The 57671-nt window shown below is 36.4% G+C and carries 60 protein-coding genes, 1 tRNA gene, 1 other RNA gene, 1 riboswitch and 1 other annotated feature (1 of these 64 cut by a window edge); of the genes, 41 read left to right on the forward strand and 21 right to left on the reverse strand.

Annotation, left to right across the window (positions count from 1 at the left end; all coding sequences use genetic code 11):
* Together whiA and ACLBXA_RS10660 are read left to right on the forward strand one after the other, a co-directional pair.
* On the forward strand, nt 1-678 hold the 3' portion of the coding sequence (whiA, locus tag ACLBXA_RS10655) for a DNA-binding protein WhiA (protein ID WP_000006563.1). Its footprint begins 273 nt before the window's first position; 678 of the gene's 951 nt are visible here — the last part of the coding sequence; its start codon lies off the left edge, out of view; the stop codon is at nt 676-678.
* A gap of 23 nt (nt 679-701) precedes the next feature.
* The gene (locus ACLBXA_RS10660; protein WP_000250307.1) at nt 702-950 is read left to right on the forward strand and encodes an HPr family phosphocarrier protein; all 249 of its coding nucleotides are present in this window, start codon (nt 702-704) and stop codon (nt 948-950) included.
* 520 nt (nt 951-1470) lie between these two features.
* Here the strand turns inward: ACLBXA_RS10660 and clpP are convergent.
* The 8 genes from clpP to ACLBXA_RS10700 all read right to left on the reverse strand — a co-directional run bounded on the left by clpP (nt 1471) and on the right by ACLBXA_RS10700 (nt 6056).
* The gene (gene clpP / locus ACLBXA_RS10665; protein ID WP_001049162.1) at nt 1471-2052 is read right to left on the reverse strand and encodes an ATP-dependent Clp endopeptidase proteolytic subunit ClpP; all 582 of its coding nucleotides are present in this window, start codon (nt 2050-2052) and stop codon (nt 1471-1473) included.
* A 240-nt stretch (nt 2053-2292) separates the two neighbouring features.
* Entirely contained in the window at nt 2293-3162 is an 870-nt protein-coding gene (locus ACLBXA_RS10670; RefSeq protein WP_016099273.1) for a DUF421 domain-containing protein, read from the reverse strand.
* 20 nt (nt 3163-3182) lie between these two features.
* Nucleotides 3183-3389: a DUF1657 domain-containing protein gene (locus ACLBXA_RS10675; protein WP_000215916.1), complete on the reverse strand. Its 207-nt coding sequence runs from the start codon at nt 3387-3389 to the stop codon at nt 3183-3185.
* 11 nt (nt 3390-3400) lie between these two features.
* Nucleotides 3401-3751, reverse strand: coding sequence for a stage V sporulation protein AE (gene spoVAE, locus ACLBXA_RS10680; RefSeq protein ID WP_000575919.1), 351 nt, complete (start codon nt 3749-3751; stop codon nt 3401-3403).
* Complete coding sequence (spoVAD, locus tag ACLBXA_RS10685) at nt 3748-4764, reverse strand: stage V sporulation protein AD (RefSeq protein WP_000938953.1); 1017 nt, start codon at nt 4762-4764, stop codon at nt 3748-3750. Before spoVAD ends, spoVAE begins: the two co-directional genes overlap by 4 nt.
* Nucleotides 4765-5241: a stage V sporulation protein AC gene (gene spoVAC / locus ACLBXA_RS10690; RefSeq protein ID WP_000095399.1), complete on the reverse strand. Its 477-nt coding sequence runs from the start codon at nt 5239-5241 to the stop codon at nt 4765-4767.
* 29 nt (nt 5242-5270) lie between these two features.
* The gene (locus ACLBXA_RS10695) at nt 5271-5756 is read right to left on the reverse strand and encodes a YhcN/YlaJ family sporulation lipoprotein (protein ID WP_001228537.1); all 486 of its coding nucleotides are present in this window, start codon (nt 5754-5756) and stop codon (nt 5271-5273) included.
* 93 nt (nt 5757-5849) lie between these two features.
* Complete coding sequence (locus tag ACLBXA_RS10700; protein WP_000216166.1) at nt 5850-6056, reverse strand: DUF1657 domain-containing protein; 207 nt, start codon at nt 6054-6056, stop codon at nt 5850-5852.
* A 204-nt stretch (nt 6057-6260) separates the two neighbouring features.
* Between ACLBXA_RS10700 and ACLBXA_RS10705 the strand changes: the two genes are divergently transcribed.
* From ACLBXA_RS10705 to eno, 9 genes are all read left to right on the forward strand, one after another.
* Nucleotides 6261-6336 (forward strand) — tRNA-Arg (locus ACLBXA_RS10705).
* Between the two features lie 259 nt (nt 6337-6595).
* On the forward strand, nt 6596-7903 hold the full coding sequence (rpoN, locus tag ACLBXA_RS10710) for an RNA polymerase factor sigma-54 (RefSeq protein ID WP_000647951.1): 1308 nt from the start codon (nt 6596-6598) through the stop codon (nt 7901-7903).
* A 9-nt stretch (nt 7904-7912) separates the two neighbouring features.
* The gene (locus tag ACLBXA_RS10715) at nt 7913-8158 is read left to right on the forward strand and encodes a glutaredoxin family protein (protein ID WP_000869737.1); all 246 of its coding nucleotides are present in this window, start codon (nt 7913-7915) and stop codon (nt 8156-8158) included.
* A 136-nt stretch (nt 8159-8294) separates the two neighbouring features.
* Nucleotides 8295-9323 (forward strand): gapA transcriptional regulator CggR, encoded by a 1029-nt coding sequence (cggR, locus tag ACLBXA_RS10720; RefSeq protein WP_001258185.1) that lies wholly within the window; start codon nt 8295-8297, stop codon nt 9321-9323.
* Nucleotides 9324-9349: 26 nt separating this feature from the next.
* The gene (gene gap, locus ACLBXA_RS10725) at nt 9350-10354 is read left to right on the forward strand and encodes a type I glyceraldehyde-3-phosphate dehydrogenase (RefSeq protein ID WP_000161234.1); all 1005 of its coding nucleotides are present in this window, start codon (nt 9350-9352) and stop codon (nt 10352-10354) included.
* Between the two features lie 139 nt (nt 10355-10493).
* Nucleotides 10494-11678, forward strand: coding sequence for a phosphoglycerate kinase (locus ACLBXA_RS10730; protein WP_001036332.1), 1185 nt, complete (start codon nt 10494-10496; stop codon nt 11676-11678).
* A 32-nt stretch (nt 11679-11710) separates the two neighbouring features.
* Nucleotides 11711-12466: a triose-phosphate isomerase gene (gene tpiA / locus ACLBXA_RS10735; RefSeq protein WP_001231042.1), complete on the forward strand. Its 756-nt coding sequence runs from the start codon at nt 11711-11713 to the stop codon at nt 12464-12466.
* Nucleotides 12463-13992 (forward strand): 2,3-bisphosphoglycerate-independent phosphoglycerate mutase, encoded by a 1530-nt coding sequence (gene gpmI, locus ACLBXA_RS10740; protein WP_001231141.1) that lies wholly within the window; start codon nt 12463-12465, stop codon nt 13990-13992. The genes tpiA and gpmI overlap by 4 nt, the downstream gene beginning before the upstream one ends.
* 30 nt (nt 13993-14022) lie before the next feature.
* Nucleotides 14023-15318: a phosphopyruvate hydratase gene (gene eno, locus ACLBXA_RS10745; RefSeq protein WP_000103951.1), complete on the forward strand. Its 1296-nt coding sequence runs from the start codon at nt 14023-14025 to the stop codon at nt 15316-15318.
* A gap of 50 nt (nt 15319-15368) precedes the next feature.
* Here the strand turns inward: eno and ACLBXA_RS10750 are convergent, their stop codons facing one another.
* Nucleotides 15369-16271, reverse strand: a complete 903-nt coding sequence (locus ACLBXA_RS10750; protein ID WP_447617207.1) for a nucleoside hydrolase — start codon at nt 16269-16271, stop codon at nt 15369-15371.
* Between the two features lie 399 nt (nt 16272-16670).
* Here ACLBXA_RS10750 and ACLBXA_RS10755 point away from each other — a divergent pair, with 399 nt between their 5' ends.
* The 7 genes from ACLBXA_RS10755 (at nt 16671) to ssrA (ending at nt 22701) form a co-directional block, all read left to right on the forward strand.
* Nucleotides 16671-17039: a CidA/LrgA family holin-like protein gene (locus tag ACLBXA_RS10755; protein ID WP_000673223.1), complete on the forward strand. Its 369-nt coding sequence runs from the start codon at nt 16671-16673 to the stop codon at nt 17037-17039.
* A complete protein-coding gene (locus ACLBXA_RS10760; RefSeq protein ID WP_150159038.1) occupies nt 17036-17728 on the forward strand; it encodes an LrgB family protein in 693 nt (230 codons plus the stop codon). Before ACLBXA_RS10755 ends, ACLBXA_RS10760 begins: the two co-directional genes overlap by 4 nt.
* Nucleotides 17729-17822: 94 nt before the next feature.
* The gene (gene secG, locus ACLBXA_RS10765; RefSeq protein ID WP_000557266.1) at nt 17823-18056 is read left to right on the forward strand and encodes a preprotein translocase subunit SecG; all 234 of its coding nucleotides are present in this window, start codon (nt 17823-17825) and stop codon (nt 18054-18056) included.
* Between the two features lie 160 nt (nt 18057-18216).
* Nucleotides 18217-18957, forward strand: coding sequence for a carboxylesterase (gene estA / locus ACLBXA_RS10770; RefSeq protein ID WP_000761976.1), 741 nt, complete (start codon nt 18217-18219; stop codon nt 18955-18957).
* 142 nt (nt 18958-19099) lie between these two features.
* Nucleotides 19100-21538 carry a ribonuclease R gene (gene rnr, locus ACLBXA_RS10775; protein ID WP_000391343.1) on the forward strand — a complete coding sequence of 813 codons (2439 nt, stop codon included), beginning with the start codon at nt 19100-19102 and terminating at the stop codon, nt 21536-21538.
* 214 nt (nt 21539-21752) lie between these two features.
* Nucleotides 21753-22220: an SsrA-binding protein gene (gene smpB / locus ACLBXA_RS10780; protein WP_001123917.1), complete on the forward strand. Its 468-nt coding sequence runs from the start codon at nt 21753-21755 to the stop codon at nt 22218-22220.
* Between the two features lie 126 nt (nt 22221-22346).
* Nucleotides 22347-22701, forward strand: a transfer-messenger RNA (tmRNA) gene (gene ssrA / locus ACLBXA_RS10785).
* A gap of 272 nt (nt 22702-22973) precedes the next feature.
* Here ssrA and ACLBXA_RS10790 read toward each other — a convergent pair.
* Entirely contained in the window at nt 22974-23519 is a 546-nt protein-coding gene (locus tag ACLBXA_RS10790) for a DUF402 domain-containing protein (protein WP_000482658.1), read from the reverse strand.
* A gap of 591 nt (nt 23520-24110) precedes the next feature.
* Here ACLBXA_RS10790 and ACLBXA_RS10795 point away from each other — a divergent pair.
* From ACLBXA_RS10795 to alo, 6 genes are all read left to right on the forward strand, one after another.
* Nucleotides 24111-24788, forward strand: a complete 678-nt coding sequence (locus ACLBXA_RS10795) for a response regulator transcription factor (protein ID WP_001250260.1) — start codon at nt 24111-24113, stop codon at nt 24786-24788.
* A 384-nt stretch (nt 24789-25172) separates the two neighbouring features.
* On the forward strand, nt 25173-26192 hold the full coding sequence (locus tag ACLBXA_RS10800) for a siderophore ABC transporter substrate-binding protein (RefSeq protein ID WP_000749440.1): 1020 nt from the start codon (nt 25173-25175) through the stop codon (nt 26190-26192).
* A 19-nt stretch (nt 26193-26211) separates the two neighbouring features.
* Nucleotides 26212-27228 carry an ABC transporter permease gene (locus tag ACLBXA_RS10805; protein ID WP_000041823.1) on the forward strand — a complete coding sequence of 339 codons (1017 nt, stop codon included), beginning with the start codon at nt 26212-26214 and terminating at the stop codon, nt 27226-27228.
* Nucleotides 27225-28289: an iron chelate uptake ABC transporter family permease subunit gene (locus ACLBXA_RS10810; RefSeq protein ID WP_000631243.1), complete on the forward strand. Its 1065-nt coding sequence runs from the start codon at nt 27225-27227 to the stop codon at nt 28287-28289. The genes ACLBXA_RS10805 and ACLBXA_RS10810 overlap by 4 nt, the downstream gene beginning before the upstream one ends.
* Nucleotides 28286-29038, forward strand: coding sequence for an iron ABC transporter ATP-binding protein (locus ACLBXA_RS10815; RefSeq protein ID WP_000590056.1), 753 nt, complete (start codon nt 28286-28288; stop codon nt 29036-29038). The genes ACLBXA_RS10810 and ACLBXA_RS10815 overlap by 4 nt, the downstream gene beginning before the upstream one ends.
* A 434-nt stretch (nt 29039-29472) precedes the next feature.
* Nucleotides 29473-31011 (forward strand): anthrolysin O/cereolysin O family cholesterol-dependent cytolysin Alo, encoded by a 1539-nt coding sequence (gene alo, locus ACLBXA_RS10820; protein ID WP_447617208.1) that lies wholly within the window; start codon nt 29473-29475, stop codon nt 31009-31011.
* 34 nt (nt 31012-31045) lie between these two features.
* On the opposite strand, the gene ACLBXA_RS10825 is transcribed toward alo, so the two are convergent.
* The 3 genes from ACLBXA_RS10825 to ACLBXA_RS10835 form a co-directional block, all read right to left on the reverse strand.
* A complete protein-coding gene (locus ACLBXA_RS10825) occupies nt 31046-32326 on the reverse strand; it encodes a purine/pyrimidine permease (protein WP_001034722.1) in 1281 nt (426 codons plus the stop codon).
* A 127-nt stretch (nt 32327-32453) separates the two neighbouring features.
* The gene (cynS, locus tag ACLBXA_RS10830; protein ID WP_041488180.1) at nt 32454-32903 is read right to left on the reverse strand and encodes a cyanase; all 450 of its coding nucleotides are present in this window, start codon (nt 32901-32903) and stop codon (nt 32454-32456) included.
* 55 nt (nt 32904-32958) lie between these two features.
* Nucleotides 32959-33540 (reverse strand): beta-class carbonic anhydrase, encoded by a 582-nt coding sequence (locus tag ACLBXA_RS10835; protein ID WP_000926482.1) that lies wholly within the window; start codon nt 33538-33540, stop codon nt 32959-32961.
* Between the two features lie 167 nt (nt 33541-33707).
* Between ACLBXA_RS10835 and ACLBXA_RS10840 the strand changes: the two genes are divergently transcribed.
* The gene (locus ACLBXA_RS10840) at nt 33708-34139 is read left to right on the forward strand and encodes an Lrp/AsnC family transcriptional regulator (protein WP_002008929.1); all 432 of its coding nucleotides are present in this window, start codon (nt 33708-33710) and stop codon (nt 34137-34139) included.
* A 263-nt stretch (nt 34140-34402) separates the two neighbouring features.
* Here ACLBXA_RS10840 and ACLBXA_RS10845 read toward each other — a convergent pair whose 3' ends face one another.
* Nucleotides 34403-35368: a DUF4822 domain-containing protein gene (locus tag ACLBXA_RS10845; RefSeq protein ID WP_086396203.1), complete on the reverse strand. Its 966-nt coding sequence runs from the start codon at nt 35366-35368 to the stop codon at nt 34403-34405.
* A gap of 350 nt (nt 35369-35718) precedes the next feature.
* Between ACLBXA_RS10845 and ACLBXA_RS10850 the strand changes: the two genes are divergently transcribed.
* Nucleotides 35719-36147 carry an Lrp/AsnC family transcriptional regulator gene (locus ACLBXA_RS10850; protein ID WP_000460473.1) on the forward strand — a complete coding sequence of 143 codons (429 nt, stop codon included), beginning with the start codon at nt 35719-35721 and terminating at the stop codon, nt 36145-36147.
* Nucleotides 36148-36184: 37 nt separating this feature from the next.
* Here ACLBXA_RS10850 and ACLBXA_RS10855 read toward each other — a convergent pair whose 3' ends face one another.
* Nucleotides 36185-36742 (reverse strand): cysteine hydrolase family protein, encoded by a 558-nt coding sequence (locus ACLBXA_RS10855; protein ID WP_001001093.1) that lies wholly within the window; start codon nt 36740-36742, stop codon nt 36185-36187.
* Nucleotides 36743-37220: 478 nt separating this feature from the next.
* Here ACLBXA_RS10855 and ACLBXA_RS10860 point away from each other — a divergent pair, with 478 nt between their 5' ends.
* Nucleotides 37221-38177 (forward strand): nuclease-related domain-containing protein, encoded by a 957-nt coding sequence (locus tag ACLBXA_RS10860; RefSeq protein ID WP_016078158.1) that lies wholly within the window; start codon nt 37221-37223, stop codon nt 38175-38177.
* A gap of 49 nt (nt 38178-38226) precedes the next feature.
* Nucleotides 38227-38631: a phosphate-starvation-inducible protein PsiE gene (psiE, locus tag ACLBXA_RS10865; RefSeq protein ID WP_000834707.1), complete on the forward strand. Its 405-nt coding sequence runs from the start codon at nt 38227-38229 to the stop codon at nt 38629-38631.
* 48 nt (nt 38632-38679) lie between these two features.
* Here the strand turns inward: psiE and ACLBXA_RS10870 are convergent, their stop codons facing one another.
* On the reverse strand, nt 38680-39156 hold the full coding sequence (locus tag ACLBXA_RS10870) for a DUF4362 domain-containing protein (RefSeq protein WP_001222628.1): 477 nt from the start codon (nt 39154-39156) through the stop codon (nt 38680-38682).
* Between the two features lie 285 nt (nt 39157-39441).
* On the opposite strand from ACLBXA_RS10870, the gene speG reads away from it, so the two are divergent.
* The 5 genes from speG to ACLBXA_RS10895 all read left to right on the forward strand — a co-directional run bounded on the left by speG (nt 39442) and on the right by ACLBXA_RS10895 (nt 43852).
* Nucleotides 39442-39957: a spermidine N1-acetyltransferase gene (gene speG, locus ACLBXA_RS10875; RefSeq protein ID WP_001071083.1), complete on the forward strand. Its 516-nt coding sequence runs from the start codon at nt 39442-39444 to the stop codon at nt 39955-39957.
* Between the two features lie 436 nt (nt 39958-40393).
* Nucleotides 40394-41941, forward strand: a complete 1548-nt coding sequence (locus tag ACLBXA_RS10880) for an ABC-F family ATP-binding cassette domain-containing protein (RefSeq protein WP_000054881.1) — start codon at nt 40394-40396, stop codon at nt 41939-41941.
* Between the two features lie 5 nt (nt 41942-41946).
* Entirely contained in the window at nt 41947-43140 is a 1194-nt protein-coding gene (locus ACLBXA_RS10885) for an MFS transporter (RefSeq protein ID WP_001293765.1), read from the forward strand.
* Nucleotides 43141-43299: 159 nt separating this feature from the next.
* Entirely contained in the window at nt 43300-43533 is a 234-nt protein-coding gene (locus ACLBXA_RS10890) for a DUF3955 domain-containing protein (protein ID WP_000086300.1), read from the forward strand.
* A gap of 79 nt (nt 43534-43612) precedes the next feature.
* A complete protein-coding gene (locus tag ACLBXA_RS10895) occupies nt 43613-43852 on the forward strand; it encodes a DUF3947 family protein (RefSeq protein ID WP_000980956.1) in 240 nt (79 codons plus the stop codon).
* Nucleotides 43853-43882: 30 nt separating this feature from the next.
* Here ACLBXA_RS10895 and crcB (ACLBXA_RS10900) read toward each other — a convergent pair whose 3' ends face one another.
* Both crcB (ACLBXA_RS10900) and crcB (ACLBXA_RS10905) read right to left on the reverse strand, forming a co-directional pair.
* Nucleotides 43883-44239 carry a fluoride efflux transporter CrcB gene (gene crcB, locus ACLBXA_RS10900; protein ID WP_000568584.1) on the reverse strand — a complete coding sequence of 119 codons (357 nt, stop codon included), beginning with the start codon at nt 44237-44239 and terminating at the stop codon, nt 43883-43885.
* Nucleotides 44236-44640 carry a fluoride efflux transporter CrcB gene (gene crcB / locus ACLBXA_RS10905; protein WP_447617225.1) on the reverse strand — a complete coding sequence of 135 codons (405 nt, stop codon included), beginning with the start codon at nt 44638-44640 and terminating at the stop codon, nt 44236-44238. The genes crcB (ACLBXA_RS10900) and crcB (ACLBXA_RS10905) overlap by 4 nt, the downstream gene beginning before the upstream one ends.
* A gap of 54 nt (nt 44641-44694) precedes the next feature.
* A riboswitch (Fluoride riboswitch) is annotated at nt 44695-44754 on the reverse strand.
* Nucleotides 44755-44985: 231 nt separating this feature from the next.
* Here crcB (ACLBXA_RS10905) and ACLBXA_RS10910 point away from each other — a divergent pair.
* The 5 genes from ACLBXA_RS10910 to tyrS all read left to right on the forward strand — a co-directional run bounded on the left by ACLBXA_RS10910 (nt 44986) and on the right by tyrS (nt 51104).
* A complete protein-coding gene (locus ACLBXA_RS10910) occupies nt 44986-46044 on the forward strand; it encodes an endonuclease/exonuclease/phosphatase family protein (RefSeq protein WP_000714043.1) in 1059 nt (352 codons plus the stop codon).
* A gap of 32 nt (nt 46045-46076) precedes the next feature.
* Nucleotides 46077-47579 (forward strand): DUF4077 domain-containing protein, encoded by a 1503-nt coding sequence (locus ACLBXA_RS10915; protein WP_000455070.1) that lies wholly within the window; start codon nt 46077-46079, stop codon nt 47577-47579.
* 196 nt (nt 47580-47775) lie between these two features.
* A complete protein-coding gene (locus tag ACLBXA_RS10920; RefSeq protein ID WP_000573651.1) occupies nt 47776-48171 on the forward strand; it encodes an SET domain-containing protein in 396 nt (131 codons plus the stop codon).
* A gap of 383 nt (nt 48172-48554) precedes the next feature.
* On the forward strand, nt 48555-49472 hold the full coding sequence (murB, locus tag ACLBXA_RS10925; protein ID WP_001057103.1) for a UDP-N-acetylmuramate dehydrogenase: 918 nt from the start codon (nt 48555-48557) through the stop codon (nt 49470-49472).
* Between the two features lie 97 nt (nt 49473-49569).
* Nucleotides 49570-49785, forward strand: a binding site (T-box leader).
* 56 nt (nt 49786-49841) lie between these two features.
* Nucleotides 49842-51104: a tyrosine--tRNA ligase gene (tyrS, locus tag ACLBXA_RS10930; RefSeq protein ID WP_001021089.1), complete on the forward strand. Its 1263-nt coding sequence runs from the start codon at nt 49842-49844 to the stop codon at nt 51102-51104.
* 342 nt (nt 51105-51446) lie between these two features.
* On the opposite strand, the gene ACLBXA_RS10935 is transcribed toward tyrS, so the two are convergent.
* From ACLBXA_RS10935 to ACLBXA_RS10945, 3 genes are all read right to left on the reverse strand, one after another.
* A complete protein-coding gene (locus tag ACLBXA_RS10935) occupies nt 51447-52625 on the reverse strand; it encodes an NAD(P)/FAD-dependent oxidoreductase (RefSeq protein WP_000043197.1) in 1179 nt (392 codons plus the stop codon).
* A gap of 44 nt (nt 52626-52669) precedes the next feature.
* The gene (locus tag ACLBXA_RS10940; RefSeq protein ID WP_001115310.1) at nt 52670-53110 is read right to left on the reverse strand and encodes a DUF1641 domain-containing protein; all 441 of its coding nucleotides are present in this window, start codon (nt 53108-53110) and stop codon (nt 52670-52672) included.
* Between the two features lie 433 nt (nt 53111-53543).
* The gene (locus ACLBXA_RS10945) at nt 53544-53888 is read right to left on the reverse strand and encodes a winged helix-turn-helix transcriptional regulator (protein ID WP_000760473.1); all 345 of its coding nucleotides are present in this window, start codon (nt 53886-53888) and stop codon (nt 53544-53546) included.
* Between the two features lie 373 nt (nt 53889-54261).
* Between ACLBXA_RS10945 and ACLBXA_RS10950 the strand changes: the two genes are divergently transcribed.
* From ACLBXA_RS10950 to ACLBXA_RS10960, 3 genes are all read left to right on the forward strand, one after another.
* Nucleotides 54262-55425, forward strand: coding sequence for an MFS transporter (locus ACLBXA_RS10950; RefSeq protein ID WP_176518770.1), 1164 nt, complete (start codon nt 54262-54264; stop codon nt 55423-55425).
* Between the two features lie 16 nt (nt 55426-55441).
* A complete protein-coding gene (locus tag ACLBXA_RS10955) occupies nt 55442-56281 on the forward strand; it encodes an aldo/keto reductase (RefSeq protein ID WP_000793558.1) in 840 nt (279 codons plus the stop codon).
* Nucleotides 56282-56394: 113 nt separating this feature from the next.
* On the forward strand, nt 56395-57318 hold the full coding sequence (locus ACLBXA_RS10960) for a thioester domain-containing protein (RefSeq protein ID WP_001022528.1): 924 nt from the start codon (nt 56395-56397) through the stop codon (nt 57316-57318).
* Nucleotides 57319-57671 lie beyond the last annotated feature (353 nt).

The following is a 57671-nucleotide window of genomic DNA, read 5'->3' on the forward strand; positions in this document are numbered from 1 at the left end:
AAGTCTCGCGAAATATTAGCCGATCTTCATATCGTGCGAGATGACTTTTCATTTATTCGAAATATATCACAAGAATTGATTGAGAAGAAGTGTTGTAAACGATCGTATTTACGCGGTGCATTTTTAGCAGGTGGTTCAGTAAATAACCCAGAAACATCATCTTATCATTTAGAGATCTTTTCGTTATATAAGGAACATAATGATGCTATATGTGAACTAATGAACGGATTTGATTTAAATAGTAAGACGCTGGAAAGAAGAAAAGGGTACATTACGTATTTGAAAGAAGCGGAGAAAATTACGGAATTTTTAAATATTATTGGTGCTCATAATGCGCTTTTAAGATTTGAAGATATTAGAATCGTACGTGATATGCGTAATTCCGTAAATCGTTTAGTGAACTGCGAAACAGCTAATTTAAATAAAACAATTGGTGCAGCGCTAAGGCAAATTGAAAATATCCGCTATATTGATGAGACGGTTGGTCTTGATATATTGCCAGATAAACTACGAGAAATTGCGCAGCTACGAAGAGATTATCAAGATGTAACATTGAAAGAGTTAGGTGAGATGGTATCCGGGGGGAAAATTAGTAAATCGGGTATTAATCATCGTTTGCGTAAAATCGATGAAATTGCAGAGAAATTACGCGCGGGGGAAACGGTAGCAAAAAAATAAGAGGTTAAAGGGGAAATGGAGCTGTGGTTCAAAAACGAGTTCAGGTTTCATTAAAAAACGGTTTACAAGCACGTCCGGCTGCGTTGTTTGTACAAGAGGCAAATCGCTTTCATGCAGATATCTTCATTGAGAAAGATGGAAAGACAGTAAATGCAAAGAGCATAATGGGGATTATGAGCTTAGCAATTGGAACTGGAAGCATGATAACAATTACAACAGAAGGTTCAGATGCAGAAGAGGCTTTAGAAGCATTAGCTGCATATGTACAATAAAGAGCTATCGCGTATATGCGATAGTTTTTTTGTTTTGTTGTTTGTGCGGATTAGCGGGGAGGGGTATTTAGCTGGTTTGTCCTTGTCGGAGATTGTCGGTAAATCGATATGTTGTGTCGAACCGTTGATATATTAAAAAAATCGTTGATATAATTTGAGTTTTGTTCGATATAATTGAAAAATCGTTGATATATTTAGAGGGATACTGGATGGGGTATGTGAGCGGGGAACAATATATAAAAGAAGCGCCCAATTATAGGGCGCTTCCGCTTTAAATGTATCCAGCTCCAGCGGCTAGAATGGTCGGTGGCTTCGCTTCTTCCGCCGAGGTAAAAAGCACCTCTTTGTCAGAAGCTCCATCCTCCTCCCATTCTGAACGAGCCGCTTCCGCTTTTAGTATATCCAGCTCCAGCGGCTAGAATCTCCGGTCGTTTCGCCCTTCATTCGAGGCAAAAAGCGCCTCGGAATCAGGTGCTCCATCGCCCTGCGATTCTGAATGAGCCGCTTCCGCTTTTAGTTATTAACGATTTGTAAAGATCTTATCGATTAAACCGTATTCTAAAGCTTTTTCTGCTGTCATGAAGTTGTCGCGGTCTGTGTCGCGTTGTAGTACTTCAAGTGGTTGACCAGTGCGGTCAGCAAGAATTTGGTTTAGTTTTTCACGTAAGAATAGGATACGTTTTGCAGCGATTTCGATTTCAGTCGCTTGACCTTGTGCTCCACCAAGTGGTTGGTGAATCATTACTTCACTGTTTGGAAGTGCATAACGTTTTCCTTTTTCACCTGCTGCAAGTAAGAATGCACCCATAGATGCTGCCATACCGATACAGATTGTTGATACTTGTGGTTTAATAAACTGCATTGTATCATAGATTGCCATACCTGCTGTGATAGAACCACCAGGGCTGTTGATGTAGATGTGAATATCTTTTTCTGGATCTTGAGATTCCAAGAATAAAAGCTGGGAAACGATTGAGTTAGCTACGTTGTCATCAATTGCACTACCAAGCATAATGATGCGGTCTTTTAATAGTCGAGAGTAAATATCGTAAGCGCGTTCTCCACGATTTGTTTGTTCAATTACTGTAGGAATTAAATTCATCTGTTATTTCCTCCTTCTAAAGCTTTCTTAGTCTTATAATACAATTATGGTCAATAAAGGTCAAACGAAACCACTTTAAATCAAAAAAATATGTAGTTGTATCATGAAATATTCGCTATGTTTTCGAAATTCCCTGCTTATGTATCTTCAACATCATAACCGAATTCCATAAATTTAAACGTTATGAAAACTGAAGAAAAAAGAAAAGAACGCCTTTTAACTGAAGCGTTCTTTCGATAGTTAGTCTTTTAAAAGATAGGTAACTCTATTTAAAATCTTTTCGATTTGTTTCGCGTTTTTACTATACATTTCGCTTGCTGATTTCGACTTTGTTTCTAGGGAAAATAGTTCAAGATCAGCATGACATTTTTTTAAAGATGCTAATAATAAAGGTTTGTTTTGAGGAGAAGGCATTTGGAGTTTGTCATTGTAAATGTCGATAGTAAGTTGTCCGTATGAATCCACTTGACCGAGAAAGACATTTTCAATAACAACACCGAGCTTTTCTAGTTCAGAATGTAGCCAAGCGCGGTTATGTCCACTAGAGGATAAAGGTTCATCTAAGACATTGCCATCCATAATAACAGTTTGCGGTTCTTTTTCATTCGGTACTTTTAATCCAAGGTCTTTTGCAGTAATGGGCTGAGAATCTTTCTTTAATAATACATTTAATTCTCCGCTCGGTTCTAAGACAGCAAATTCGACTTCCGCTATACTAAATGCACCATTTCCTCTAAGAAGTTCAAGTAACTCATCACTTGTATATTTCTCTTTCTTTAAATTATCCTCAAGTACTTTGCCATCCTTTATTAAAACTGTAGACTTCCCTTCAAAAAAATCTCTAGCAGTTTTGTTTTTTAAGGAAAGAATTCCGACAAAAAAGGGTACTGATGCGAAAATAAGTATAGCAAAGACACCGTGGAAAAACTTTTGATCAAGCCCTGTAGCTATTTGAGCAGCGATATCACCGATTGTCATTCCCGCTATGTATTCAAAAAAGGAAAGCTGAGAGATTTGCCTTTTTCCTAAGCACTTTGTAATAGTGAATAAAATAATTAATATGAATACAGAGCGAAGGATGACAAGTGTCCATTCCGGTAGGTGAGACATAGTTATTTCCTCCAGTCTACTTAAAACCCTTTATATTGAGGTTCTTCACGTTCTAATACTGAAACTCTATCCTGTAAATCAGCGATGACACTGTCCATTTCTAACATACATTCATGAAATACGCGTTTAGCTTCATCGTCTGTAGAATTTAGTGAAAGGGAACTTAAGCTTGCTTGAGCGCCTCTTACACTAGCAAGGCAAGTTTTTACGCTAGCGATAACAGTCATATAAACACCTCTTATCCTTTCGGTTTAAATAACAATGCTCCAATGAAGCCGAAAATAATAGCTGCTGATACACCGGCGCTCGTTACTTTAAACATGCCGGTAATAACGCCAACGATGCCATGTTTTGCAGCTTCTTCCATTGCGCCATGAACGAGGGCATTACCAAAGCTTGTAATAGGTACAGTTGCCCCGGCTCCAGCGAAATCAATTAATGGCTCATACAAATTAAATCCATCTAATATAGCTCCAGCAACAACGAGTGTTGCCATTGTATGAGCGGGTGTTAGTTTGCCGACATCAAACATAAGTTGGCCGATTACACATATGAGTCCGCCAATGACGAAAGCCCAGAAAAAAATCATTGCGTTGCACCTCCAAATTCAATCGAAACGGCATGAGCGATACACGGAATCGTTTCTTCTTGTTGGAATGTAAGTGGAGATAGTAAAGCGCCTGTCGCAACGACAAGTATTTTTTTGAACTCTCCTCTTTTCATTCGGTTTAATAAATGACCGTACACGACTGTTGCGGAACATCCTGGTCCACTAGCACCGGCTATGACAGGCTGTCCTTCTCTATAAATGAGGAGTCCGCAATCTTGAAACTGTTCGCTCATTACTTTTGTTCCGTGTTTATGTAGTAAGTCATAAGCAATTTCGCGTCCTACATGTCCGAGATCGCCTGTTACAATTAAATCGTAGTAAGAGGCATCAATTTGACGTTCGCGTAAGTGAGCTTCAATTGTGTCGACGGCAGCTGGAGCCATTGCACCTCCCATATTAAACGGATCCGTTAATCCCATATCAACGACTCGTCCGATTGTGGCAGATGTTACCCTAGGGCCGTGCCCAGTATCGCTTAAAATAGCGGCTCCTGCTCCGGTTACTGTCCACTGTGCAGTAGGCGGCTTTTGTCCACCGTATTCGGTAGGATAGCGGAACTGTTTTTCTACAGCGGTGTTATGACTTGAGGCACCAGTTAATAAATATTTTGCGCCCTTTGCGTTTACGATACTTGCCCCAAGTGCTAAACCTTCCATGGAAGTAGAACAAGCCCCGAATAATCCGAGATAAGGAGTGCCCAGTGTGCGGCAAGCAAAGCTTGTAGGGGTAATTTGATTAATTAAATCTCCTGCGAGTACGAATTGAATATCGTCTTTACGAAGTTCTGCTTTTTCAGTAGCCCGGCTACAAGCTTCTTCGAATAAAATTTTATGTGCTTTTTCATAGGAATCTTGTCCGAGCCATAAATCTTCATGAAGGATATCGAAGTCTTCTGGGATTTTCCCTTTTGCCTCAAAAGGTCCACCAACGACTCCTGTTGAAATAATAACGGGTTTGTTTTCAAATACCCACGTTCGGTGTCCTTGTAACATTTATAGCCCTCCCCATTGAACGAGAATCGTTTTAATAAGTGCGATGACAAAAGCCGAAAATACACCAAATAAAATAACAGAGCCAGCTAATTTAAACATGTTACCGCCAACACCAAGAACAAATCCTTCCGTTCGGTGTTCGATACAAGCTGCAATAACGGAGTTTCCAAATCCAGTAACAGGTACAGCTGTACCAGCACCAGCAAACTGCCCAAAACGATCGTATATACCAAATCCAGTTAGTAACATAGAAATGAAAATAAGAGTTGCGACGGTTGGATTTCCTGCCGAACGTTCAGTGAAATCAAAATATGTGATGTAAAAAGTAGAAATGAGTTGTCCGATGAAGCAAATAAAACCACCAACGAAAAAGGCTTTTATACAATTTTTTAAGACAGGTCGTTTCGGTTCGCGTTCTTGTTCGAATTTTTTATACTCCTGTTGTACAGGGGTTAAGTTTTTATCTTTACTAGACATTGCAATCCTTCCTTTTCTTTTAAAAAGCGTTAAGTGTTAGACTCCATTTTTTTACCAATGAGTTTTAATTGCTTATTAATCTCATCTTTAGATACTTTTTTTTCCTTAATCTTTCTTTCGAGCTTTTCGAGTAACATAAAGATTTTTTTATCTGTACTTACACGAACATCGAAAGTAGGGTGCTCATCACTTAGCTGCTTTTGAAGCTTTTTACGAAGCGGTTTTAATCCAAACCTTTCGTGATGCTCAGGTGTAACTGCTATGTAGAGATCTAAATTTGAATTCACTGCTGTGCTTTTTATAATTTCATCCATAGCGAGAGCTCTTTTCTTCGCTCCTTGTGATATAGATTGATTAAAGGATTCCGTACTCGTCTTTGTTAACTTTGGACCTTTTTCTTTCTCCGTTTGTTTTGCTTCTTCTTTCACTTTTTTATCTAAAGGACTATTATCACATCCGGTAAAAGAGCTAAATAGAAGTGCAAATAATGCGGTTATGAGGCCGAGTTTTCGCATAATTATCATTCCATTTCTATTGCAATATGTAATGTGATAGAAAAAGGATGACTGCATATCATCCTTTTTCTATTTCACAGCAAGATTGGTTCGTTATTGCTGTGAGTATTGTGGTTCTTCCTGTTGGACTTCTTCAACACGTGGGTTTAAAGAATCGATAATCGTTTGTGTTTGCTGCGCAGCTGTTTGAAAAAGTTGCTTAGCTTGTTGGTTATCCGTATCAAGAGCGAATCCCTCTAAGCTAGCTTGTGCACTTTTTAATCCAGAAACAGTTTGCTTTAGTTTCGTAATTACAGTCATTGAATGAAGCCCCCTTTGGAATATCAATTCATAGGTTATAATTTGTGAGTTGGGATGAATTTATGATTGGAAAATTTAGGGGTTGAATAGATTTTATATGCTTTTAGCTAAGATGTATAAGGTATTACGGGGATATTTTTATTGATTTAGATGGATTTTATTGCTATTATTATGAGAAGAAAATGAAGTGTTTTCTATAATCATGCGCCCATAGCTCAGTCGGATAGAGCGGTGGTTTCCGGTACCACGTCTGTCGGGGGTTCGAATCCCTCTGGGCGCGTCAAAAAGTCCTAACTTACGTTTTGTAGGTTAGGACTTTTTTTATTTCCCTCTTGTTATATCTGATAATAAGATTTACTATTAGTACTTGATAATAATTTTTATAACTTATTATTTTCTTTCAATATTATTCAAATTTCGGTTGTAAGTTGTAAATATCATTAATACATATAAATTAATAATATTTTGGAATGGGCGTCTGCGTGAGGATTCTCCTTTTACCAAACTTATTGTACAATAGAAACAAGGGGGAGATTAGTTTGAAGGCAAGTCTTTTACAAGAACAAAGCTTACGTTTGGCAATGACACAAGAGTTAAGGCAAGCGATTACAATGCTTCAGTATAATGTACAAGAATTATCGGAGTTTTTGTATGAGCAATCGTTAGAGAATCCCCTTATTGAGTTAGGTGGTTTTGAGAGGGAGAAGAAAAAGAGCTCTAACAACAGTAAAAGTACCAGCAAACAAGTCGAGAATCAGATGGAAATCTACAGTGTGGATTCTACAACGATTCAGCAACATTTATTAAATCAAATACAGTATTATAAAATAGATGAAGAAGAGCGGAAAGTGGCTTCTTTCATTATTATGAACATGGATGGAAACGGGTATTTACAAGAAACGAATGAAGAGTTAGCAGAGCTCCTTTCTGCGCATATTCATGTAGTTGACCGCTCTGTAGAGCTTGTCCAATCACTGGAGCCAGCAGGGGTAGGGGCGCGTAATATTCAGGAATGTTTAACCTTACAATTGAAGCGCTTACAAAGAAGGGATGGATTAGCGGAAGATATTGTAGAGGAGCACTTTGCTTATTTCGTGAAGAAGGATTGGCGAAAGCTCGTTCATGTGCTGAAGTGTAGTAATGAAGAATTACAATCGGCGGTGAACTGTATTACATCATTGCAGCCGAAACCGGGCCTTGCGTATTCTTCGGATAAACCACTGTATATTGTGCCTGACATGGCAGTGAAAAAAGAAGGCGATCGCCTCGTTTTACAGATGAATGAGAGAAATATGCCGAGAATTGAAATTCACTCTGAGTACAGTGCGCTTCTTAATAATAGTGAAAGTGAAGTAGCATCTTACGTTTCAGAAAAGTATCAGCATGTGCAATGGATTATGCGCAGTTTGAAACAGAGAAAACAAACACTTCTGCAAGTGATGACGATTATTATGGAAAAACAACGTGATTTCTTTTGGGAAGGTCCAGCGTATTTGAAGCCGCTCGCTTTAAAAGAGGTGGCGGAAGAGCTAAGTGTGCATGAGTCTACGATTAGTCGTGCAACAAGAAATAAGTATGTGCAAACGCCACACGGTTTATTTGAGATGAAATCGTTCTTTAGTAATGCAGTTTCGACGACAGAGGATGAGGCAGTTTCAACGAAGCGAGTGAAACAGTTTATTCAAACGCTTGTGGAAGCAGAGAATAAGAAAAAGCCACTCTCAGATCAAAAGATTTCAAAATTATTAGAAGAAGAGCATGAAATTGTTATTTCTCGAAGAACGGTGGCGAAGTATAGAGAACAAATGCATATCCCAGCTTCGTCATTGCGAAAAACAATCGGATAGGTGAAGAAGATGAAAGTTGTGCTGTATACAAAAAAGAATTGTGGTCTTTGCGTGCAGGCGAAACAAGTTTTGCAGGAAGTACAATGTGAATATTCTTTTCAAATCGAGGAAATAGATATATATGAAGATAATGACCTTTTAGAAAAATATCATTTAATGATTCCGGTTGTAGAAATAGACGGAAAACAAGTAGAATATGGTAACATTCACAAAGGTGTCATAATAAACTATATAAAGAATGCAGTTAAGAGTTGAATAAGTTTCTATCTCCTGTTACAATAATACACGTAGCAGGGATTATTTTTTTAACCTATGTGGGACACAAAATGTCACTACGGGACGTAAAGTGACCACCGAGGAAAAATGAACCAATGTAGTGAGGAGAAAAGATATGCGCTCATGGATTCAGAACACAAAAAAATTATTACCTGATCTGCTACCTGTTATGCAAACGAGAATGCAAATTCTTCAATACATTAGGCTCATGCAGCCGATTGGAAGAAGAAACTTATCAGCAAGCCTCGGTATGACAGAACGAGTATTGCGAAGTGAAGTTCAAGTTTTGAAAGAACAAAACTTAGTTCACGTCGCTTCTTCTGGAATGACTTTGACAGAAGAAGGAACAGCTTTAGTTCTTGCTTTGGAAGACTTTATGAAAGAAATTTCCGGGTTAAAGGTTTTAGAAAAGCAACTTAAGGAAACATTAGACTTGGATGAAGTTTTCGTTGTCCCTGGTGATAGTGATGAATCACCTTGGGTCAAACTGGAGATGGGCCGTGCTTGTGTGACTTGTATAAAAGACCGTCTGACAGCGAATAATATCGTTGCTGTGGCTGGAGGAACTACGCTAGCTGCTGCTGCGGACATGATGCAACTTGATTGTAAAGATTTACATATGCTATTTGTCCCAGCACGTGGTGGAATCGGAGAAGGTGTTGAATTAGAAGCCAATACCATTTGTGCCAAGATGGCGCAAAATACGATGAGTAATTATCGCTTATTGTATGTTCCAGACCATGTTAGTAGCGAAGCATATGCGTCTATTGTGACAGAGCCTTCCGTGAAAGAAGTTCTTGAGTTGATTCGATCTTCCAATATCGTCATTCATGGAATAGGTGATGCGTTAACAATGGCACGTCGCAGAAGTACTTCGGAAGCAGATTGGTTAAAGATTCAAGCAAGCGAAGCAGTTGGTGAAGCTTTCGGTTACTACTTTAATGAAGAAGGAAATGTTGTTCATAAAGTAAGAACAGTTGGTATGCAATTAGAGGATTTACAAAATGTATCTCACGTTGTTGCAGTCGCTGGAGGTTCTTCAAAGGCAAAAGCAATACAGGCTGTAATTAAACAAGGGCACACTTCAATTCTAATTACAGATGAAGGTGCAGCAAAACAGTTAACAAAGGGTTTTACCCTTTAATATAATCCCCCAAGGAGGAAATTCAAATGACTAAAATTGGTATTAATGGATTTGGACGTATCGGACGTAACGTATTCCGCGCAGCTCTTAACAACTCTGAGGTAGAAGTAGTAGCAATCAACGACTTAACAGATGCTAAAACATTAGCTCACCTTTTAAAATATGACACAGTTCACGGAACTTTAAATGCAGAAGTATCTGCTAACGAAAACAGCATCGTTGTTAACGGTAAAGAAATTAAAGTTATCGCTGAGCGTGACCCAGCTCAATTACCATGGAGCGACTACGGAGTAGAAGTAGTAGTAGAATCTACTGGCCGTTTCACTAAAAAATCAGACGCTGAAAAACACTTAGGTGGATCAGTTAAGAAAGTTATCATCTCAGCTCCAGCTTCTGACGAAGATATCACTGTAGTTATGGGTGTTAACCACGAACAATACGATGCAGCTAACCACAACGTAGTATCTAACGCTTCTTGTACTACAAACTGTCTAGCTCCATTCGCTAAAGTATTAAACGAAAAATTCGGCGTAAAACGCGGAATGATGACAACAATTCACTCTTACACTAACGACCAACAAATCTTAGACTTACCACACAAAGATTTACGTCGTGCTCGTGCAGCAGCTGAAAACATGATCCCAACATCTACTGGTGCAGCTAAAGCTGTAGCATTAGTATTACCAGAACTTAAAGGTAAATTAAACGGTGGCGCTGTACGTGTTCCAACTGCTAACGTTTCTCTTGTTGATTTAGTTGTTGAACTTGACAAAGAAGTAACAGTTGAAGATGTAAACGCAGCATTCAAAGCAGCAGCTGAAGGCGAATTAAAAGGTATCCTTGGATACAGCGAAGAGCCATTAGTATCTATCGACTATAACGGATGTACAGCTTCTTCTACAATCGATGCATTATCTACAATGGTAATGGAAGGTAACATGGTTAAAGTACTTTCTTGGTACGATAACGAAACTGGTTACTCTAACCGCGTAGTAGACTTAGCAGCTTACATGACTTCTAAAGGTCTTTAATTCTTAATTATATAAGCAATCAATGACAAAACGAGGGAGAGGGTTTGTTCCCTCTCTCTCTTCTTTCGTTTTAAAAGCAAATGTGTTAAGCTTTTGAATGGGTTTTGTCAATCCTAACTAGTAGTCGGAGGGAAATCCAATGAACAAAAAATCAATTCGTGACGTAGATTTAAAAGGTAAGCGTGTATTTTGCCGCGTTGATTTCAACGTACCTATGAAAGAAGGCAAAATTACAGATGAAACTCGTATCCGTGCAGCTCTTCCTACAATTCAATATTTAGTAGAGCAAGGTGCGAAAGTTATTTTAGCAAGCCACTTAGGCCGTCCAAAAGGTCAAGCGGTAGAAGAATTACGTCTTACTCCAGTAGCAGCACGTTTAGGCGAGCTTCTTGGTAAAGATGTTAAAAAAGCAGACGAAGCATTCGGACCAGTTGCACAAGAAATGGTTGCAGCAATGAACGAAGGCGACGTATTAGTTCTTGAAAACGTACGTTTCTATGCGGGCGAAGAAAAGAACGATGCAGAACTTGCGAAAGAATTTGCAGCACTTGCTGACATCTTCGTAAACGATGCATTCGGTGCAGCTCACCGTGCTCACGCTTCTACAGCAGGTATCGCAGACTACCTACCAGCAGTATCTGGTCTATTAATGGAAAAAGAGTTAGATGTATTAGGTAAAGCACTTTCTAACCCAGAACGTCCATTTACAGCTATTATTGGTGGTGCGAAAGTAAAAGATAAAATCGGTGTAATTCGTCATCTATTAGACAAAGTAGATAACTTAATCATCGGTGGCGGACTTGCTTACACGTTCGTTAAAGCTTTAGGTCATGAAATTGGTCTATCTCTATGTGAAGACGACAAGATTGAACTAGCTAAAGAATTTATGCAACTTGCAAAAGAAAAAGGCGTAAACTTCTACATGCCAGTTGATGTTGTAATCACTGAGGAATTCTCTGAAACTGCAACAACTCAAATCGTTGGTATCGACTCTATCCCTTCTAACTGGGAAGGCGTAGACATCGGTCCTAAAACACGTGAAATTTATGCAGATGTAATTAAAAACTCTAAGCTTGTTGTATGGAATGGACCAATGGGTGTATTCGAAATGACTCCATTCGCAGAAGGTACAAAAGCAGTAGGACAAGCATTAGCAGATGCAGAAGATACATACTCTGTTATCGGCGGTGGTGACTCTGCAGCAGCTGTTGAAAAATTCGGTATGGCTGATAAAATGAGCCACATTTCTACTGGCGGCGGTGCGTCATTAGAATTCATGGAAGGTAAAGAGCTTCCAGGTGTAGTTTGTCTTAACGACAAATAAGTAGCAGCCAAAGAAAAAGGACGGTGCAAAGCATGCGTAAACCAATTATCGCAGGTAACTGGAAAATGAATAAAACTCTATCTGAAGCAGTTAGCTTCGTAGAGGAAGTTAAAGGTCAAATCCCAGCAGCTTCAGCTGTTGATGCAGTAGTTTGCTCTCCAGCTCTATTCTTAGAGCGCCTTGTAGCAGCAACTGAAGGAACTGATTTACAAGTAGGTGCACAAAACATGCACTTCGAAAAAAATGGTGCATTCACTGGCGAAATTAGCCCAGTAGCACTTAGCGACTTAAAAGTAGGCTACGTAGTACTTGGCCACTCTGAGCGTCGTGAAATGTTTGCTGAAACAGACGAATCAGTAAACAAAAAGACTCTAGCAGCATTTGAACATGGTTTAACACCAATCGTATGTTGTGGTGAGACTTTAGAAGAGCGCGAAAGCGGAAAAACATTTGATCTAGTAGCAGGTCAAGTGACAAAAGCACTTGCAGGTTTAACAGAAGAGCAAGTTAAAGCAACTGTTATCGCTTATGAGCCTATCTGGGCTATCGGTACAGGTAAATCTTCTTCTTCTGCAGATGCAAATGAAGTATGTGCGCACATCCGTAAAGTTGTTGCAGAAGCTGTTTCTCCAGAAGCTGCAGAAGCTGTTCGTATTCAATACGGCGGTAGCGTAAAACCAGAAAACATTAAAGAGTATATGGCACAATCTGACATCGACGGCGCTTTAGTTGGCGGTGCTAGCTTAGAGCCTGCTTCGTTCTTAGGTCTTCTGGGGGCGGTAAAATGAGAAAGCCAACAGCTTTAATCATCCTTGACGGTTTCGGACTTCGTGAAGAAACTCACGGGAATGCTGTAGCACAAGCTAAGAAACCTAATTTTGATGGTTACTGGAACAAATTCCCTCATACAACGCTTACAGCTTGTGGTGAGGAAGTAGGTCTTCCAGAAGGTCAAATGGGTAACTCTGAGGTTGGTCACTTAAATATTGGTGCTGGCCGCATAGTATATCAAAGCTTAACACGCGTAAACGTTGCAATTCGTGAAGGTGAGTTCGATCAGAACGAAACATTCCAAAATGCAATTAAAAGCGTAAAAGAAAAAGGTACTGCTCTTCATTTATTCGGTTTACTTTCTGATGGTGGTGTGCACAGTCACATGAACCATATGTTTGCTCTTCTTCGCTTAGCAGCAAAAGAAGGTGTGGAGAAAGTTTATATCCATGCGTTCTTAGACGGCCGCGATGTTGGACCACAAACAGCAAAAGGTTATATCGATGCAGCAAATGAAGTAATTAAAGAAACAGGAGTAGGACAATTCGCGACTATCTCTGGTCGTTATTACTCCATGGACCGTGACAAGCGTTGGGATCGCGTAGAAAAATGTTACAGTGCTATGGTGAATGGTGAAGGCCCTACTTATAAATCAGCAGAAGAGTGTGTAGAAGACTCTTATGCGAACGGTATCTATGATGAATTCGTATTGCCGTCTGTAATTGTTAACGAAGATAACACGCCAGTTGCAACAATCAATGATGATGATGCAGTTATCTTCTATAACTTCCGTCCAGACCGTGCAATTCAAATTGCTCGTGTATTTACAAACGAAGACTTCCGTGAGTTCGATCGTGGTGAAAAAGTACCTCACATTCCAGAATTCGTATGTATGACACACTTCAGTGAAACTGTAAATGGTTACGTGGCATTCAAGCCAATGAACCTTGATAACACTTTAGGTGAAGTTGTTGCGCAAGCGGGATTAAAGCAACTTCGCATCGCGGAAACCGAAAAGTATCCGCACGTTACATTCTTCTTTAGCGGTGGTCGTGAGGCTGAATTCCCAGGAGAAGAGCGTATCTTAATTAACTCACCGAAGGTTGCAACGTATGACTTGAAACCTGAAATGAGCATTTACGAAGTAACGGACGCTTTAGTAAATGAAATCGAAAATGATAAACATGATGTTATCATTCTTAACTTTGCAAACTGTGATATGGTTGGCCATTCTGGGATGATGGAACCAACAATTAAAGCAGTAGAAGCAACTGACGAATGTTTAGGAAAAGTTGTAGAAGCGATTCTTGCAAAAGATGGTGTAGCACTTATTACTGCTGACCATGGTAATGCCGATCAGGAGTTAACTGCTGATGGCGAGCCGATGACAGCTCATACAACTAACCCGGTTCCTTTCATCGTTACAAAAAATGATGTAGAGCTTCGTGAAGGTGGTATTTTAGGAGATATCGCTCCAACAATGCTTACACTTTTAAATGTGGAACAACCGAAAGAAATGACAGGTAAAACAATTATTAAATAATTTGCTTATATAAAAAGGAGAGAATTTATTATGTCAACAATTATTGATGTTTATGCTCGCGAAGTCCTTGACTCTCGTGGTAACCCAACTGTAGAAGTAGAAGTTTACACAGAAAGCGGTGCTTTCGGACGCGCTATCGTACCAAGTGGTGCATCTACTGGTGAGCACGAAGCAGTAGAATTACGTGACGGTGACAAATCTCGTTACCTTGGTAAAGGTGTTGTTAACGCAGTAAACAACGTTAACGAAATTATCGCTCCAGAAATCGCTGGTTTCGATGTAACTGACCAAGCTGGTATCGACCGTGCTATGATCGAATTAGACGGCACTCCAAACAAAGGTAAACTAGGCGCTAACGCTATCCTTGGTGTATCTATGGCAGTAGCTCACGCAGCAGCTGACTTCGTAGGTCTTCCATTATACCGTTACCTTGGTGGATTCAATGCAAAACAATTACCAACTCCAATGATGAACATCATCAACGGTGGTTCTCACGCTGATAACAACGTTGACTTCCAAGAGTTCATGATCTTACCAGTTGGTGCTCCAACATTCAAAGAATCAATCCGTATGGGTGCTGAAGTATTCCATGCACTTAAAGCTGTATTACATGACAAAGGTCTTAACACTGCAGTAGGTGACGAAGGTGGATTCGCTCCAAACCTTGGTTCTAACCGTGAAGCTTTAGAAGTAATCATCGAAGCTATCGAAAAAGCTGGTTACAAAGCTGGCGAGAACGTATTCTTAGGAATGGACGTTGCTTCTTCTGAGTTCTACAACAAAGAAACTGGTAAATATGACCTTGCAGGCGAAGGCCGTACTGGCTTAACTTCTGCAGAAATGGTTGATTTCTACGAAGAGCTTTGCAAAGACTTCCCAATCATCTCTATCGAAGATGGTTTAGACGAAAACGACTGGGATGGTCACAAATTATTAACTGAGCGTATCGGTGATAAAGTACAATTAGTTGGTGACGATTTATTCGTAACTAACACTCAAAAACTTGCTGAAGGTATCGAAAAAGGTATCTCTAACTCAATCTTAATTAAAGTTAACCAAATCGGTACTTTAACTGAGACTTTCGAAGCTATCGAAATGGCTAAACGTGCTGGTTACACAGCAGTTGTATCTCACCGTTCTGGTGAAACTGAAGATGCTACAATTGCTGACATCGCAGTTGCAACTAACGCTGGCCAAATCAAAACTGGTTCTATGAGCCGTACTGACCGTATTGCTAAGTACAACCAATTATTACGCATCGAAGACGAACTAGGCGAAATCGCTGTTTACGATGGTATCAAATCTTTCTATAACATCAAACGATAATTGTAGAAAATAACGACAGACCGTGAGAAATCACGGTCTGTTTTTTTATGCTAAAATTGTTCGCCCGTCATAAGTGACATGAAATGTTTGAAGAAGCGGTTATAATCAAAATCAATTGCGATTTGATGACTCGGCCAATCAATAAATGGCTTAGATTCTCCTAAAGAGCGAAATTCTCCAATGCTTGCCCCCTGCGCATAAGATTCTGTCATGACAACGATAGGTGATTTGTGATAGGTAAACATAGAGTTATCAAGTAAAGCGAGTATTGGCATTGTGTCATGGAAGGGGCTACCCTTTAAATGTGGTAGGGCGTCTTTATAATATCCGTAGTAATAATGATCGAATAAAGGTTTGACAAGTGGGGCTTTTCCTTTTGTTTCAATATACTCCGCCATCTCGGGTGTAATGACGGAATATTGGGTGACGTTTAATGGGTATATGTACATGTTAGCTGTAGATTGGAGGACTATATTAGCAGCAGTAGGATCGCCATAAAAGTTTGCTTCGGAAATAGGGGTAACATTACCAGGGTGTAAAAAGGCACCGCCCATTACGTAGTAAGATTTAACTTGCTTCATTAACTGTTTACATACGATGAATAAAATTGCTAGGGAGGTAAGTCTTCCTAAACTTACAATGATTAATTCATCTTTATACTGCTCAATAAGAGGAATAACTTCAAAAAAATTCTCCAATTCTCCGTTAGTCACATTTACCTTTGGAATAATTGGCCCGAGCCCCTGTTTCCCATGTACATCCGTAAAAAACGCAGGTGGGGCACCAGTAAGAGGACGTTCTGAACCACCGAATATCTTGATATTTCTATTCTTTGTTTCGTTATTAAAAAAATGAGCATTTTGTACGGCCATTTTTTTCGGGACATTACCGTAATCAGCAACAATACCGATAATTTCTATTTCATCAATAAAGAAAGCTAAGAGGAGAGCCATCGTATCATCAATCCCAGGATCACAAAAAATGAGAACTTTTTTGGCATATGTTCACCACCTATCTTGTTTATCCCTTACAAACCCGCTTGATGAGGGCTAACAATCAGTATGGATGTGGGAATCCTCATGGATTAAAGTTTCACTTTATATATATGTAAGCTTAAGGATAAAAAGATTATTTTATTGAAATAATAGTCTTATAAATTCAGAAAATAAAAACTTTTTATATTAGGTCAAGGTTTTTGACGTAATTTTCGTTTGGAAATGCAGTCATATCAAGGTTGTAAGCGTATAACAAAGGCTGTTTTTGCTGTCAAGTTGATAAATTGCAGCTTTTTACAATTTATACTATGATAAAGATATTAACAGAAGATCGTATAAACATGAGGGATGATGAACATGAAATTTACAAAGATTCTTGTCCAAATTGCTGCTCTTTACGTGTTTTATATGGTTGGAACTTGGGTGCAAGAAATGCTAAATATTCCAATTCCAGGAAGTTTGATTGGGATGTTCCTCTTACTTGTTTTACTTAGCCTAAAAGTTCTTCCAGTGAAATGGTTCGATTTAGGAGCAGAAACACTCGTTGCTATTATGCCGTTTTTATTAATTCCGCCAACGCTTGGCTTAATGAATTACGGTGCTTTTTTTATGAGTAAAGGAATTTCTCTTTTCATTACAGTTGTAGCGAGTACATTTTTAATTATTATTGTCGCAGGACATACAGGACAATATCTTGCGAATAGGAAGGAAAGAAAGTCGCGATGAGCCAAATATTAATCGGAATCGGTTGGGTTCTTTTTACGGTGCTATTATATCAATTATCTAAAAAAATCTATAAATTATTTCCAACACCATTCACCATTCCAATGCTTGTAGCAACAGGATTAATAGCTTTCCTATTTATCGTGCTTGATATACCATATCAACATTATATGGAAAGTGGTGGTGGCTGGATTGCAAAGCTACTTGGACCCGGTGTTGTAGCATTTGCAATTCCTCTTTATAAACAACGTCATGTTCTGCAAAAGTATGTTGTACCGATTGCCGGCGGGGTATTAGTAGGTACAACAGTTGCAATCGCTAGTGATTTTGCCATTGCTTCACTTATGGGAACAGATAAAAGCTTAATCTTATCGTCTTTACCAAAATCGGTGACAATGCCAGTTGCGATGAGCGTTTCTGAACAAGTTGGTGGTGTACCTTCCTTAACAGCAGCTTTCGTTGTTATCGCAGGTATTACTGGAACGATTACAGGACCTCTCTTATTAAAATGGAGCCGTGTTACAAACTCAGTTGGTAAAGGTATCGGATTTGGATGTGCTTCTCATATTATGGGCGTTATGAGAGCGATGAAAAATAACGAACATGAAGGTGTTATTGGATCGGTAACAATGACATTAACAGCAATTTTGACATGTTTACTTGGACCGTTATTTGCAATGATGTTTATGTAATGGAAGAAAAGCGGGAGCGACTCTATAGCTCTCGCTTTTCTATAGGATTTATGCTACAGTTACAATAACTGAATCTTTGTAGGAGGTACGCCAAGTGCATACGTTATTATCCGTTTTACTTATTACTGTATCGATTTTAATGATTGTTATGGTACTTATGCAGTCTAGTAATAGCTCAGGCCTTTCAGGTGCAATTTCAGGCGGTGCAGAGCAATTATTTGGTAAGCAAAAAGCACGTGGAATTGAAGCAGTATTAAACCGTATCACAATTGTTTTAGCTGTATTGTTCTTTGTATTAACAATTGCTGTTACGTACTTAAACTTATAGAATTGAAAGAAGAAGCGTTAGTAAGATGTACTAATGGTTCTTCTTTTTTGTTTTGCCATTTGAAAGATGTTTCTAATTAGATTATAGAAATATAAATATGGTACACTAGATATAGAAAGAATACGACTAGATTACAGAAGAGAAAGAGGAGAAGTACATGATGAAATTAGCATCTCCGAAACCATTTACATTTGAGGGTGGAGACCGCGCTGTTTTATTACTACATGGATTCACAGGGAACTCAGCTGATGTACGTATGTTAGGGCGTTTCTTAGAGAAGAAAGGCTACACTTGTCATGCGCCAATTTATAAAGGGCACGGTGTACCACCAGAAGAGCTTGTTCATACAGGTCCTGAAGATTGGTGGCAAGATGTAACGGAGGCATATCAGCTTTTAAAAGATAAAGGTTTTGAGAAAATTGCTGTTGTTGGATTGTCACTTGGCGGCGTATTTTCTTTAAAATTAGGTTATACAGTACCGGTTTTAGGTGTAGTACCAATGTGTGCACCGATGTATATTAAGAGCGAAGAAACGATGTACCAAGGTATATTGGCATATGCCCGCGAATATAAAAAGCGTGAGCAAAAATCACCAGAGCAAATCGAACAAGAAATGCTGGAATTCCAAAAGACACCGATGAATACATTAAAAGCATTACAACAATTAATTGCTGACGTACGTAACAATGTGGATATGATTTATGCACCAACATTTGTTGTACAAGCACGTCATGACGAAATGATTAATACAGATAGTGCTAACATTATTTATAACGGTGTAGAATCTACGTTAAAAGACATTAAATGGTATGAAGACTCTACGCATGTCATTACACTTGATAAACAACGTGACGAGCTACATGAGGATGTATATAACTTCTTGGAGCAACTAGATTGGTAAGATCTAGTTGCCTCTTTTTTTCATAAGGAATTTTTTGTGAAAACTGTAAAAATCATAAGAGGAGTATTGAAGTTTCACTTTATACATCCCCTATCTTTCGGATACACTAAATAATATAAGGTTTTAAAGGAGGTATTTTTGCTTGGAAGAAATCACACAAGAACATATTGATAAGTTGTTATTATTTATGAGAGAAGAAGCGTATAAACCGCTAACGATACAAGAGTTAGAAGAGGCATTTGGAATTGAAGGTTCTGAGGGCTTTAAAGATTTTGTAAAAGCACTTGTAATGATGGAAGAGAAGGGACTTGTTATTCGTACACGTAGTAATCGATACGGTCTTCCTGAAAAGATGAATTTAGTACGAGGTAAGTTAATTGGACATGCACGTGGCTTTGCTTTCGTTGTGCCAGAAGAGAAGAAAACTGGAGACGATGATCTTTTCATCCCTCCTACAGAATTAAACGGTGCACTTCATGGCGATACAGTATTAGCACGCCTTAGTTCTCAATCGAGCGGTTCACGTCAAGAAGGTTCAATTGTACGCATTTTAGAGCGTGGAACGAAAGAACTTGTTGGTACATATACAGAATCGAAAAACTTTGGATTTGTTATACCTGACAATAAGCGCTGGACGAGTGATATCTTTATCTTGAAAAGTGCATCAATGGGTGCTGTAGAAGGTCATAAAGTAGTTGTGAAAATTACGAGCTATCCAGAAAATCGTTTAAGCGCAGAAGGTGAAGTTATTCAAATTCTAGGTCATAAAAATGATCCAGGAGTAGATATTTTATCTGTCATTCATAAACATCATTTACCTTTAGCATTCCCTGAAGAAGTGATGGAGCATGCAAACAGTGTACCAGAAACGATTTCAGAAGAAGATTTAAAGGATCGTCGTGATTTACGTGATCAAATGATCGTAACGATTGATGGTGCAGACGCGAAAGACTTAGATGATGCTGTTACAGTAACGAAGCTTGAGAACGGTAACTACAAGCTTGGCGTTCACATTGCGGATGTAAGTCATTACGTTCAAGAAGGTTCTCCAATTGATGTAGAAGCAGCGGAAAGAGCGACGAGTGTGTATCTTGTTGACCGTGTAATTCCGATGATTCCACATCGTCTATCTAACGGTATTTGCTCATTAAATCCGAAAGTAGACCGTCTGACATTATCTTGTGAAATGGAAATCAACAACTTAGGTGATGTTGTTAAACACGAGATTTTCCAAAGTGTGATTAAAACGACAGAGCGTATGACGTATGCTGACGTAAGAAGCATTTTAGAAGATGAGGACGAAGAGTTAATTAAGCGTTATGAGCCATTAGTACCGATGTTTAAAGAGATGGGTCAATTGGCACAAATTCTACGTGAAAAACGTATGCGCCGTGGTGCAATTGACTTTGACTTTAAAGAAGCGAAAGTATTAGTAGATGAAGAAGGAAAACCGACTGATGTTGTTATGCGCGATCGTTCTGTATCAGAGAAGTTAATTGAAGAATTTATGCTTGTTGCGAATGAAACAGTAGCAGAGCACTTCCACTGGATGAACGTACCGTTTATGTACCGTGTCCATGAAGATCCGAAAGAAGATAAGCTTGAGCGTTTCTTCGAGTTTGTAACGAACTTCGGATATGCGGTAAAAGGACGTGCGAATGAAGTACACCCTCGTGCGCTGCAACAAATTCTTGAAATGGTTCAAGGACAGCCTGAAGAAGTAGTTATTTCAACGGTTATGCTTCGTTCTATGAAGCAAGCTCGTTACGATGCGGATAGTTTAGGGCATTTCGGTTTATCAACTGAGTTCTACACACATTTCACATCACCAATTCGTCGTTACCCAGATACAATCGTTCATAGATTAATTCGTGAATACATTATTAATGGTAAAGTCGACAATGAAACGCAAGCAAAATGGCGTGAAAAATTACCTGAGATTGCAGAGCACTCTTCTAATATGGAACGCCGTGCTGTTGAAGCAGAGCGTGAAACAGATGAGATGAAAAAAGCAGAGTATATGGTTGATAAGATCGGTGAAGAGTATGACGGTATGATTAGCTCTGTAACAAACTTCGGTTTATTCGTAGAGCTTCCAAATACAATTGAAGGTCTTGTACACGTTAGCTACTTAACGGATGATTACTACCGTTATGACGAGCAGCATTTCGCTATGATCGGAGAGCGTACAGGAAACGTATTCCGCATCGGTGACGAAATTACAATTCGTGTTATTAACGTAAATAAAGACGAGCGTGCAATCGACTTTGAAATCGTTGGCATGAAAGGTACACCTCGTCGTAAGTTCAAAGATCGTCCAGTCGTTATCGAGCAGCCAAGAACAGGCAGAAAGAAACGCGGTGGACGTAGCGAGCGCAGTAATGAGCGCGGCGGTGAACGTGGCACAGGTAGAAAGTTTGACCGTGGTGGCAAAGGTAAAAGCACAGGAAGAGGATCCGCATCAGCAACAGCATCCACGTCTGCTAGTCAGCCAGGGAAAAAAGATGGTAATGGCAAGAAGAAAAAAGGATTCTTCGAAAACGTACCAGGATTCAAGAAGAAAAAGAAAAAGCGTAAGTAAGAAAAGGATGGCTTCGCTTTGATGAAAAGCGAGGCTTTTTTTCTTTTTGTTGGAATCTAGCTACAGTGGCTAGAATGTTCGGCGGCTTCACTTCTTCCCGAGAGGCAAAGAGCGCCTCAAGGTCAGAAGCTCCATCCACCTCACATTCTGAGCGAGCCACTTTCGCTTTTTATTAACATTTGTTACAATAGTAAAAATAGAGGAGGGACGTTATATGCCAAAGGGTACAGGTAAGGTTATTGCACAAAATAAAAAAGCATTTCATGATTATTTCATCGAAGAAACATACGAGGCAGGGCTTGTCCTTCAAGGAACGGAAATTAAGTCGATTCGCGCTGGTCGCGTGAACTTGAAAGATGCGTTTGCACGTATACATAACGGTGAAGTATGGGTTCATAATATGCACATTAATACATACGAACAAGGGAATCGTTTCAACCATGATCCACTTCGTACGAGAAAATTACTTCTTCATAAAAAAGAAATTGATAAGCTAGCGGGCGCTGCAAAAGAAACAGGTTACGCATTAGTTCCACTTAGAATCTATTTGAAAAATGGATTTGCAAAAATGGCACTTGGTTTAGCAAAAGGTAAGAAACAATATGATAAACGTCACGATTTAAAAGAGAAAGAAGCGAAACGTGAAATTGCACGCGTGTTCCGTGATCGTCAAAAGATGTAATACAGATATTTACATTTGTAAAACGGCGCGCGTATGATATAATAACTTATGTAAGGTTGTTGCACATTGAAAAACAGCTCTTAGTAGCTATCACGATATTTTCTTCGTATGCTCCATTTTTATCATGGGGACGTTACGGATTCGACAGGGATAGTTCGAGCTTAGGTTGCGAGTCGAGGGGATCGGCCTCGTTAAAACGTCAAAGCCTATAATTGGCAAACAAAACAATCTTTCTTTAGCTGCTTAATTGCACTAAAGGTTCCTCCCTCCATCGTCCATGTGGTAGGGTAAGGGACTCAAACTAAGTGGACTACGCCGGAGTTCGCCGTCTGAGGGCGAAGGAAGAGAACAATCAGACTAGCAACTTGGAAGCCTGTCGATAGGCCGAAGAGTTCGCGAAATGCTAATATATCGACTACACTCGTAGAAGCTTAAGTGCCGATATTTTTGGACGTGGGTTCGACTCCCACCGTCTCCACCAATACATATTTGGTGGTTTTTTATTTTGTATGATATGAACCATAACTTTGCCAGATTGGCGAGGTTATGGTTCTTTTTGTTTGCGGCAAAGATATGGTTCTAACAAACTCTTTTTATATTACTTATAAAAGGAGTAGCATCATGGAAATGGGTATATACAACGTTAAGAAAATTACAACATATAAAAAGGAAATTCCTAAGTGCAAAGGAATTTCCTTTTTATAACTGGCTCATGTTGCTAGCGCCTTCTTTAATTTAATTACATTTACTCCCTCATTTTTCTAATAATGGAGCAAACTTTTCATGTTTATAAATTCCTTCAGATTCTGAAAATGCTTGAGAAAGAACAGTATCAATAGACTTAATTAATGAATTTAGGGCATATTGGACTGAACCATTCTCGAAATCCTCTAATTTCTCCGGTAATTCATCTTCGTCTAAAATAAAGTATTCACCATTTGGAAGTGCTAAAATATCAATAATTAAATCTTCAAAAGTCACCATTTTATCATTTATACATGTATTCTTTACAATGTTAAAATAGGAGCCTAGGTAATTCCCTTTATTGTCCCTCCAGAAATATAAATTATATGGACGATCTTTCCAATAATAAGCTATTGTATAACTTCCTCTAGGAATCGTTAATTTGTTTCGACCAGCCAACATTGTAAAGGAGTCTTCGATAATGTGAAATAGCACAAGGCTTTGATCTTGTGCATTTAAAAACTTACATTTATATTCTAGAACTTTAGAATCATATCGTATTTTCCTCTCTATAATTTCATCGCAGTGACATTGATGTGTATTTAAATTAAACAAAATTGTATTCACCCCTTCTTTAATCTACTAAATTAATTATGGTATAAGTTGGTAAAACTGTATGCCTCCTCTTGCGGTCAGCTTATGGGTTAATAATTAACTTACGGCCAAATTATGCTTCCCATTCTAGTGAATAATTAAATAATTATCTGCAAAAACAAGGGTTTTCTGGAAAACTTATGCTTCCTGTAGCGGCAACTTTATGGGTAAAGTCAAATTGTATGATATGAACCATAACTTTGCCAGGTTGGCGAGGTTATGGTTTTTTTGTTTGTGGTTTTATAGAATGCTGAAGTTGATGGGACGGTATCCTTGAAACAGAGAATAAAAAAATGGTTATTGATGATAAGTAGGGAGGTACTATAGCTGCTAGTAAACGCCCAACTGGTGAGTTTGTATTAAAATTTTAATTTATTACAATCTTCATATGTTTTGTGTTTTTAACCATACCTATTGTAAGATTATATAGAGTTCTCCTAATAAGCTGTTTTAATGGATTATTTAGGAATCTTAAATTTATAAATCTTAAATTGTTTTTTCGGGATAATTTTTTATCTAAATAAGTTATATTGAAGTAGAGGTGAACCATCGGTGAGGCAGGTGTTAGTAATTAAGAATGAAAGGTCTTTAGCGAAGAAAATCGTAAGCGGTCTAACGCAAGAAGGCTATTTCATTTTAAAACTTCACAATGAAAACGAAGGTTTAAATATAATATATGAACAAGATTGGGATATTATCGTATTGGATTGGGATTCATTAAGTATATCGGGACCGGAAATTTGCAGACAAATACGACTTGTTAAAACGACACCGATAATTATTGTGACCGACAATATTTCTAGCGAGGATTGCGTGGCAGGGCTACAAGCAGGTGCAGATGATTATATAAGAAAACCATTTGTGAAAGAAGAATTAGTAGCAAGGGTTCAAGCTATTTTAAGGAGAAGTGATTGTAACCAGCAAAATGAGACGAATTTTTTTCAGTTTAAAGATCTCTTTGTTGATGCATCTAGCAATATTGTGAAAAAAGGTGGCGAAAACCTCTCGCTTACTAAGCGCGAGTACGACTTACTTGTATTTTTAATCAAGAATAAAAACACAATATTAAGCCGTGAAATGCTTTTGAATCAAGTTTGGGGATATAACGTAGTAGTAAATCCAAATGTAGTAGATTTATATATTGGGTATGTAAGAAAAAAGTTAAAGTGCGAGAAGAAAGACAGATATATTCAAACGATACATGGTAGAGGTTATTCAATGATTGAATGATAAAATAAGGTAATAGAAAAAAAGTAAAACTGTTTCATTCAGTTTTACTCTTTTTTCTATTGAATCTAATAATCAAATAGTTTCTTAGAAGTATTAAAAGACGTAAAAAAATGGATTATAAAAATATTAGCTATTAATGAGCGTGTTTTGTAGAGGAAATCATGATTAATCAACACGCCTGACTTCACATATTACTTTTGGTGCCTGATTTTATGAATTCACACCATTCACAAGATTTTCACAGAATTAATGACTATACTAATTAACAGGATGTTCAAATGAAAATGATTATCAATAGCGATTCAATTGAATAAAAATTAATTTCTAATTCAATCTATGGATGTCATCATTTTCGAAATAAATTACACTATAAGGAGTATACATATGAAAAAATCTATGCTTTTAAAATTAGTGAGTATTCTAGCAATTTTCACTTTAATGTTAGTAGCTTGCTCAAATCCAAGTAATGATACTAAAGAGTCAAAAGCTAATAAAGATAATGGTAGTGATAAGACAAAAACGGTTGAAATCACTGATGCTCATGGAACTGTTAAAGTCCCTGTAAACCCAAAGAATGTAGTTGCTTTGGATAACAGAACTTTTGAAACTTTATCTGATTGGGGAATTAAATTAGCGGCTGCTCCAAAGGATATCATGCCTGCAGATTCAGCATATAAAAAGGATGATTCAGTTCAAAACATTGGAAATCACCGTGAACCAAATCTTGAAATTATTGCAGCTGCAAATCCTGAACTTGTAATCGTTGGTCAAAGATTTGCTGGTCATTACGAAGAAATCAAAAAATTAGTACCAAATGCAGCTGTTATTGATCTTAATGTTGATGTATCTGAGAAGGCTACTAAGCCTGGCGAAAACTTAGTAAAAGGACTTAAAGATTCTACAGTTACTTTAGGGAAAATTTTTGATAAAGATAAAGAAGCTAAAAAATTAGTAGCTGATTTTGATAAATCTATTGAAAACGCAAAATCTGCTTATAACGGAAAAGATAAAGTTATGAGTGTTATCGTTACTGGTGGGAATATCGGTTTTGCTGCGCCGCACTCTGGTCGTGTTTGGGGACCAATGTATGAAATTTTCGGTTGGACTCCAGCATTAGAAGTTTCAAATTCTACTGCAGGTCATAAAGGTGACGACGTTTCTGTTGAAGCTATTGCACAAACAAATCCTGATTGGATTTTCGTATTAGATCGTGATGCTGCAACATCTGATGCAGCCACTTCAGCTCCAGCTAAGGATGTTATTTCTAAATCACCTGCTCTTCAAAACACAACTGCTGTTTCTAAAAACCAGGTTATTTATGCACCAGAAGATACTTACACAAATGAATCAATTCAAACTTATATAGAGTTATTTGGAAATATTTCAAAAACTTTAGCTAAGTAGTGTAAAGGAGTACGAAGCAGTGTCAAAAAATATAATTTCTAGGGTTGAGAATATTTCTCAACCCCAGTTTTATAATCACAATAAATTATGGACAAAACCTTTTATAATAGCGATTATAGTTGTTCTAATTTTAGGGATTATATCACTGTTTACTGGAGTTTATGATATACGTGGACAAGAGGACGGAATGGAGATGTTTTTCATCACTCGTGTTCCAAGAACAGTTGCATTAATGCTTACTGGAGCTGCAATGGCGATGGCAGGGCTCGTAATGCAACTCATTACACAGAATCGCTTTGTTGAACCTACTACAACAGGGACTATCGAATGGTCAGGCTTAGGCCTGCTTTTTGTGTATTTACTATTTCCTGCCCCAACTTTAGTGCAAAGAATGACTGGTGCAATCATTTTTTCTTTTATAGGAACTATGATTTTTTTTCTATTTTTAAGAAGAGTTAAGCTTCGTTCGTCTTTAATTGTCCCGATTATTGGATTGATGCTTGGAGCAGTTATTTCTGCAGTGTCTACTTTTTTGGGACTCCTTTTTCAAAAGACGCAAAGTATTGAAACTTGGTTCGTAGGTTCATTTGCGAACGTTCAGGTAGGAAGATATGAATATTTATGGCTGATTGTTATCATTACTTTTCTTATTTTTATGTATGCTAATAGATTGACTTTAGCTGGACTAGGAGAAGATGTCGCAACAAGCCTTGGAGTTAATTACAATAGAATTGTTCTTTTTGGGACTGCTCTTATATCTGTTGCAGTTGGAATTGTTGCAGCTGTTATTGGACACTTACCTTTCTTAGGATTAATTGTGCCAAATATCGTTTCAATGTTTAGAGGTGATGATCTTAGGAGTAATTTACCTTGGGTTTGTGTGATCGGAATGGGGTCAATAACTGCCTGTGACATCATTTCTCGAACAATTATACAGCCTTTTGAATTACCTGTTTCTTTAATACTTGCAACAGTGGGAGCAGTCGTGTTTATTACTATTTTATTGAGACAAAGAAAACCAAGGAGGCTACGATGATCACATTAGAATATAGAAAAAAAGAAAATGTCGAAATCGATTCTAGCCTTCATAATGAAAGTAGATCAGCTAGCGCTTTTCGGTCTAAGAAGGAAGCAAGACGTTATTGGATTTTACTGATTACATTGATTGCTTTAGGTCTCCTTTCTTCATATGGACTTTTAGTTTATAACAATCCAGTTCCGATAGATTCACCTTCTTTTATCCCAGTCGTTAAGAGAAGGATAGTAGCTATTGTTGCAATGATTATCGCTGCAGTTTGCCATAGCTTGTCGACAGTTGCTTTCCAATCTATTACGAATAATAAAATTATTACTCCATCGCTTTTAGGTTTCGAATCACTTTATTCAGCAATTCAAACGAGTACAATATTCTTCTTTGGTGCTAGTGCATTAATAAATTTTAATGGAATTGGATCATTTTTATTCCAAGTTGTTGTTATGGTCTTCATGAGTTTGATACTTTATGGATGGTTACTTTCCGGTAAATACGGGAATTTACAACTTATGCTTTTAGTTGGAATTATTATTGGTACCGGGCTAAATTCAGTGTCAACTTTCATGAGAAAACTACTTGCGCCTTCAGAATTTGATATTTTACAAGCAAGATTATTTGGTTCTGTTAATCATGCAGATCCTGCATATTTTCCTATTGTAATTCCTATGATCATAATTGTAGCAGTATTAATTTTGGCTCATTCTAAGAATTTGAATGTTTTGTCACTAGGAAAAGATGTTGCTACTTCTTTTGGTGTTAAATATCAACCTAGTGTAATTTATACGCTTGTATTAGTAGCTATTTTGATGTCCATTTCAACAGCTCTAATTGGACCACTTACTTTCTACGGCTTTTTAGTAGCAACTTTGAGTTATCAGGCAGCGTCAACTTATGATCATAGATACATTTTTCCGATGGCTTTTGCTATAGGATTTTTAATAATGACGAGTGCATACTTTTTAATGTATCATGTATTCCATGCTCAAGGTGTAGTTTCAGTTATTATTGAATTATTTGGTGGAATCATATTCTTAACTATAGTTTTAAGGAAGAGGGCTTTATGATAAAAATTGATAATGTTAAAAAGTTCTATACTGATAAGGTGAAGATAGGACCTTTGGATATTGAAATACCAAAAGCAGGCTTTACTTCTTTAATTGGACCAAATGGCGCTGGAAAGTCTACGACACTTTTGATGATTGGAAGACTTTTAGATATGGATGAAGGTCAAATTCAGGTAGCAAATATGGATGTTTCTGAATCCAAATCAAAAGACTTAGCAAAAATTTTGACTATATTGCGACAAGAAAATCATTTTGTAACTAGGCTTACTGTTAGACAATTAGTTGGATTTGGGCGCTTTCCTTATTCAAAGGGAAGATTGACTAAAGAAGATGAGGTTATCATTTCTAAATATATTGATTTCTTAGATTTAACTAGTTTAGAGAATAGATATTTAGATGAGCTTTCTGGTGGTCAAAGACAAAGGGCATATGTAGCGATGGTATTGTGCCAAGAGACGGAATATGTACTTTTGGACGAACCTTTGAACAACCTTGATGTTGCTCGTTCTGTTCAAATGATGGAGCATTTGAGACGTGCAGCTAATGAATTTGGACGAACAATTTTGACTGTCATGCATGACATAAATTTTGCGGCTAAATACTCTGATAAAATTTGTGCTATGAAAGATGGACAAATTGCTGCTTTTGGAACAGTAGAAGAGGTTATGGATCCAACACTTTTGACAGATATTTTTGAAACAAAAATAGAAATTATTAATGGTCCTTATGGGCCAATAGCAGTTTATTAGTTATAAAATGTCTTGCGTAGATTATGCAAGACACTCTAGTTGAAGTTGCTGTCTGTATTTTATAGGCAGCAACTTTTTTTATGTGATTACTCATAAAATGCAAAAGAATGCTTCACCTTTTCAAGTATGTACCAAACGAAAAAAATATCTCTGTATAACTTTTTAAAAGAATTCAGTTTGTTTTTGATATGTAATATTGCATATCAGAGTGTATTGATAAAAGTGTAAGGTGTCACTATAATGAGGGCATAAAGATAAACCACATTATCGTAGCAAGAAAAAGGAGGAAATAATATGGAAATCGCAATGGCAGTTTTAAAATTTGTAGGTGGCGTAATCCCGTTAATTCAAGAACTTTTAAAAGCATTTATGTAAGTTTATTAATTAGCTATCATTTATCAATCATTATCATATTTTACTAAAAAAAGAACGGGGTGATTTTTCTGAATATTAAGAAAAACACTAAAAGAAGAAAGTTCCTTGCATGTTTATTAGTTAGTTTATGCACTATTAATTATTCATCTATTTCCTTCGCAGAAACACAAGCAAGTAATGTAACTGATGTAACTAAAAATGCTAGTGGCATTGATACTGGTATAGCAAATCTTAAATATAATAATCAAGAGGTTTTAGCTGTAAATGGTGATAAAGTAGAGAGTTTTGTTCCGAAAGAAAGTATCAATTCAAATGGTAAATTTGTAGTAGTGGAACGCGAGAAAAAATCACTTACAACGTCACCGGTCGATATTTCAATTATTGATTCTGTAGTGAATCGCACGTATCCAGGAGCTGTACAACTTGCAAATAAAGCTTTTGCAGACAATCAACCGAGTTTATTAGTGGCTAAGAGAAAGCCTTTGAATATTAGTATAGACTTACCTGGCATGAGAAAAGAAAATACAATCACTGTTCAAAATCCGACATATGGTAATGTAGCTGGAGCAGTAGACGATTTAGTATCTACTTGGAATGAAAAGTATTCTACAACACATACGTTACCTGCAAGAATGCAGTATACAGAATCTATGGTTTATAGTAAATCACAAATAGCAAGTGCTCTTAATGTTAACGCTAAATATCTTGATAACAGTCTAAACATTGATTTTAATGCGGTTGCAAATGGAGAGAAGAAAGTGATGGTAGCGGCATATAAGCAAATATTTTATACGGTAAGTGCTGAACTACCTAACAATCCATCCGATCTTTTTGATAATAGTGTTACTTTTGACGAGTTAACTCGTAAAGGTGTAAGTAATTCGGCTCCACCTGTTATGGTTTCAAATGTAGCTTATGGTAGAACCGTTTATGTAAAATTAGAAACAACATCTAAGAGTAAAGATGTACAAGCTGCTTTTAAAGCCTTACTTAAGAATAACAGCGTCGAAACGAGTGGACAGTATAAAGATATTTTTGAAGAAAGTACCTTTACTGCTGTAGTATTAGGCGGAGATGCGAAAGAGCATAACAAGGTTGTTACTAAAGATTTCAATGAAATCCGAAATATCATTAAAGATAATGCTGAATTAAGTCTTAAAAATCCAGCATATCCAATTTCATATACAAGCACTTTCTTAAAAGATAATGCAACTGCCGCTGTTCATAACAATACAGATTATATTGAGACGACAACTACAGAATATTCAAGTGCTAAAATGACACTTGATCATTACGGTGCTTACGTTGCTCAATTTGATGTATCTTGGGATGAATTCACATTTGACCAAAAGGGTAACGAAGTACTAACACATAAAACATGGGATGGTAGCGGAAAAGACAAAACGGCTCATTACTCTACAGTTATCCCTCTTCCACCGAACTCAAAAAATATAAAAATTGTAGCAAAAGAATGTACAGGTCTTGCATGGGAATGGTGGAGAACAATTATTAATGAACAAAACGTTCCATTAACAAATGAAATAAAAGTTTCAATTGGAGGAACAACATTATATCCAACTGCTAGTATTAGTCATTAGTTATAAAAAAAGCGCCCTATAAGTAGGGCGCTTTTTATTCTTTCCAAAATTGTTCTAATAGAATGACAAGCATGGTACCCACAAGTAAGCCATTACTTAAAACATATTGTAAGGAAGAAGGAACTCCGCTAAATGCACTTTCTGGAAGAAACAATATTCCCAAACTGATTAATAATGAAATTCCTAATATAGTTAATCGGCGTTGATTTAAATCTTCACGTAAAATGGATTGAAATGAAATGCCTATTACTTGGACAAATGTAGCTAAAAGTGCAGCATTAGCAATAGGTCCTGGTAGCAAGGATATAAAGTTTACAATTGAGGGAATAAAAGAAATTCCTGCTAATATAAGACTTGCTATAAGGAACGACTTCACTTTTCTTTGTCCTGTTAGTTGGATAAATCCTGCTGATGCAGGTAATGGTACAATTCCAATTGTAGAGAACAACGACGAGATAATATGTGATATACCTCCGACCCATACACCACGGTTCAGTGTTTGCTTTTCATTTTCTTTAGATAATGGAGCCACTTGTTTTACAGCCGAAATAGCAGCGATTGTATTTGCAACTAAAAGAAATGTAAATAAAGTTGCAGTTAGAGTCATTCCAATATCGAATCTAGGTGTGCCCCAAGCAAATATCTCTGGTAACTTAACTAGCGTTGTATGCGAAGGGATATGAGATGATTTTCCTAATACTGCATACAAAAGCCAACCACATGAAATTCCAAGTAACACAGCGTAACTTTTCATCCATCCTTTCCCTTTAATTGATAAGAAAGTAATAAGGGCAAAAACAAAGAGAGCAATAGTAGCTGTTGTATAGTCAGGATGGGTTGCAGATCCTTGTAATCCTATCATTCCTTTTAGTAACACACCACTAAGCTGAAGAGATAATATTAAAAGAAAGGTTCCTGTAACCAAGGGTGTAAATAAGCGTAAGATTCGATGAACAAGCCCTGTTATACCAAGAAAGAAGAGTAATATACCTGCAATAATTAATCCGCCTTCTAAAAGTTGCAATACGTCTTTTGCACTTTGTCCCTGATGCATAGCGACTTGTCCCAATATGACAAATATACTTACCCATGAACCGGCTGGCCCGTCCGCAATGGGGTAACGATGCCCAAACCACGCTTGTAGAAACGAACTTACTCCCACGACTAAAAAAGTTCGCTGCATTAATGTTGAGACATCCTCTATTGGTAAATGGAATATGCCACCAATAATGATAGGTAACGCAATTGCATTTGCTAATAGAAACACAAACCATTGTAGAATACTAAAACTCGTATCAAAGTGTTTTTTATTCATATTATTCTCCTTTGCCGAAAAAGAATCTCATAGTAAAAATCCATCCTTTCTACACAGTTAGATTAAAAAGGATGGATTTATTAAATCTATAAAATTATTTTAATTATATAGATAGATTTTTAATTAATTACCATGTACGGAATGGTAAGAATTTCCCATTAAGTGTAATCACGATACGAGGATCGCCACCTTTTGGATCTTCTTGTGTATCCACACCTAGGTTGAAGTTAATCGCACTCATTACACCTTCGCCGGCTTTTTCTAAGATTAACTCTCTAATAGTTGGTGCATATTGTAACATCATTTCATATAAACGATATGCAATCGGGTCCGTAGGAGGCATTTCCATCACTTGGCCGCGAAGTGGAACTACTGTTAATGCTTGAACTACTTTTTCATCTAATTCTAATAGTTTACCAATTTTTTCTGCTTCTGGACGTGTCATTGTAGCTTGTCCTAATAACGCTGTTACAACCCAAGTCTCAGAGTGTTCACTTACTTTTGCAATTTCTTCCCAAGTTAACCCTTTTTCAATTTTTGCCGCTAAAATTTTTTGCGTAGCTTCTTGTCTATTCATATCTAATACTTGTTTTTTCATATCTCATAACTTCCCTTCATATACGTGATAATTATTATTTTGTTTTACTATTTAACGCTTTATATCCATCAACCACTACATCTAATTTACCTGTGTGAGGGTCAATAACTAAACCATGTACAGGAACATCTTTTGGGATAAGTGGATGATTTCTTACTAAATCAACATTAGCTTGCGTTGAGTCGCAAACATCATCGAATCCGAATAACCATTTTTCAAGGTCAATACCAGCATATTCAATCGCTGATAAAATTTCTGATGAAGCTACTCCGCGATCTAATATTTTTTGAAGTGTTCCTTTTGGATTCGTTTGGCTCGCGCCACATCTATGGTGTCCAATAAGGAAGATTTCATCTGCATTTAAATCGTATACTGATGCTACAACACTTTGCATAACACTATCGAAAGCAGAAGCAATTTTACCACCTGCATTTCTGATAACCTTTGCATCACCATCGTGTATATCTAAAGCTTTTGGAAGTAGCTCAATTAAACGAGCATCCATGCAAGAAACAACAACCATACGTTTTTTAGGCATTTTTGTCGCTTCACGAGGAGCGTATTCCTTATTTTCTACAAAATGTTCATTGAACGATAGAATTTCTTGTAATAACATATTTGTAACCTCCTTTAAATCTAGATGTATTTTTTTGTTGTGTCCTCTGTGTTATAAGTAAATATAGCTGATAAATAATGTGATGTAAGAGGATAAACTAAGTATAGTGAATTGTATCGATAAGCAGAATAAGTTGGCGAAACACTTTCGGGCTTTCTACTTTCACGGTGAAAGGATTGGTTTATATCATTGATCAAACAGATTTTGAGATACTGAAATTATTAGGAGAAAACTCAAGAATACAATGGAAAGAACTTGGCCAAAAAATACATATGACGGGGCAAGCTGTAGGAAATCGAATTCGAAGATTAGAGGATTTAGGGATTATTGAACAGTATACAATTGCAATAAACCGAATCAAATTAGGACAAGTAGTGACTGCATTTGTTACTTTGTTCGTAACAACAGCTAATCACCAAGAGTTTATGAATTTCTTTCAAGGAGAAGAAGGGATTTCTGAAGTACACCGTATAAGTGGTGAGGGGTGTTATTTATTAAAAACACATTTTGCTTCCAACGAAGACTTAGATAACTTTCTAGGACGACTATTAAAATACGGGAACTATCGTGTTAACTTATCAATAGGAAAGTTGAAATAAGGTTTCTTTTCTTTGGAGGAGATAGTAACGTTATTTGCTAAACTTTATTTGTATAGAGATAATGAAGTCGTTTAATGTTTATCTTAAATAGTCAGAGCCTTACTACAATTTATGTGTAGTAAGGCTTTTTAAAGTTGTTATATTCAACAATTAAGCTGAAGTGTTGAGGGGGGATATGAGACGATTTCTTTCAAGAGAATCATAAATGATTTTGTCTTAAGAAAGATCTTGCAACTCAGTACAGGATCTTTAATTAAACGTTTTTAAAAGCTAAATTGTGGTTTCATATCCCCTTTATAAGGTTCATGTTCAACGAATATAGTTATATCCTTACCAGCTTGGTCTTTACCAGTTCTTTTATACGTAAATTTATTCTTATTTAGTTCAGTAAGTTCAAGAGCAGCACCATATTTATTATTTCCAATTGAAACATGGGCTCTTATTTTATTTTCATGTACAACATCGAAGTAGCCATAATCACCGCGGCTTTGACCTGTTTCGCTATTGAAGAACTCATATTTATTAGATTTGTCATCAAATTTTGCTAGACTTATAAAATTCGAATTAAATTGTGTTACATCGTTACCAGCTTCGTCTAATACCTTTGTTCCGTGCCAAAGGGTACCGCCTAAAATTTTATCTCCATCAACATTTTTAACAATATCTCCTGTAGTCGTGTTCAGCTGCTTGTCCGGATCAGTGAAAGAAAGTTCTTTTTCTTTATATGGAACATGTTCAACGAAAACTTCTACATCTTTACCGTTAGCGTCTTTCCCCATTCGTTTATAAGTAAATACATTTTTATTTAGTTTTGTCATGTCAACGACAGCTTGATACTTCATTGATACTGAAATTAATATTCTCTTCTTCCCATCATTTGTGACAAAGAAAGTTCCTTTATCGCCACGACTTGCACCTGTTTTAGCATCAAAAAATTCATATCTGCCTGACTTCGCATCATATTTTGCAAGACCAATGAAGTTTGCATTCTCTTTTGTTAAGTCATTCTTATCTTTGTCATACACTCGTGTACCTTGCCAATTTGTCTTGCTAAGAATATTAGCCATTTTTTGCCCTTTAGTTAATTTATTTTCCTTTTTTGTTTCTTTAGCAACTTGTTCTTGTTTTTGTTTACTATGATTTTCTTCAGCTTTAGTACCAGCACACCCTGTTAATGCTAATGTGAATCCGAGCAGTACGGATGATAGTGCTTTTGTTTTTTTGTTCATGTTTTATCGTCTCCTTATTTTAGTACGGTTTGCGATTATAGTAGCAGTGCGTCATATATGAACTTAGTTGCTACGTTTCTTATGTTAATACCCGACTATAAACTGCCTCTAAATAAAACATTAAAAAAAGATAAACTAATTCCTAAAAAATGTTCATATTTATAAAAAATCGCTAGCTTGTTGTAGTGCCTACGAGTAATCCAACAAATACATTGTAATGAAGAAGGAAAGTCGCTAACAATAATGTAATTCCTAATGGAGCCAATCGATTGTATTGCAAAATTTTCGAGCTAAACTGTAGGGGAAATGAAGATTTTATAGAATTCGTTTCGTATAGGAAGGGGATGTCCATGTTTGATTCAACAGATTTTAAGATTATACAATTACTACAAGAAAACGCTAGAATGAACTGGAAGGAAATTGGGGAGATAGTACATTTGACTGGTCAGGCTGTCGGGAAACGAATTCATAAATTAGAAGAGGCAGGTGTCATTCAAAAATATACGATAAATATCAACAGGGCTAAGCTAGAAGGATCTATTATGACCTTTGTTACACTATTTTTGCATGCACCGCACTATCATAATCAAATTCAAAAATTTTTTGAAAAAACGGACGTAATTACTGAAATGTATCGTATAAGCGGCGATGGGTGCTATGTCATGACTCTTCACACATCTTCGCATCAGCAATTAGAAGAGACTCTTGCAGATGTTTTACATTATGGTGATTATCGTATAAATACTGTCATTAAGACAATGGAAAAAAAGAAAGAATAAGATACTTATCCTTTCTTTTTTTTTGAACTGTAATTTTTTATTTGCTCTTGTTTATAAAACAGTTTGCTGACATGACTGTTGCATAAATATCACCAAACTCTAATGCACTCATGAACGATTGATGAGCGTGTACTGCGGGGATTAGATTTCCTTGAAATTCTAAATCTTTTGTTGTACAAGCATCTTCAATTACAATACATTGAAATCCGAAGTCACTGGCAGCGCGTACTGTTGCATCAATACATACATGAGTCATCATACCGCAAATGACTAGTTGATCTATTTTTTCTGTCTTTAATGTTTCTAATAAATTTGTTCTTAAAAAACTGTTAGGGTGATGTTTTTGAATGACTCTTTCGTTAGCAATCGGTTGTACATCATCATAAATTTGAACACCTACTGTATCGGGTAAGAAGAAAGTAGCCCCTTCGTTGTTCGCAATATGTTGTACGTGAATAACTGTTTTATGCTTTTCGCGAAATACTCTCAAAACTTCTTTCGCTTTTTGTGCGGCTTTTTCAGGTTGATGTAATTCCATATTGCCACCTTCAAAGTAATCATTTTGTATGTCGACTAATAGTAACGCTTCGTTCATAGTTAATCCCCCCACATATATTTGTACAGTACGTTGTTTGTACTGTACCGTTATTATATAAAGTGTAGGTATGCGGAAGTAATAGCGTTATGAAACGATTTTAACGTATATAGTTTCATTGTGAAAAAGGTGAAAGTTGGTATAGGCACAAATGGATTTTGTGGAATTCACGGCAAAGTTATAGGTAGAGTGGCGTTGTAGGATAAAAACCATAACTTTGCTGGAGGATCGGGTTATGGTTTTTTTTATGAGGAAATGCGATTTTAAGTTTTTGCTGAAGATGTTTTTCTAGGATATGCTGTGAGTGATTGAAGTGAGGTAGTGTCGGATATTGTCGACCGATCGATATATTAGAAAAATCGTTGATATATTGTGAGTTATGATAGATATATTGGAAAAATCGTTGATATATTGCTAGTTGTGATAGATATATTGAAAAAATCGTTGATATATTTGTAAAGGGGTGTTTGAGGTGATTGTGAAAGAAAGAAAAATACCGATTTATATAAGACAGTTAGAAGCGCTTCTTAGAAGGTTACCTGTATATCATCCGAAACGAAATATAATTGGAGAAAACTTGGCAAAACACATGGCGGGGTATAAAGGGGAGCAAGCGATTGATTATCCACTTAGTTTTATTTCTGAGAAAGAGTACAGTGTTTTACATGATGTTCGCTTATCTAATCATGATCAATACTTTCAAATTGATACTATTATCATTTCCACAAAGTTTCTTCTGTTTCTTGAGATAAAAAATATAGCAGGTACATTAATATTTGATACAAAGTTTAATCAACTTATCCGAATAACAGAAGGAAATTCAGAGGGATTTCCAGACCCTGTTTTACAAATAAAAAGGCAGGAAATACAACTTAAAAAATGGTTAAGCTTACATGGATTTTCTTCTAGTCTTCCAATCGAGTCCCTCGTTGTTATTAGCTCGCCTCGTACCATTATAAAATCTTCAGATGACAATCTTCTTCATACAATTATTCATAGTGCAAATCTACCTCATAAAATAAAGTGGTTTGAAAGTAAATATAAGAAAAAAGTTATAGATAATGTAGATAGGCTCATTCATCAAATAATAGCGGAGCATTCTCCACTTCAACAAAATATACTTGAGCAATATAAAATAGAAAAAGAGGAGTTGCTAAATGGAGTACAATGTGAGAAATGCTTAGTTATTCCAATGGTTAAAGTTAAGAAGGGGTGGCGTTGTACAAGTTGTAAAGATTTTTCAAAAGTGGCACATGAGGGTGCTATACGAGATTATGCATTGCTCATTAGTACGACATGTACGAACGGTAATTTGAAAGAGTTTCTCCATGTTTCGTCAGGTATGGTTGTAAACAGAATTCTCCACACACTAAATCTGGCCTATACTGGCAACAACAAAGGACGAATATATGATTTAACTTCTTTCCAATCGTAATTTTGCTATAATAAATAAGTACTCATACGAAGGGGAGTTTAAAGATAAAATGAAGTCGTTTAATATCGATCATGTTATAGCTAGTATTTTGCAATGGATATTAAATATAGCTTTAATTATATTATCCATTGTGTTATCGATTTTCTTAGTGAATGAGACGATCACGTTTGTGCAGTATATTTTTTCGTCAAAAGAGTATACGTCTTATAAATTGGTTGAAAGTATCATCGTCTATTTCTTATACTTCGAGTTCATTGCATTAATTATTAAGTATTTTAAATCGAATTATCATTTCCCGTTACGTTATTTTATTTATATCGGAATTACGGCTTTAATTCGGTTGATTATTGTGTCTCATGAGGAACCGATGGAGACGTTATTATACGCAGGAGCAATTCTTGTTTTAGTTATTGCTTTATACATATCGAATATGAGAGATTTGAGAAAAGAGTAGTAGTGCAGACGTAAGTTTGCACTACTTTTTTATGTGGAATTTTCCACCCTATGATTTTGGGGCTGTAATCAAATGAATAGTGTCAGGACATTCTAATTTATAAGTTACTTTGTTGTCTTCAATATCTTTCTTTATCTTTTGACATGTAGTATTCGAATATTGTATCTCTTGGTTTTCATTATGTTTCTCATTTGTTTTTGTGTAGTCGACATCATAATAGACGGAGGTAGATTCCTTTTCTTTTTTTACAGTTAAATCAATAATAATAGGCTCGTTCTTGTTATTAAATTTAGTAATTCTAACTGAATCGTCTTTATTTGAATTATAGTTTTTTACGAAAGTATCTAATTTCTCTATGTTATAAACTTCATCGTTTTTCTCAATAATATCACCACGTTTTTTGGAAGCCTCAAAAGTATATGTCTCGTTTTTATCGTTTTTTTGCTCATTATTAGTACAACCAATAAGAGTAAATAAGGCTAATGAGATTACAGATAACGCATATTTTCTATATTGTATTCTCATAGATTCAGCTCCTTTTCTTAATTTTTAACGATGATATATTTATAATTTTATTTTATCTTAATGAGCTTTTTGGAAAGCAAAAAGACTGTTCTTTTTTCGTTAAGTTACTGTAAATACCTACATTCTTTATTAATTAGTTATAAATTTCGGCATAATATTTTTACATTAGTTTTTACATCTTGACCTTCAAGTTGCTTGAAAGTTTACAATGAAATTAGGGCGTTTGAAATCGAAAAAAATTGAGAAATTAAGTGAAGAGGTTTCTTTTACTTGGAGGTTATAGGAATGAATCAGGAATTGAAGTTACGTCCATTAGAACGAGAAGATTTAAAGTTTGTACACGAACTGAATAATAATGCCCATATTATGTCGTATTGGTTTGAAGAGCCGTATGAGGCATTTGTGGAGCTGCAGGATTTATACGATAAACATATACATGATCAAAGTGAACGACGATTTATCGTTGAGAAAGACAATGAGATGGTTGGATTAGTTGAGTTAGTAGAAATCGATTATATTCATCGTAGAACAGAATTCCAAATTATTATTGATCCAAATTATCAAGGATATGGTTATGCAGCAGAGGCGACGCGTTTAGCGATGGATTATGCTTTCGCTGTATTAAATATGCATAAGATTTATTTAGTTGTGGATAAAGAAAATGAGAAAGCAGTCCATGTGTATAAAAAGGTTGGATTTATAGTGGAAGGCGAGCTTTTAGACGAGTTTTTCGTTGATGGTAACTATCATAATGCGATAAGAATGTGTATGTTCCAGAAGGAATATTTTAAAAATAAGTAGTTGAATGATTTGGAGGTAATGTTGACGCTTCGTAAAACTGTATGCTAAAATCCCTTTTAAGTATTAAGGAAGGTGCAGAACATGCTTTATATAAAATTTGTAAAACTCATTAGAAAACTTTGCTCCGCACAAATGTATACGGTGAAGCGTTGTACGGAGCTTAATCAAGGGGCATAAATCCCTATATTCATCGACTGAATAACTTTTCTAAAAAAGTATAGTTTATCTATGCTTATTTGGTTATGGTTTTTCAGTTGATGTATAAAATAGATTAAGGGGCCATAGACAATGCTTTGTCTATGGCCCTTTGTGTATATTATTCCGATGAGTATTTACTGTAAATTGGAGTAGTATAGGAAAAACCACGAAGCAGAGGGCTAGTGTCGAATGACGCTATCTCTCTGCTTTTTTTAATTTCAGGAAAAGAGGAATAAAAATGAGTTTACTTAAAGTTGAAAGTTTATCACATAGTTTTATTGATAAAGTATTATACGAAAATGCTTCTTTTGATTTGCATAAAGGCGAGCATATGGGAATTGTTGGACAGAATGGTGCAGGGAAAAGCACATTAATGAAAATATTGGTGGGGGAAATTATTTCTGATAAGGGGAGCATTAAGTGGCAACCTAATATTCAAATTGGACATCTTGATCAATATGCAGAAATTGATGGGAGCTATACTATTTCACAATATGCAAAGCGAGCCTTTTATGATTTGTTTGAAATGGAAAAGAGAATGAATAAGTTATATGAAGAAAGTGCGATGACTGGAGATGAGAATCAACTATTGAAAGCAGCTGAAATACAAGAACAGCTTGAGGCTCGTGATTTTTATTCAGTAGACAGCGTAATAAATAAGGTGGCAGCCGGTTTAGGTATTGATGCGATTGGGATGGATCGTGTTATTGGTGAATTAAGCGGAGGGCAGCGTGCAAAGGTAATTTTAGCAAAGCTTTTATTAGAAGAGCCTACTATTTTATTACTAGATGAACCGACGAATTTTCTCGATAAGGAGCATGTGGAGTGGCTTGCTAATTATTTAATGAATTTTGAAGGAGCGTTTATTGTCGTATCACATGATTTTGATTTTCTGGAAAAGGTAACTTCTTGCATATGTGATGTAGAGTTCGGAACGGTTAAGAAGTATTACGGAAAATACTCAGATTTTGTAAGACAAAAGGAGCATTTGCGAAAAGATTATATTCGCCAATATTATGCACAGCGAAAGAAAATTGAAAAAACGGAAGAGTATATTCGTAGAAATATTGCTGGGGTGAATTCAAAAATAGCGCAAGGTCGTAGAAAACAATTGGAGCGTATGGAAAGAATTGCGCCACCAAGTTTTACTCATAAACCGTCTATTCATTTTCAGGAACTTCCCATTTCAGTTCAGACAGTTCTTGAAGTAAATAACCTTGAAGTTGGTTACGATTTCGCTCTCTTACCAAAGTTAAATTTTTCAGTAATGGGTGGGCAAAAACTTGTTATTACAGGTTTCAATGGAGTAGGGAAATCTACTTTATTAAAAACAATCGTTGGAAATATTGCTAGCATTTCTGGAGAGTTTCACTTTTCAGAGCAAATAAAGATTGGATATTATGAGCAAGATTTAAATTGGAGCAATGATTCTTTAACGCCGCTTCAAATTATTTCAGAACAGTTTCCTAAACTGAATATGAAGGAAATACGCCATCATTTAGCTGCGTGTGGTGTGAAGGATACGCACGTTTCGCAAGAAATTCGGACGTTAAGTGGTGGTGAACAATCGAAGGTGAAACTGTGCGGATTATTACTATCACCTTGTAACTTCTTAATTTTAGATGAGCCGACAAATCATTTAGATGCAGAAGCGAAGGAAGCTTTGCAAAAGGCGCTAATTCAGTTTAAGGGCAGCATTATACTCGTATCTCACGAAGCAAGTTTTTATCTTGATTGGGCAGATAGCATCTTTGATATAGAGACAGGATTAGTTAAGGGGGTGTGAAACATATGAGTGAAAACAATTGGAAAACGAAAATTATATTATTTTTGACCGCTCAAACTATTTCGTTGTTCGGTTCCTCTCTCGTGCAATACGCGATTATATGGTATATCACCCTTACAACATCATCAGGAGTGATGTTGACTATTTCAACTGTTTGCGGTTTTCTACCACAAATTGCGATATCTTTGTTTGCAGGTGTTTGGATTGATCGTTATGACCGTAAAAAGATGATTATGTTATCGGATGGGGTTATAGCGATTGCGACGTTAGTTTTAGCAAGTTTATTTTTAACAGGATATAAAAGTATTTGGTTACTTTTTATTGTGTTACTCATTCGTTCAGCTGGAACAGGAGTACAAACGCCAGCTGTGAATGCATTAATTCCGCAAATCGTTCCGAAAGAGTATCTTATGAAAGTAAATGGAATAAATAGCAGTATTACATCTTTAATTATGTTTCTTTCTCCAGCAGCAAGTGCTGCGATTCTTTCTATTGCCAGCATTGAAACAACATTTTTTATTGATGTTATTACAGCCATGTTTGGAATTAGTATTATGTTTGTTATTCAGGTCGAAGGACATGTGAATGTAGAGAGTAAGCAAAAATCTAATCTACAAGGAATTAAAGAAGGGTTCTCTTATTTAAAAGAAAATGTATTTATTAAAAGGCTAATCCTTTTATTGATTATCGTCATGATTTTAATAAGTCCAGCTGCTTTTTTAACGCCTTTAATGGTAACTCGTTCTTTCGGGGCCGAAATGTGGAGACTTACTGCGAGTGAGATGACCTTTAGTGCGGGTGCGGCAGCTGGTGGCGTATTGATTGCGGCGTGGGGTGGTTTTCCTAATCGTATGCATACAACAGCGCTAGCTTGTGCATTATATGGACTGCTTATGATTGGACTCGGAATAGCACCGATATTTACTATGTATTTAGTATTTAATTTTTTAATTGGTATAACAATGCCGTGCTTCAATACACCAGTTACTGTGTTATTGCAGGAGAAAGTAGAACCATCGATGCACGGGCGGATGTTTAGCCTTGTACAAATTGCGAATTCATGCGCGCTTCCTTTAGGAATGATAATATTTGGTCCATTGTCGGATATGTTTAGTGTAGAGGTTTTATTAATTTATGCTGGGATATTCGTGCTATTTTGCGCAATGTATGTTGTATTAAGCAAGAGGTTTGAAGTGTAAATATTTATGATTTAGAAGGTTTGCGAAGTGATTTAAGATGCTTCGTAAACCTTTTTGTTATTAGTTTAGTCAATAATTATTTATTGTTAAACAATAAATAATTATTGACTGTTAATGTTGTTTTAGATAATATGATGTTAACGATCTAAGGAGAATTACATGAGTAGAGGAGAATGTGAAATGAAAAATAAATACGTAGTAGCTATTTCTTTAATGATTTTAGCGATTATTTCTTTAACTATACATGCTTCAAACAGTAAAATAGGAGCGGATGGATTCCTTGAAGAACCTTTCTTTTTCCTAGTACCGATAAGTTATGTATTGTTCCTTAGTGGTATTGGTGTATTACTATTTGGATTTATTACTTCAAAGCTGAAAAAGGGCAATAGATAGGAGCTACCAATAGGGACAAAACACTCACTATGAAATAGAAACATACCATATGGAAGAAAAAGAATAAGTGAGATGAATCATGATGAATCATTATTTTTATAATGGTAGACAAGTAGGAGCAGCTATTACGCTGGCTGGGGCACAAGGGACAATTCATGCTGTGAATCAGGCTATTCAAATGCAACAACAAGCATATTTTGCACAAATGATGCAAAGTCAGTATATGCCGTATTCACAACTTCCGATGCAAATTGTACATTACGATGTACATCCAGCTGGTTTATTTTCCATTCCATATGGCGGGACATACTTCTTATGAAAGAAAGCGACTGGTTAGAGTCGCTTTTTTTTATATTCCGCCTAGCTTCATTCCAAGGAAGGCAAAGGCGATACCAATTATGTAAGTAGCACTTAAATATAAAAGGAAGATGTACAGTTTTTTACGATTGAGAAGCTGAACAGATTCTAATTTAAGCGTAGAAAATGTAGTGAATGCGCCCATAAATCCAGTACCTAATAATAGTTGCCAGCCTGTAGTGACTCCGTTGCCAATTATATATCCAAGTAAAAATGCCCCTGTTATATTAATAAGGAATGTAGCAATTGGAAATTGTGTTTTATTTCTTTTCTTAAACCAATTGCTAATTGCAAATCGTGTAATCGCGCCGAAAAATCCACCTGTTGCCACTAATAAAGCTTCTATCATAAGTGATCACCTTCCGTAAGATGTTTCTTAATTAAGAAATCACCTAGTGTATAGCCAAGACCAGACATAATGAGACCACCAAGTATGCTGCATGATACATATAAGAAAGCCGTATCCCATTCAGAATGATTGATTAGTTGCACAGTTTCTACACTAAATGTTGAAAACGTCGTAAAGGAACCAATGAATCCAGTCCCAATGCCTGTGATAATTTCTAATGGTGAGATGTTTCGCCGAGCGATATAGGTAGTTAGCCACGCTAATAGGAAGCAGCCGAGTAAGTTGATGAGCAATGTAGCTAGCGGAAATGAATGATTCCATGAAGTATGAATAGTAAGACCTAAATAATAGCGAGAAAGGGCTCCTAATATACCGGCTATGCCAACGATAATATAAATCAATTTCTTCACCTCTTTAAATAGCTTGCTCAAAAAAATAGACTCCTACCAGTAGTTATACTGGTAGGAGTCATTAGCTAAGCAGCAGTTATGGCGAACTCCATCGCCTCTGATTATTACATATAGTGTACTAAATATACCGTTTAATTTCTAGTGAGGAGGTGGGTGTAACTTTTCTTTTTTTGATGTTTGAAGGTTTTTTAGTAATTAAAATGAGATCGATTACTTATCAACTAAATATAGTGATATACAGTTTTAATTATGATAAAATGTTTCTTATGTGTGTCGTTTTATTTTATTTGACTGAAAATAAAGAAAAATAAATTCGCGTGAAAAGGAGTCATTTATTTGAAGAAATTTTTAAAAATCGTATTTATATGTGTTTTAGTATTAGCGGGCATTGTAGGAGGATTTCTAGCGTATATGACACTTACTAAAGAACAGCCTGCTGATGTTATAAGCTTGAAGGTGGAGAATAATAAGGAGCGCGTATTAGCGACTGGAAATGAATTTAAAGTTACAACATTTAATATTGGATATGCTGGGTTAGATAAGGATCAAGATTTCTTTATGGATGGTGGAAAGGGATCTGGTTCAAGTAGTAAAGAGCAAACGGAAATTAATTTAAAGAATATGCTTTCGTTTTTACAAAATGAGAATAGTGATTTTGCGCTATTACAAGAAGTTGATATAAAGTCACTTCGTTCATTTGATGTAAATGGACATGAATTTTTGAAAAAAGGATTACCTGATTATGTTTCGTCATTTGGCAAGAACTACGATACGAAATGGGTTCCAGTGCCAATAACAAATCCAATGGGATATGCGGAGGCTGGATTAAGTACGTTTTCTAAATACACTGTTCAAGAAGCGAAGAGGTTCCAGCTGCCTGGAATGGAGCCTTGGCCAAAGCGTTTGTTTGATTTAGATCGAGCAATTGTGGAATATAAAATTCCTGTTAATAATGGGAAACATGTTAGACTCGTAAATCTACATTTGTCTGCTTATGATGAAGGCGGGAAAATTAGAAAACAGCAAGTAGAGTATTTAAAAGAATATATGAACAAGCATTATGAAAATGGTGATTACGTAATAATGGGCGGAGATTGGAATCAATTAGTTTCGAACGCTCAATTAAGTGATCCGAAGTTTGTGAAAGAGCGTCCTGAGTGGTTAGTAGAGTTACCGAAGGATTTTACGGACGGTGGCTTTAAGTGGGCTGTAGATCCGTCTGTTATGACTGTGAGAGATGATGTAAAGAAATATGTCGAAGGTGAAAATTTCGTCACTATTATTGATGGCTTTATCGTTTCACCGAATGTAGAGATTGTAAATGTACAAGGGAAAGATTTAAAGTTTGAAAATAGCGATCATAACCCAGTGAGTGCGGTATTTAAACTGAAGTAATTGATATGTATAAGTAGAAGGTGGGGCTTCATATGGAGTGGTTAAAGAGGACTTGTTTTTCTAACCTTGAGAAAGAATCACAGAAAAATCATTTATTACTGTTTATAACGATTTGTAGTTTCTGCCTTGGGATAATCGCGATTGGGTATTATGGATATATTTTTACAGAGAGAGCAATAGCGTTTTGGATTTGTGGTATTTCGGTCGTTGCATTTGGAACGCTTTTTACTTTTATAAAAAATATGGAATCAGCGTATAAATATATCATGACATTTATGTTGCTTACCATGTCTTACATCATGGTACAAGCTTTTAATGAAAGCCCGGCTGTATTTCAAATGGTTTATTTTACATTAGCTGTTTCACTTATTTACTTAAGTGAGCGCCTCATTTTAATTCTTGGCGGGGTAGCTGTTGTGATCACATTTATTCTTTGTAGCTATTGGCCGAAGCAATTTTTTGCTTATACAGCCTCGTCTGAAGCTGCTAATTTTGCAAGTTTGTTAGCGATTGTAACAATTGCTATGTGGGGCGTCACGAAAATCGGTTCTAATCTGCTCCTTCATTTAAGTGATGAGAAGCAAGAAGTAATGAGAAAAGCTCAGGAGCTAGAAGAGACGCAAAGGCTTATTGAAGAAACAGTTGTGAAACTAGATAGTAATTTCAATCATTTAAGGCAAAATATGAACACGTCGATGGAATCGATGAGTGAAATTAATTTTGCCTTTGAAGAGGTAGCAGTTGGTACGCAATCACAATCAGAGATGATGTATCGTTCGGTAGAGGTATTGAATGATATGGAGGGAAATATTGAACAAATCATCTCTCAAGTAAGAACTGCATCGGCTCGTGTGGATGAAAGTTTAGACATTTCAAAAGGTAGTGTACATACTTTAAGAAATTTTGAAGCTAACATGAGAAGTTTAAATGATGTTGTTTCACAGTCTGGAATTATATTTAGAGATTTAATGATGCAATCGAAACAAATTAATGAAATTGTAGATGTAATAACGAATATTTCAAGTCAGACGAGTTTGCTAGCTTTAAATGCAAATATTGAAGCTGCGAGGGCAGGTGAGCATGGAAAAGGTTTTGCTATTGTAGCGAGTGAAGTGTTAAAGCTTGCTGAAGAATCAAATCGTTCTGCGGGAAGAATTCAGGGGATTTTGAAGGAGTTTAGTAATCAAGCAAGTAAGGTAGAAGTGCAGGTAGAGAAGTCAGAAAGAGTACAAGAAGAGTGTAACGAAATGTTAGCAAGCGTTTTAACAAACGTAACTGATTTAGGGAAGTTTATTGATGCGATTAATAAAGTAATGCGAGAGGTTGTTATTCATCAAGAAAGTTTCCAAGTTAAAACGACGAATATTGTAAAGGATGTTACGCATGCTTCTAACGTAATTCAGCAAACTTCTACAGCTACAGAAGAAGTGCTAGCGAGTGTGGAAGAAGAAAAACATCGAAATGATATATCGGTGAAGACGTTACATACTGTTAGCGAGCAAGTGAAGTTACTAGAAGATATTCTAGAAAAGTAATATTTCTTGAAAAGGGCACACCATGTGTGCTCTTTTTTCATTTAAATGAATACTTGATAGTAATTTAATTGCTTTTCTGCGCGTTTTCTGCCAAGCTTAAGGAGATAAAGTGAGACTAATACCTACTGATTATTAGTTGAACCTCGCAAATAGCGGGATAAAATACTTCAAAGAAAGAATTATATAGGTGACGAATATGATTGAAGTTAAGACTTCTGAACTTAGTGATGGAGAATTTAATAGAGGTGTATTTGCAACTCGTGATATTAAAAAGGGTGAGTTGATTCACTCAGCACCAGTTATCTCTTATCCGAATGAACAGCATGAACACATTGAAAAAACGTTACTTGCTGACTACGCATTTGAGTATGGGGTAAATCATACGGCATTCCTGTTAGGATACGGCATGTTATTTAATCATGCATATAATCCGAATGCAACGTATGAAATTGTCTTCGAGAATCATACTTTTAACTTCTTCGCGTATAAGGATATAAAAGCGGGAGAAGAAATTTTAATCAATTATAATGGTGAAGTGGATGACGATGAGCTATTATGGTTTGATAAGGAAAAAGAAGAGAACGAAAAATAATTTAATGAGTATAGAAAGAGCACATTCTGTGGAATGTGCTCTTTTTTCATTGATGTAAATAAAGTAAAAAGTACAAAAAAATACCACTTTCTTTTTGTATGGTATAGTAAGATACTGAGGGATAGTGTTTTGAAAAAGTCACATATTTTACAAATTGTTGTCTTTCTGATGACATGTCAAGTTTAGTAGTCCATTTGGGTTGCTTTATTATGCAATATATATTTTAATATGAGTGGCACCTCTTATAAATTAAGAGGTTTATAGGTGTCTCGAATTGATTTTGGGTACACTGTATCCACCACTTTAGGTTCTTTCATGTACGTGGGGATATTATGGGCCCGTATAACGGGATAAAATGAATATAGAAATAGAGGAATCGTAAAATGAATATGCAAGAGGTTTATAAATATTTAAGTACGGTATTGCCTGAAGGACATGTTAAACAAGATGAAATGTTAAAGAATCATACGCATATTAAAGTTGGCGGAAAAGCAGATGTTTTCGTTGCGCCTACAAATTATGATGAAATTCAAGAAGTTATCAAATATGCGAACGAATATAATATTCCAGTTACGTTTTTAGGAAATGGATCGAATGTCATTATTAAAGATGGTGGAATTCGCGGGATTACAGTAAGTTTAATTCATATTACAGGTGTTACTGTAACAGGAACGACGATTGTAGCACAGTGTGGCGCAGCAATTATTGATGTATCACGCATTGCATTAGATCATAATTTAACGGGTCTTGAGTTTGCTTGTGGTATTCCAGGTTCAGTTGGCGGAGCATTATATATGAATGCTGGTGCATACGGCGGTGAAATTTCGTTTGTATTAACAGAAGCTGTCGTAATGACAGGTGATGGAGAGCTACGTACTTTGACGAAAGAAGCATTTGAATTTGGATATCGTAAGAGTGTATTTGCGAACAACCATTACATTATTCTTGAAGCGAGATTTGAACTTGAAGAAGGTGTACGTGAAGAAATTAAAGCAAAAATGGATGATTTAACGTTTAAGCGTGAGTCAAAACAGCCTCTAGAATACCCTTCTTGTGGTAGCGTATTTAAGCGCCCACCAAATAACTTTGCTGGTAAGTTGATTCAAGACTCAGGACTACAAGGTAAGCGAATTGGTGGAGTAGAAGTTTCTTTAAAACATGCTGGATTTATGGTGAATGTTGATAACGGAACAGCACAAGATTACATCGATTTAATTCACTTCGTACAAAAGACAGTTGAAGAGAAATTTGGCGTGAAGTTAGAGCGAGAAGTAAGGATTATTGGAGAAGATAAGGAATAACGAAATACGTATGAAGATATGGATTATTTTAAAATAATATTTGGGTATTGTTGACAATTTGTTTTCAATTCAATATAATGGCTAATAATTTAACAAATAACATACGTTGAAAGAGCCCAGTAGCAGTTTGTCACTGTTAACGAGAGAGCTAGGGGTTGCTGGAACCTAGCACAAACAAACTTGCGAATTACACTCTGGAGTATCTTAGGTAATGCTAAGCGGACTAGCAATCGATATTATTGCTAAGAGTGGTATGAGTAGCTATGCTATTTATGCAAACTGGGTGGTAACACGGTGAATAATCGTCCCTATGTCTATCGTAGACATAGGGGCTTTTTTGTTTTTAAAAAATAAAGGGGATGACAAAAGATGAATATTATTGATGAATTAGAATGGCGCGGCGCCGTTAATCAGCAGACTGACGAAGAAGGCTTACGTAAGCTAGTAGAAGAGAAAAAGATTTCACTATACTGCGGAGTTGATCCAACTGGTGATAGTATGCATATCGGACATTTGATTCCGTTTATGATGATGAAGAGATTCCAATTAGCTGGCCATCATCCTGTTATTTTAATTGGCGGGGCAACAGGAACAATTGGTGATCCGAGTGGACGACAATCAGAGCGTCAACTTCAAACGTTAGAAGTGGTTCAGCATAATGTAGATGCGTTAACAGCACAAATGAAAAAGCTATTTGATTTTGGTGGAAATAGCGAAGTGAAGATGGTAAATAACTATGATTGGACACATGAAATAAATATTATTGAGTTTTTACGTGATTACGGGAAAAACTTTAGCATCAATAGCATGTTAGCGAAGGATATTGTAGCAAGCCGCTTAGATACAGGTATTTCTTTCACAGAATTCACATATCAAATTTTGCAAGCGATGGATTTTCACCATTTATACACGAAAGAGGATGTTCAACTTCAAATTGGTGGTAGTGACCAATGGGGAAATATTACGAGTGGTTTAGATTTAATTCGTAAGTTAGAAGGTCATGAGGCTAAAGTATTCGGATTAACGATTCCGTTATTATTAAAATCGGACGGTACGAAGTTTGGTAAATCAGCAGGTGGTGCAGTTTGGCTTGATCCTGAAAAAACGACACCGTTTGAATTTTACCAGTTCTGGGTAAATACAGATGACCGTGACGTAATTAAATACTTGAAATACTTTACGTTCTTAAAGAAAGAGCGTATTGATGAATTAGCAGCGAAGGTAGAAGTCGAGCCTCATAAACGTGAAGCGCAAAAAGTGCTAGCGGAAGAAATGACGAAATTCGTTCATGGAGAAGAGGCGTTATTACAAGCTGAGAAAATTACAGCAGCGTTATTTAGCGGAGATATTAAATCGTTAACAGCTGATGAAATTGAACAAGGTTTTAAAGAAATGCCAACATTCCATTCTTCAAAAGAGACAAAAAATATTGTAGAGTGGCTAGTTGATTTAGGAATTGAACCATCCAGACGACAAGCACGCGAGGACATTAATAATGGTGCGATTTCTATGAATGGTGAGAAAGTAACAGATGTGGGTACGGATGTTACTGTAGAAAATTCATTTGATGGAAGATTTATTATTATTCGTAAAGGGAAGAAGAACTACAGCCTTGTGAAGTTAGGCGAATAGTTTGTGTGAAAGGGGTGGGAGTAGGAAGAATACTTCCACCCCTTTCATATACACAATTTGGACATAAAATAATCAGTAAATTTAGATAATTAAAAGGGTTATATTATTCTTCTGCCGAATATATAAGTTAGAGAAAATTACGGATAAAGTGAAACTTTAATCAGTGGGGGGATTGTTCCTCCCCACTGATTATTAGTTGAACCAATCGGGCTTTTACGGGCAGTTAATCTTCCGACTTCATCCCTGCATTCACTGGATTTTAAGGTGGAGGTTTTACTGCCCGTTAATGCGGGATAAAAATAGCCCGAACCATGCTGGGCATGATTCGGGCTTATATTCAGATTAGTAAGCTAAGCTGAATAGACCTTTAATATGTGATAAGTAACGAACGTTACTTGCTTCTTTCATTAATGATGCTGGTAAGCCTTTAAGTGGAGTATTGCTTGCTCCAATTGTAGCAACCGCATCTTTACGTCCTAGACTAGCAAGTGTTCCAGAGTTTACAGGTGCGAACTCTTCGAATGCTTTGCCTTCTAGTGCTGCGTATAAGTTGTATCCAATTAACTCACCCATTTGCCAAGCGATTTGTGCAGTTGGTGGGTATGGACGACCGTCTGGAGAGAAGACAACAGCGCTGTCTCCAGCAACGAATACGTCTTTGTGAGAAGTAGATTGTAGGTATGCATCAACTGTTGCACGACCACGGTTAACTTCAAGACCTGATTCACCGATTAATGGATTACCTTGTACGCCACCTGTCCAAACGAATGTGTTAGCAACAAGTTTTTGACCGTCTTTTAAGTCGATCTCATTGCCAGCAACGTTTGTTACAGGAAGACCTGTTAAGAATGTAACACCGCGTGCTTCTAGGCTAGTAGTTGCACGTTCGATTAAGTGGTCTGGTAATACTGGAAGGATTTTTGGACCTGCTTCAACAAGAAGAAGTTTAACTTCTTTTGGATTTACGCCGTGGCTTTTTGCAAGTTTAGGCATAATGTCAGCAAGCTCACCAACTAGCTCAACGCCAGTTAATCCGCCACCACCGATTACGATTGTAGCATCAGCTTCGTTTTTCGTTTTCGCGTATTCACGAATACGGTCTTCAACGTGTTTGTAGATTTTGTTTGCATCAGCAGCAGATTTTAATACCATGCTGTTTTCTTCTAGTCCTGGAATACCGAAGTAAGCAGTTTTACTTCCTAAAGCAACTACAAGTGCATCGTAAGATAAAGTAGTGCCGCCAGCTAGTTTGATTTCTTTGCTATCAACAGAGAATGACTCAACTGTTGCGATTTTAAGATCGATATCTTTGCCTTTGAAAAGCTTTGTAAGTGGCATTGCAATTGCTTGCTCAGCAACGTTACCAGCTGCAAGGCGGTGTAGTTCAGTGATGATTTGGTGTGTTGGGTATTGGTTAATCACTGTAACTTGTGCTTCTGATTTGCTGTAATATTTACGTACGTTTAAAGCGGCAAGAAGACCGCCATAACCAGCGCCTAAGATGACAATTTGTTTTGACATAGTATGATATCCCCCGTCTTTACTAATTGTTGTTATAAGTTAAATTATTTATTGTTACGTTCTGCACTAATTTGAAGATATGCGTTCACAAAGCGGAACATTTTTTGTGCTTGTGGATCTTTTAGTAATTTTAATAGACCGAATAGGCCGATAACTTCAGTACTTTCGTCAGCACGATCTTTCGCTTCGATTGCAGTTGCAGCCATGCTTTTCACTGTATCTTTTACAGGTTCTACAAGCTCTGTAATTGCACCAACAGTGTCGCTTTTTAATACTTCATCAGTAGCAACAGTTTGAGCGAAGTCATAAGACTTAGTTAAAATGTTAACAAGCTCAGTTAATTTTGGAAGCTGTTCTACTAGTGTTGTTAATGATTCTTGTACCTCAGGTTTTAACAACTGATCAAGTACATCAAGTTGTCCTTGGCTAGCAGAAATTTGTACAGTTTCTTGTTCTGGCTTTGTTTGAGTCATAGTTTCTGGCATCTCCAATTCTCCTTTACGATAGCAATACTCTTATTTTTTATAAGTAAGATAGTAAACGTTTACGAAACTTTATGCAAAGTTTCACAAAACACAATAAAATGCCTTTAAATCTATGGCAGCAAACAAGCTGACATAAATCTAAAACCACATTTTCTTACCTATTGTTTATGAACTGTCCGATACATGGCTTGTCCGCATAATGGAAAAGCTCCGCTACCGGAAAGTGTATATAATATATATCCTATATTATATACTATATGCACCTATGTTAACATAAAAATGATTCCTAATTATTTGATATTGAGTGTATAACCTAGTGCTGACAAGGTATGAAAGCGTATAAAATATTTTGTTTTAGTTAGAAATGTACATATATATATAGAAAAAAAGGAAAAAACGAACAAATTCATGTTCGTTTTTTCCTTTTTTTCTATTATTCACCTTCTGCAATTAGCATCGATGTATTACCTTCTTTTTCAAGATGACATTCGCCCCAAGTACAAAGAGAGTCAAGAATTGATTCTAAAGACCAACCGTAATCAGTAAGGGAGTATTCTACTTTTGGCGGGACTTGGTTGTAGACTTTTCTTTGAATGACCCCGTCGTCCTCTAATTCGCGTAATTGCTGAGTTAACATTTTTTGTGTAATACCAGGCATTAAACGTTTTAGTTCACTCGTTCTTTTTGTGCCTTTCGTTAGATGACAAAGGATAACAACCTTCCATTTTCCACCGATAACCTCTAAAGTCGCCTCTACAGGAATATTGTATTTCTTCATATGAAACCCTCCTTTTATGAGTAAAGTAAGCTTAATAATACAAATGTTACTTTTTAGTACCTATAGCACTTTAAAGTACGTACTTTTTATCATGTTAAATATGTTTCATAATAGCACATGTGAGAAGCAAGTGAGTAGTACGGTACCAAAAAGTGACTATGTTACTTTTTAGTGCCTATCGTACTTTAAAGTGCGTTCTTCAAAAAAGGAATGAAACCATTCATAATAGCATTTGTAAGTATAAAATATATTTTTTAGAAGATAAAAGGGCCTTTTTATCACACTATTATGATTGGATTTCTTGTAATAAGGAGGAATTCAATTGAGTTTATATACAGTACCATCTTCAGAAGTTCAGACGAATCGAAGAAGTATGTTTGCTTTATTAGCACTAGCAATTAGTGCATTTGGGATTGGTACGACCGAGTTTATTAGTGTCGGTTTACTACCATCTATTTCGAAAGATTTAAATGTTTCGGTTACAACAGCTGGTTTAACCGTTTCTTTATATGCATTAGGAGTAGCGTTTGGTGCTCCAGTATTGACGTCATTAACAGCTAGTATGTCGCGAAAGACGTTGTTAATGTGGATTATGATTATTTTCATTATTGGCAATGGTATTGCGGCAGTAGCAACAAGTTTTACTGTGCTACTTATCGCGAGGGTTGTATCTGCGTTTGCGCATGGGGTTTTTATGTCAATTGGATCTACAATTGCGGCTGCGCTTGTACCTGAGAATAAACGTGCAAGTGCAATAGCATTTATGTTTACTGGTTTAACTGTTGCGACTATTACAGGTGTACCAATTGGAACATTTATCGGTCAACAATTTGGCTGGAGAGCATCGTTTATGGTTATTGTGGCAATTGGAGTCGTTGCTTTAATCGCCAACAGTATGCTAATTCCTTCTAACTTAAAAAAGGGTACGTCTGTATCATTTCACGATCAATTTAAGTTGATTACGAACGGAAGACTATTACTTGTATTTATCATTACTGCATTAGGATACGGGGGAACATTCGTAACATTTACGTATTTATCTCCGTTATTACAAGAAGTAACAGGATTTAAAGCAAGTACCGTTACAATTATTTTGTTAGTATACGGAATTGCAATTGCGATTGGGAATATGGTCGGCGGAAAATTATCAAATTATAATCCGATTCGAGCGTTATTTTACATGTTCTTTATTCAAGCGATTGTATTATTTGTTTTAACATTTACAGCGCCATTTAAAGTTGCTGGATTCATTACAATTATTTTTATGGGACTATTTGCGTTTATGAATGTCCCAGGGCTACAAGTGTATGTCGTTATCTTGGCTGAGAGGTTTGTACCTAGCGCTGTTGATGTAGCATCAGCGATTAACATTGCAGCATTTAACGCAGGAATTGCTCTTGGTGCTTACTTGGGCGGTATTGTAACGAACTCGTTAGGATTAATTCATACGACTTGGGTAGGCGGAATTATGGTAGTAGGTGCTGTGATTTTAACAGCGTGGAGCATGACATTAGAAAAAAGAGATCAAGTAAAATAAAAGGAGAGAAAATAAAATGAAAAACTTACAAAGTAAAACAGTATTAAATAATGGTGTAGAAATGCCTTGGTTCGGTTTAGGTGTATTTAAAGTAGAAGAAGGACCAGAACTTGTAGAAGCTGTAAAATCAGCGATTAAAGCAGGATACCGTAGCATCGATACAGCTGCAATTTACGGAAATGAAAAAGCTGTAGGTGAAGGAATCCGTGCCGGTATTGAAGCGACTGGTATTTCAAGAGAAGAATTATTTATCACTTCAAAAGTATGGAACGCAGATCAAGGATACGAAGAAACAATTGCTGCATACGAAGAGAGCTTAAAGAAATTAGAACTAGATTATTTAGACCTATATCTTGTTCACTGGCCTGTAGAAGGAAAATATAAAGATACGTGGAGAGCGCTAGAAACACTTTATAAAGAAGATCGCGTACGTGCAATTGGCGTAAGTAACTTCCAAATTCACCACTTACAAGATGTAATGAAAGATGCAGAAATTAAGCCAATGATTAACCAAGTAGAATACCACCCTCGTTTAACACAAAAAGAATTACAAGCTTTCTGTAAAGAACAAGGTATTCAAATGGAAGCATGGTCACCACTTATGCAAGGTCAATTATTAGATAACGAAACATTACAAGCAATTGCTGAGAAACACGGTAAAACAACAGCACAAGTGATTTTACGTTGGGATCTTCAAAACGGAATAATCACAATTCCAAAATCAACGAAAGAACACCGCATTATTGCAAACGCGGATGTATTTAACTTTGAATTAACAAAAGAAGACATGGAAACAATCGATGCGTTAAACGAAAATCACCGCGTTGGTCCAGATCCTGATAACTTCGATTTCTAAGATTAAAGTAAGAAAGAAAAAAGAGTGCTTTTATGCACTCTTTTTTTGTGCATAAAAATATTTTCTAATTAAATACTACTTAGTATTAAGTTTGTTATTAAGGGGCTGTAAATATGAATATAAAGCAATCGTTCAAACTTTTAGCTATGTTTTTAAGTGTCTTATTTGTATTATTCCCACTTCAAAAAGCATTCGCAGAGGTTATGGACCATACAAAGTATGAAATGGATTGGAGTTATAGTAGGTCAAAGAAGAAACCAATCCGAACAGAACTTATTAAAACGGCAGATGGAAAAATTGCATTTTGCTTAAATGTAGACTTAAAATCTCCGAGCGGTCAAGACTTACCAGAAATGGGTAAAGTAGATATTAACGTGTACCGTGTACTGTTGAATGGATATCCACAAAAGAGCCCACAAGAATTAGGGGTATCTGATTGGAGAGAGGCGCATTACGCAACGCAACTGGCAGTGTGGAATGCGTTAAAACAAATTGATGTTAATGATTTAGATTTCCGCAATAAAAATGTAGAGAAAGTAACGAAAGACATCGTTGCAAAAGCAAACGCTAGTGAAGAGTTACAAGAAATTACGATGAGTGTAACTCCTACAGAAGAACAAGAAGCAGTATTAAAAAATGATTTCTTTGAAACAGGTTTATATACAGTAGAAACAAATGCAAAAAGCGGAACGTATAAAGTGCAAGCAACAGGTGCACCAGCGGGCGTGAAGTTTGCAAATGAAAAAGGCGAAACAAAAACAGAATTTAATGTAGGAGAGAAGTTCCGCATTTTAATTCCGAAACAAACACCAGCTGGTGGATTTAGCTTTAAAGTATCAGGAAATTTAACGAAATTACAAGGGATTGCGCATAAAGGTACACCGACTATTCAAAATGCAGTAGTATTACTTGAGCGTAGTGAAGAGAAAACGAGCCCTGAGTTAGCGGTAAGTTGGAAAAAGGCTGAGGCTCCAAATAAACCAAATAAGCCATATACTCCAAATGAACCGCATAAACCGAATCAATATAAAAGGTAAATAAAAGCATTGGCCTATGCCAATGCTTTTTGTATGCAAGGATTAAAGTTATATTAAGAAAATAATAAAATAGATAAAATAGTGTTTTTACAGAGTAAATTATATTTTAAAATAATATAAATATAACTAAATCCTAACGTTACGATTAATAGATTAAATTCACAAAATTGTAATATTATTCTTGGGGGGAGGCTATTAAATACAGGTAAAAGCGTGTAAAATTCAGTTGGAAAAACTACCTATAGATGGTCATATATGAAGAAAATGTAAGGTTTTATTTTTAGATGTATAGATGACGAGACTAAAATATATCTTTTACTATTTTCCTTTTATGTAAGAAGAGAACTCATCAC

The organism is Bacillus sp. D48C (assembly GCF_053345735.1).

Bases quoted from the DNA above. Each gene is read 5' to 3' on its own strand.
- clpP (WP_001049162.1), bottom strand. From the start codon at position 2,052: ATGAATTTAATTCCTACAGTAATTGAACAAACAAATCGTGGAGAACGC.
- ACLBXA_RS10670 (WP_016099273.1), bottom strand. From the start codon at position 3,162: ATGTCTCACCTACCGGAATGGACACTTGTCATCCTTCGCTCTGTATTC.
- ACLBXA_RS10675 (WP_000215916.1), bottom strand. From the start codon at position 3,389: ATGACTGTTATCGCTAGCGTAAAAACTTGCCTTGCTAGTGTAAGAGGC.
- spoVAE (WP_000575919.1), bottom strand. From the start codon at position 3,751: ATGATTTTTTTCTGGGCTTTCGTCATTGGCGGACTCATATGTGTAATC.
- spoVAD (WP_000938953.1), bottom strand. From the start codon at position 4,764: ATGTTACAAGGACACCGAACGTGGGTATTTGAAAACAAACCCGTTATT.
- spoVAC (WP_000095399.1), bottom strand. From the start codon at position 5,241: ATGTCTAGTAAAGATAAAAACTTAACCCCTGTACAACAGGAGTATAAA.
- ACLBXA_RS10695 (WP_001228537.1), bottom strand. From the start codon at position 5,756: ATGCGAAAACTCGGCCTCATAACCGCATTATTTGCACTTCTATTTAGC.
- ACLBXA_RS10700 (WP_000216166.1), bottom strand. From the start codon at position 6,056: ATGACTGTAATTACGAAACTAAAGCAAACTGTTTCTGGATTAAAAAGT.
- ACLBXA_RS10715 (WP_000869737.1), top strand. From the start codon at position 7,913: ATGAAAGTTGTGCTGTATACAAAAAAGAATTGTGGTCTTTGCGTGCAG.
- cggR (WP_001258185.1), top strand. From the start codon at position 8,295: ATGCGCTCATGGATTCAGAACACAAAAAAATTATTACCTGATCTGCTA.
- gap (WP_000161234.1), top strand. From the start codon at position 9,350: ATGACTAAAATTGGTATTAATGGATTTGGACGTATCGGACGTAACGTA.
- ACLBXA_RS10730 (WP_001036332.1), top strand. From the start codon at position 10,494: ATGAACAAAAAATCAATTCGTGACGTAGATTTAAAAGGTAAGCGTGTA.
- tpiA (WP_001231042.1), top strand. From the start codon at position 11,711: ATGCGTAAACCAATTATCGCAGGTAACTGGAAAATGAATAAAACTCTA.
- gpmI (WP_001231141.1), top strand. From the start codon at position 12,463: ATGAGAAAGCCAACAGCTTTAATCATCCTTGACGGTTTCGGACTTCGT.
- eno (WP_000103951.1), top strand. From the start codon at position 14,023: ATGTCAACAATTATTGATGTTTATGCTCGCGAAGTCCTTGACTCTCGT.
- ACLBXA_RS10750 (WP_447617207.1), bottom strand. From the start codon at position 16,271: ATGGCTCTCCTCTTAGCTTTCTTTATTGATGAAATAGAAATTATCGGT.
- ACLBXA_RS10755 (WP_000673223.1), top strand. From the start codon at position 16,671: ATGAAATTTACAAAGATTCTTGTCCAAATTGCTGCTCTTTACGTGTTT.
- ACLBXA_RS10760 (WP_150159038.1), top strand. From the start codon at position 17,036: ATGAGCCAAATATTAATCGGAATCGGTTGGGTTCTTTTTACGGTGCTA.
- estA (WP_000761976.1), top strand. From the start codon at position 18,217: ATGAAATTAGCATCTCCGAAACCATTTACATTTGAGGGTGGAGACCGC.
- smpB (WP_001123917.1), top strand. From the start codon at position 21,753: ATGCCAAAGGGTACAGGTAAGGTTATTGCACAAAATAAAAAAGCATTT.
- ACLBXA_RS10800 (WP_000749440.1), top strand. From the start codon at position 25,173: ATGAAAAAATCTATGCTTTTAAAATTAGTGAGTATTCTAGCAATTTTC.
- ACLBXA_RS10810 (WP_000631243.1), top strand. From the start codon at position 27,225: ATGATCACATTAGAATATAGAAAAAAAGAAAATGTCGAAATCGATTCT.
- ACLBXA_RS10815 (WP_000590056.1), top strand. From the start codon at position 28,286: ATGATAAAAATTGATAATGTTAAAAAGTTCTATACTGATAAGGTGAAG.
- ACLBXA_RS10825 (WP_001034722.1), bottom strand. From the start codon at position 32,326: ATGAATAAAAAACACTTTGATACGAGTTTTAGTATTCTACAATGGTTT.
- cynS (WP_041488180.1), bottom strand. From the start codon at position 32,903: ATGAATAGACAAGAAGCTACGCAAAAAATTTTAGCGGCAAAAATTGAA.
- ACLBXA_RS10835 (WP_000926482.1), bottom strand. From the start codon at position 33,540: ATGTTATTACAAGAAATTCTATCGTTCAATGAACATTTTGTAGAAAAT.
- ACLBXA_RS10845 (WP_086396203.1), bottom strand. From the start codon at position 35,368: ATGAACAAAAAAACAAAAGCACTATCATCCGTACTGCTCGGATTCACA.
- ACLBXA_RS10850 (WP_000460473.1), top strand. From the start codon at position 35,719: ATGTTTGATTCAACAGATTTTAAGATTATACAATTACTACAAGAAAAC.
- ACLBXA_RS10855 (WP_001001093.1), bottom strand. From the start codon at position 36,742: ATGAACGAAGCGTTACTATTAGTCGACATACAAAATGATTACTTTGAA.
- psiE (WP_000834707.1), top strand. From the start codon at position 38,227: ATGAAGTCGTTTAATATCGATCATGTTATAGCTAGTATTTTGCAATGG.
- ACLBXA_RS10870 (WP_001222628.1), bottom strand. From the start codon at position 39,156: ATGAGAATACAATATAGAAAATATGCGTTATCTGTAATCTCATTAGCC.
- speG (WP_001071083.1), top strand. From the start codon at position 39,442: ATGAATCAGGAATTGAAGTTACGTCCATTAGAACGAGAAGATTTAAAG.
- ACLBXA_RS10880 (WP_000054881.1), top strand. From the start codon at position 40,394: ATGAGTTTACTTAAAGTTGAAAGTTTATCACATAGTTTTATTGATAAA.
- ACLBXA_RS10885 (WP_001293765.1), top strand. From the start codon at position 41,947: ATGAGTGAAAACAATTGGAAAACGAAAATTATATTATTTTTGACCGCT.
- ACLBXA_RS10890 (WP_000086300.1), top strand. From the start codon at position 43,300: ATGAGTAGAGGAGAATGTGAAATGAAAAATAAATACGTAGTAGCTATT.
- ACLBXA_RS10895 (WP_000980956.1), top strand. From the start codon at position 43,613: ATGATGAATCATTATTTTTATAATGGTAGACAAGTAGGAGCAGCTATT.
- crcB (WP_000568584.1), bottom strand. From the start codon at position 44,239: ATGATAGAAGCTTTATTAGTGGCAACAGGTGGATTTTTCGGCGCGATT.
- ACLBXA_RS10915 (WP_000455070.1), top strand. From the start codon at position 46,077: ATGGAGTGGTTAAAGAGGACTTGTTTTTCTAACCTTGAGAAAGAATCA.
- ACLBXA_RS10920 (WP_000573651.1), top strand. From the start codon at position 47,776: ATGATTGAAGTTAAGACTTCTGAACTTAGTGATGGAGAATTTAATAGA.
- murB (WP_001057103.1), top strand. From the start codon at position 48,555: ATGAATATGCAAGAGGTTTATAAATATTTAAGTACGGTATTGCCTGAA.
- tyrS (WP_001021089.1), top strand. From the start codon at position 49,842: ATGAATATTATTGATGAATTAGAATGGCGCGGCGCCGTTAATCAGCAG.
- ACLBXA_RS10935 (WP_000043197.1), bottom strand. From the start codon at position 52,625: ATGTCAAAACAAATTGTCATCTTAGGCGCTGGTTATGGCGGTCTTCTT.
- ACLBXA_RS10940 (WP_001115310.1), bottom strand. From the start codon at position 53,110: ATGCCAGAAACTATGACTCAAACAAAGCCAGAACAAGAAACTGTACAA.
- ACLBXA_RS10945 (WP_000760473.1), bottom strand. From the start codon at position 53,888: ATGAAGAAATACAATATTCCTGTAGAGGCGACTTTAGAGGTTATCGGT.
- ACLBXA_RS10950 (WP_176518770.1), top strand. From the start codon at position 54,262: ATGTTTGCTTTATTAGCACTAGCAATTAGTGCATTTGGGATTGGTACG.
- ACLBXA_RS10955 (WP_000793558.1), top strand. From the start codon at position 55,442: ATGAAAAACTTACAAAGTAAAACAGTATTAAATAATGGTGTAGAAATG.
- ACLBXA_RS10960 (WP_001022528.1), top strand. From the start codon at position 56,395: ATGAATATAAAGCAATCGTTCAAACTTTTAGCTATGTTTTTAAGTGTC.